Source organism: Shimia sp. R10_1, from assembly GCF_017744095.1.
Lineage (GTDB): Bacteria > Pseudomonadota > Alphaproteobacteria > Rhodobacterales > Rhodobacteraceae > Shimia.
The window spans coordinates 230,687-271,585 of sequence record NZ_JAGHQX010000007.1 but is presented as its reverse complement, the minus strand read 5'-3'; the positions used below and the strand labels follow the sequence as shown (position 1 = coordinate 271,585).

The 40,899-nt window shown below is 54.0% G+C and carries 32 protein-coding genes and 1 tRNA gene (1 of these 33 running past the window's edge); 9 read left to right on the top strand and 24 right to left on the bottom strand.

Annotated elements, in window-relative coordinates:
• A partial coding sequence (locus tag J7413_RS20735; RefSeq protein ID WP_209099618.1) for a hypothetical protein occupies nt 1-136 on the top strand: 136 nt, incomplete at its 5' end.
• Between the two features lie 91 nt (nt 137-227).
• Here J7413_RS20735 and J7413_RS20680 read toward each other — a convergent pair.
• On the bottom strand, nt 228-350 hold the full coding sequence (locus tag J7413_RS20680) for a hypothetical protein (RefSeq protein WP_280636585.1): 123 nt from the start codon (nt 348-350) through the stop codon (nt 228-230).
• 66 nt (nt 351-416) lie between these two features.
• Nucleotides 417-722, bottom strand: a complete 306-nt coding sequence (locus J7413_RS14965) for a hypothetical protein (RefSeq protein ID WP_209099587.1) — start codon at nt 720-722, stop codon at nt 417-419.
• Between the two features lie 27 nt (nt 723-749).
• Between J7413_RS14965 and dddP the strand changes: the two genes are divergently transcribed.
• Complete coding sequence (gene dddP / locus J7413_RS14960) at nt 750-2,084, top strand: dimethylsulfonioproprionate lyase DddP (RefSeq protein WP_209099585.1); 1,335 nt, start codon at nt 750-752, stop codon at nt 2,082-2,084.
• 173 nt (nt 2,085-2,257) lie between these two features.
• Here the strand turns inward: dddP and J7413_RS14955 are convergent, their stop codons facing one another.
• Both J7413_RS14955 and J7413_RS14950 read right to left on the bottom strand, forming a co-directional pair.
• Nucleotides 2,258-3,250, bottom strand: a complete 993-nt coding sequence (locus tag J7413_RS14955) for a sterol desaturase family protein (protein WP_209099583.1) — start codon at nt 3,248-3,250, stop codon at nt 2,258-2,260.
• A gap of 44 nt (nt 3,251-3,294) precedes the next feature.
• On the bottom strand, nt 3,295-4,695 hold the full coding sequence (locus tag J7413_RS14950) for a DUF4856 domain-containing protein (RefSeq protein WP_209099581.1): 1,401 nt from the start codon (nt 4,693-4,695) through the stop codon (nt 3,295-3,297).
• A 562-nt stretch (nt 4,696-5,257) separates the two neighbouring features.
• On the opposite strand from J7413_RS14950, the gene J7413_RS14945 reads away from it, so the two are divergent.
• Nucleotides 5,258-7,240 carry a TonB-dependent receptor gene (locus tag J7413_RS14945; protein WP_247743545.1) on the top strand — a complete coding sequence of 661 codons (1,983 nt, stop codon included), beginning with the start codon at nt 5,258-5,260 and terminating at the stop codon, nt 7,238-7,240.
• A 55-nt stretch (nt 7,241-7,295) separates the two neighbouring features.
• Here J7413_RS14945 and J7413_RS14940 read toward each other — a convergent pair whose 3' ends face one another.
• The 8 genes from J7413_RS14940 to J7413_RS14905 form a co-directional block, all read right to left on the bottom strand.
• Nucleotides 7,296-7,802, bottom strand: coding sequence for a MarR family winged helix-turn-helix transcriptional regulator (locus tag J7413_RS14940; RefSeq protein WP_209099579.1), 507 nt, complete (start codon nt 7,800-7,802; stop codon nt 7,296-7,298).
• Nucleotides 7,803-7,979: 177 nt separating this feature from the next.
• Nucleotides 7,980-8,981 carry a TonB family protein gene (locus J7413_RS14935; RefSeq protein ID WP_209099577.1) on the bottom strand — a complete coding sequence of 334 codons (1,002 nt, stop codon included), beginning with the start codon at nt 8,979-8,981 and terminating at the stop codon, nt 7,980-7,982.
• Nucleotides 8,978-9,364 (bottom strand): biopolymer transporter ExbD, encoded by a 387-nt coding sequence (locus J7413_RS14930; protein ID WP_247743544.1) that lies wholly within the window; start codon nt 9,362-9,364, stop codon nt 8,978-8,980. The genes J7413_RS14935 and J7413_RS14930 overlap by 4 nt, the downstream gene beginning before the upstream one ends.
• A gap of 6 nt (nt 9,365-9,370) precedes the next feature.
• A complete protein-coding gene (locus J7413_RS14925) occupies nt 9,371-9,748 on the bottom strand; it encodes a biopolymer transporter ExbD (protein WP_209099575.1) in 378 nt (125 codons plus the stop codon).
• 15 nt (nt 9,749-9,763) lie between these two features.
• Complete coding sequence (locus J7413_RS14920; RefSeq protein ID WP_348538757.1) at nt 9,764-10,615, bottom strand: MotA/TolQ/ExbB proton channel family protein; 852 nt, start codon at nt 10,613-10,615, stop codon at nt 9,764-9,766.
• Between the two features lie 641 nt (nt 10,616-11,256).
• The gene (locus J7413_RS14915; protein ID WP_209099573.1) at nt 11,257-13,443 is read right to left on the bottom strand and encodes a molybdopterin cofactor-binding domain-containing protein; all 2,187 of its coding nucleotides are present in this window, start codon (nt 13,441-13,443) and stop codon (nt 11,257-11,259) included.
• 4 nt (nt 13,444-13,447) lie between these two features.
• The gene (locus J7413_RS14910; RefSeq protein ID WP_209061024.1) at nt 13,448-13,912 is read right to left on the bottom strand and encodes a (2Fe-2S)-binding protein; all 465 of its coding nucleotides are present in this window, start codon (nt 13,910-13,912) and stop codon (nt 13,448-13,450) included.
• Nucleotides 13,913-13,941: 29 nt separating this feature from the next.
• Nucleotides 13,942-14,787 (bottom strand): SDR family NAD(P)-dependent oxidoreductase, encoded by an 846-nt coding sequence (locus J7413_RS14905; RefSeq protein WP_209099570.1) that lies wholly within the window; start codon nt 14,785-14,787, stop codon nt 13,942-13,944.
• Nucleotides 14,788-15,007: 220 nt separating this feature from the next.
• Between J7413_RS14905 and J7413_RS14900 the strand changes: the two genes are divergently transcribed.
• The gene (locus tag J7413_RS14900; RefSeq protein WP_209099568.1) at nt 15,008-15,898 is read left to right on the top strand and encodes an AraC family transcriptional regulator; all 891 of its coding nucleotides are present in this window, start codon (nt 15,008-15,010) and stop codon (nt 15,896-15,898) included.
• A 122-nt stretch (nt 15,899-16,020) separates the two neighbouring features.
• Here the strand turns inward: J7413_RS14900 and J7413_RS14895 are convergent, their stop codons facing one another.
• The 6 genes from J7413_RS14895 to J7413_RS14870 all read right to left on the bottom strand — a co-directional run bounded on the left by J7413_RS14895 (nt 16,021) and on the right by J7413_RS14870 (nt 24,766).
• Entirely contained in the window at nt 16,021-18,360 is a 2,340-nt protein-coding gene (locus J7413_RS14895; RefSeq protein WP_209099566.1) for an ankyrin repeat domain-containing protein, read from the bottom strand.
• A gap of 222 nt (nt 18,361-18,582) precedes the next feature.
• Nucleotides 18,583-19,467 carry an SGNH/GDSL hydrolase family protein gene (locus J7413_RS14890; RefSeq protein WP_209099564.1) on the bottom strand — a complete coding sequence of 295 codons (885 nt, stop codon included), beginning with the start codon at nt 19,465-19,467 and terminating at the stop codon, nt 18,583-18,585.
• 24 nt (nt 19,468-19,491) lie between these two features.
• Nucleotides 19,492-20,301: an SGNH/GDSL hydrolase family protein gene (locus J7413_RS14885; RefSeq protein WP_209099562.1), complete on the bottom strand. Its 810-nt coding sequence runs from the start codon at nt 20,299-20,301 to the stop codon at nt 19,492-19,494.
• A gap of 370 nt (nt 20,302-20,671) precedes the next feature.
• Nucleotides 20,672-21,097, bottom strand: coding sequence for a universal stress protein (locus J7413_RS14880; RefSeq protein WP_209099560.1), 426 nt, complete (start codon nt 21,095-21,097; stop codon nt 20,672-20,674).
• Nucleotides 21,094-23,712: a TRAP transporter permease gene (locus J7413_RS14875; RefSeq protein ID WP_209099558.1), complete on the bottom strand. Its 2,619-nt coding sequence runs from the start codon at nt 23,710-23,712 to the stop codon at nt 21,094-21,096. The genes J7413_RS14880 and J7413_RS14875 overlap by 4 nt, the downstream gene beginning before the upstream one ends.
• Nucleotides 23,713-23,797: 85 nt before the next feature.
• Nucleotides 23,798-24,766, bottom strand: a complete 969-nt coding sequence (locus J7413_RS14870) for a TAXI family TRAP transporter solute-binding subunit (protein ID WP_209099556.1) — start codon at nt 24,764-24,766, stop codon at nt 23,798-23,800.
• Between the two features lie 223 nt (nt 24,767-24,989).
• Here J7413_RS14870 and J7413_RS14865 point away from each other — a divergent pair, with 223 nt between their 5' ends.
• Nucleotides 24,990-25,745 (top strand): transporter substrate-binding domain-containing protein, encoded by a 756-nt coding sequence (locus J7413_RS14865; RefSeq protein WP_209099554.1) that lies wholly within the window; start codon nt 24,990-24,992, stop codon nt 25,743-25,745.
• Nucleotides 25,746-25,771: 26 nt separating this feature from the next.
• On the top strand, nt 25,772-28,450 hold the full coding sequence (locus tag J7413_RS14860) for an ATP-binding protein (protein WP_209099552.1): 2,679 nt from the start codon (nt 25,772-25,774) through the stop codon (nt 28,448-28,450).
• On the opposite strand, the gene J7413_RS14855 is transcribed toward J7413_RS14860, so the two are convergent.
• The 3 genes from J7413_RS14855 to J7413_RS14845 all read right to left on the bottom strand — a co-directional run bounded on the left by J7413_RS14855 (nt 28,435) and on the right by J7413_RS14845 (nt 32,597).
• Entirely contained in the window at nt 28,435-29,370 is a 936-nt protein-coding gene (locus J7413_RS14855; protein WP_209099550.1) for a response regulator, read from the bottom strand. The genes J7413_RS14860 and J7413_RS14855 overlap by 16 nt on opposite strands.
• Before the next feature lie 80 nt (nt 29,371-29,450).
• Nucleotides 29,451-30,080, bottom strand: coding sequence for a glutathione S-transferase (locus J7413_RS14850; RefSeq protein ID WP_209099548.1), 630 nt, complete (start codon nt 30,078-30,080; stop codon nt 29,451-29,453).
• Between the two features lie 78 nt (nt 30,081-30,158).
• The gene (locus J7413_RS14845) at nt 30,159-32,597 is read right to left on the bottom strand and encodes a UvrD-helicase domain-containing protein (protein ID WP_209099546.1); all 2,439 of its coding nucleotides are present in this window, start codon (nt 32,595-32,597) and stop codon (nt 30,159-30,161) included.
• A gap of 125 nt (nt 32,598-32,722) precedes the next feature.
• On the opposite strand from J7413_RS14845, the gene J7413_RS14840 reads away from it, so the two are divergent.
• Nucleotides 32,723-33,853: an alpha-hydroxy acid oxidase gene (locus tag J7413_RS14840; protein WP_209099610.1), complete on the top strand. Its 1,131-nt coding sequence runs from the start codon at nt 32,723-32,725 to the stop codon at nt 33,851-33,853.
• A gap of 176 nt (nt 33,854-34,029) precedes the next feature.
• Nucleotides 34,030-37,470 (top strand): pyruvate carboxylase, encoded by a 3,441-nt coding sequence (locus tag J7413_RS14835; RefSeq protein WP_209099544.1) that lies wholly within the window; start codon nt 34,030-34,032, stop codon nt 37,468-37,470.
• Nucleotides 37,471-37,596: 126 nt separating this feature from the next.
• Here the strand turns inward: J7413_RS14835 and J7413_RS14830 are convergent, their stop codons facing one another.
• Nucleotides 37,597-38,007 (bottom strand): cytochrome C, encoded by a 411-nt coding sequence (locus J7413_RS14830; RefSeq protein ID WP_209099542.1) that lies wholly within the window; start codon nt 38,005-38,007, stop codon nt 37,597-37,599.
• A gap of 197 nt (nt 38,008-38,204) precedes the next feature.
• Nucleotides 38,205-38,876 (bottom strand): lipoyl(octanoyl) transferase LipB, encoded by a 672-nt coding sequence (gene lipB, locus J7413_RS14825; RefSeq protein ID WP_209099540.1) that lies wholly within the window; start codon nt 38,874-38,876, stop codon nt 38,205-38,207.
• A 208-nt stretch (nt 38,877-39,084) separates the two neighbouring features.
• On the opposite strand from lipB, the gene J7413_RS14820 reads away from it, so the two are divergent.
• Nucleotides 39,085-39,171: transfer RNA gene (locus tag J7413_RS14820), tRNA-Leu, on the top strand.
• A gap of 512 nt (nt 39,172-39,683) precedes the next feature.
• Here J7413_RS14820 and J7413_RS14815 read toward each other — a convergent pair.
• Nucleotides 39,684-40,899: the 3' portion of an adenosylcobalamin-dependent ribonucleoside-diphosphate reductase gene (locus J7413_RS14815; RefSeq protein ID WP_209099538.1), read on the bottom strand. It continues 1,067 nt past the right edge of the window; 1,216 of the gene's 2,283 nt are visible here — the last part of the coding sequence; the start codon falls outside the window, past its right edge; its stop codon occupies nt 39,684-39,686.

The window sequence follows — 40,899 nt, the reverse complement described above, 5'->3', positions numbered from 1 at the left end:
CGCGATGTTCACGCCGCCGCACCATCCCTACACCGACCTGCTTTTGAGTTCCGTGCCGGAAATGGATCCCAACTGGCTGACCGCTCTGCTGGAAGAGCGTGGGGTCGACAATGTGGGCGAATCTGCAAACTTATAACGCTGCTGTCTGCATTTGCGCCGCCCGCGTTCAGTGGGCGGTTTTTCTGAGTAGTTTTTCGACTTCGCAGCGTTGGAAGGGGGCTGTTTCGTTAAAGAACGGCCATGCCCGTCAAAACCAAAGTGCCCACAAGAATCCCATAGACAAAAAGAACAGAAAAGAAAGAGCCTCCGCGCGTGCGCTGGTCGCGGATCAGGTCGTCGCGTGTCAACATGGGTCACTCCTGTCTGGAGATAAGGGAAACGATGTAAGGGGGGCGTCAGAACTTTATGCGGCGCAATTAGGCAACTTCAGTCAAGTAAACAAGTGTTTTGCGCATAAAATTGAAGGCTTCAGCGCATTTCAGGCTTGCTCCGAGTGCATTGCTTTTGGCCTGAAGGCGGTTTGAAAAGGTGAACATCTGAAAAATCAAAAGGTTGAGGGCGATGCCCGCCCGCGCTTTGCTCTTTGCGAATGTTGAACCAACCGGCCTCGCGACATTGGATTGCGCGTTTGGAGCGACAAAGCTGTCGTTTCTACGCTCGCCGAAACGTTTGTAAATAAGAATGCTGTCTTTATGAAGAGTGAGCGCGAACGCTTGCCTCACTCAATAGCTAACACAGCGGTAGGTTCTATGAATTCGCATTACAGCTCATTTCGTAAGATCGACCCGAGCCAAGGACAACGCCTCGGGGATGGGACACTCAACGTCGGAGATCGGGTGGAAATTGGCCCAACGGCGCTCGCTTTTGAAGAGTGGCGACAGGCAGGGTTGGAGTTACCCGATCTTAAAACAATGAGAGAGGCACGTCATCGCAGGCTGACTGATGCGATTGTTGCGCGTGGTTATGCCGGTCTCTTGATGTTTGATCCTTTGAACATTCGTTATGCGACCGACACCACGAACATGCAACTTTGGAACGCGCATAACCCTTTCCGGGCGGTTTTGCTTTGTGCGGATGGGTACATGGTGCTGTGGGACTATAAGAACGCGCCATTTCTTGCAGAGTACAATCCTCTGGTGCGAGAGAGCCGTTCTGGAGCGGATATGTTCTATTTTGCGCGAGGCGATCGGATTGGATCTGGTGCAGACGCTTTCGCAGCAGAAATTGCGGATCTTTTGGCGCGTCATGCACCGGGTGAAAAGCGTCTGGCGATCGATAAAATTCAACCAGCTGGTTTGGATGCACTCCGACGACAGGGGCTTTCTTATCAGGATGGTGAGGAAGTCACGGAGCGCACACGTGCAATAAAGACTGAGCACGAATTGCGTGCCATGCGGTGCGCGATTCATGCCTGTGAGCAGTCCATGAAAGTGATGGAGGATTTTGCGCGCACCGAAATTCCAAAGGGTGGGGTTACGGAAGACGATGTGTGGGCTGTGTTGCATGCCGAGAACATCAAGCGTGGTGGTGAGTGGATTGAGACAAGGTTGCTTGCTTCGGGGCCTCGGACAAATCCCTGGTTTCAGGAGTGTGGTCCACGGGAGATTGCAGAAAACGAAATTCTTGCCTTTGATACCGATCTGATTGGACCCTATGGAATTTGTGCGGATCTCAGTCGGACCTGGTGGATCGGGGACGACAAAGCACCCGCCCATATGCGGGAAAGCTATGGCGAGGCGATGGAGCACATCCGCTACAACACAGAGCTGCTGCGGCCGGGCGTGAACATGGAGGAGCTCTCGCGATCCATTCACCCGCTTCAAGCCAAGTATCAACCGCTGAAGTATTCTTGTGCACTTCATGGTGTTGGCTTGTGTGATGAGTGGCCTTTGGTAGCCTATCCCGACCACATGATTGAGGGCGCTTTTGATCACCAGTTGGAGCCGGGGTTGACGCTATGCGTGGAGGCTCTTGTTGGCGAAGTGGGTGGCGATCACATGGTCAAGTTGGAAGATCAAGGCGTTGTCACCAATGATGGCTTTGACACCATGTCGTGCTATCCGCTGGATGAGCGTTTCCTTTGATCCGATCAGGATGCCGAAAAGGCTGAACGTAGAGGCGTGATTTTGGCGGCATGAGTTGTCCTCTGCCGCCGATAGAAAACGTGTTTTTTTGCTGCCACTGTGTGGACGATGTTGTAGCGGAAATAAGCAGGGCCAGGCGCATCTTGCGCCTTCGGTATCGATCGCGTGCAGAGTTAATCAGTCCCTGGGGATGTCTGTTTCTGGTGCGCGCGTCCCAAGCGGTGATAGCGGCGGAGACAATAGCGCCATGTATCCCGGAAAGGGCGGAGATAGATATCTGCCAAGTTTGTAGCACTTGCTTCTTCTTGTGGCAGCCCGAAGGTGAGATCGTCGTCTTTTTCAGACAGGTGAAGAGACCCAAAACACCAGTCCCAGAGTGCGAGTGCAGCGCCAAAATTCTTGTCAAAGTGCTTTTCGGCTGTCGAATGGTGGAGCTGGTGTTGTGCGGGCGAAATCAAAATACGTTCGAGCCAGGGCCAATAGCTGATGTTGATGTGGGAATGCCGTAGGTTTGAGCCGGTGACGTGGAACAGGAAAACCAGCACGTTCACCCCGACAACAGTGTAAAGGTCCACGGTTTTGCCAAACGCAAAAATGAAGATTGGCAGGACTAGACCTTGTGCAAATGCGCTGCGCAGCGCGTATAGGACCCCTTCGAGCGGGTGTACGCGATAAACGGTGATCGGTGTCAGAGTCTCTGCAGAGTGATGTACCTTGTGGATGGCCCAAAGCGGGGGCCATTTGTGCATCCAGCGATGCAGGAAGTATTTCGTTAGATCATCTGCCAGAAAAAGGGTGAGGGAGAACCCTGCAACGACCAGGGGTTTGCTTGCATCTTCAAAAAAGCCCGGACTTATGAAGCTTTGCTTGTGCAAGGTAAAATAGATCGAAGTTGCGATCGCAACCTGTGTGATCAGGAGCGGTGATACAAACAGAGTAAATACGCGGTTGATCAGGAATATTTGGTAGTCCGCCATCGACGATTTCGAGAAGAAAACCCGCCGATCAAACACACGTGAGAATGCATTCTGAAGAGACTGTCGTTTTACAAAGACGAGCCATAGGAAAGCGATCAGAACCGACAACCCAAGATAACCGACAAAGATCCGTTTCTTCGGGTCGGCGAAATCAGAAACAAAGGGTGTGAGGGACTGTATCAGATCCATGAAGAAAGAGTGGGCGGCACCCTATGGATGCCGCCGCGCGTGTCTTAGTCTGTTTCTGCGCTGTCTGCAGAGTTCAGCTTGCCAGCCAGCGTTTCCAGATCCGCCAATGCGTCATTGGCGCGGGACTTCAGGCCGAAGGTGTCAGCCAGAAGCTTCTGGGTTTCCAGCATTTGCAGTTGGTAGTCTGCCCAGGTTTTACGGCGCTCGCGCAGGAAGTTTCCGTCTGCGTCAATGCCTGTCACATAGGTGTTGTCCAGTGTCACAGGACCGTAGCCGATCAGGTTGTTGAGCTCGGTCGCGGTTGCGCCCAGGTTGTTTTTGCCGGTCTGCAGCGCCATGGCGAAGCCTTTCAGCTCACCCCAGTGCTTCACATAGTTGCGATATGCTTTGGCCAGCTCTTCGCCTTCCAGCTCACCCATTTTGGCGATGTCTTTGTAGACAGAACCCGCATATTTGAAGGTCGCCTCAGCAAGCACTTTTTCCCAGTTGCTTTCGATGACTTCCGCATAGCCTTTCAGCTGAGCGCGTTGTTCATCTGTCAGGGCTTCGCCGTTGGCGTCTGCGATGAGCTGACGACCATCGATGAAGGCGCGCATGATGGTGTGCATGTAGTCGGTGGACTTGGTGCCGCCTTTGTCTGCGCCCGCAGCGTAGTAGGCAGGGCCAAACACGTGCTCTGACTTAAGGTCTACCATGCCATCGCCGTTGGCATCGGCCGCAGCCAGATCTTTTTGCTTGGCGATGCTGTATGCCTGTTCCGGGCTCAGGCTGAGGGTGTGCGCAGGGCCGCCCCAATATCCAAATGCCTCATCCCAGGAGTGTTCTTTCCCGGTATAGTAGGCGCCTTCTTTGTAAGGCTTGTCGTTTGGTTTGTTGTCGGCGTCCAGCTTTTCGTCCAGATAGTTGTCGACAGCTTGGTTATACATCATGGCGCCCATGGTGTACTTGGAGATCACCTGACCCCAGTCATAGCCATTCTCTGCGTCAAACCCGCTATCGGACTGTGCCGCGTGTTTGATCATGTGCAACACGGCTTCTTTCCCGCTGACATTGCCCGGCCACGCAGGCATCGCGCCGTCATAGAATTTCCCGGAGATGTTCTTGCCAGATGAAATCGCGTTTACCGTTGACTGCTTCACAGGGTAGCCGTCTTTGGAAGCTGGTGCCACAATCGCAAGATCATCGTCAGAGCCATTGAAGTATGCGAGCAGCATGGCTTCGATTTCTGCCGCGTTTGCACCGCCATTGCCTTTGGCAGCGGCTTTTTTCAGGCTGTCGTGCAGAGCATGACGAGCGATTTGGCCGGAGTAGGAAACAGAATTGGTTTTGTCCCCTTCATAGCCTTTCACGGTGACAGGGAACGGGCCGTAGGTGTCTGCTGTTGCGGCAGATGCTGCAAGAAAGACTGCAAGAGCGGTGGAAAGTTTCAGGGTGGATTTGATCATGCGCGTTTCCTCCAAAAAAAGCCGATGATTTTCATCAGATAAATCCCGATTGATCTAATCAAGTAATGAGGATTGTATGTCAAGGACTTGCCAGCTTTCTAAGTGGCTCATTCTTCGAAGAATGCCTGGCCGCCAGTAAAACGGAATGCGTGATTTGTATTCGGAGAACGGACCGGTCGGAAGTTGGCGCAGTGTCCAAGTTGAATTTCACCTGGTCCAAAATCAGGATATGCGTTGCGATACGATGACCCCGATTGGCTTGATCGGGCCTGACAGGACCATAGCTCAGCCTTTGTTTCTAGAGTGTTTTACAGCAGAAGATTTACTTTAAGAGTTTTTATTTATGGTTATAAAACAAGCTATTGAAGGCTTTAATTAACTTTAACTGTGCCGTTTTCTCTTCTTTGGTTTTTTGGGTGGCGGTTGTTTCTTGATGCAAAAAAGACGCAGAATGCGCTCTGATCAAAACATGCAATTGCATGTGAAGAACATGACACCTATAGCCTGCTTGATCTTAGCCAGACTTTCGGACTCGATCTGAAGCAGCCAGAGCAAACTCAAAATGGAGATTGTGAAGCTGATGATGATTTCACAAAAAAATGTTCGCGGATTTCTGTTGGGTACATGTGCAGCACTGACGTTTCCCGCAGGGAGTGCACTTGCCCAAGACTTAGAGGATGAGTATTTCACTCTGGATCCTATTACAGTGGAATCGCAAGATGAGCAGCAGGGGGCCGCTGACCGCGGTGCGTCTGTTTATGTTGCTGATGCTGAGATGGAGCGCGCGCGCCTTGGTGACATGAAAGATGTCTTTGCGGGTGTTGCGAACGTTTCCGTTGGCGGGGCGATCCCAGTTGCGCAGAAGATTTTTGTGAATGGCATCGACATGCTCAACCTTGTCGTTTCCATGGATGGCGTACTGCAGAACAATCGTGTTTTCCACCACGCGAGCGCCAATGTATTTGATCCTGGGCTGCTGAAGTTTGTCCGTGTCGACCCTGGTGTTGCGGCGGCTGATACCGGGCCCAATGCTGTCGCGGGTGCCGTGATTATGGAAACCAAAGACGCAACGGATGTTGTGGCTGAAGGCAAGACGTTTGGCGGTGATATCCGTCTTGGGTATGCCGACAACGGCGAAACGTTCAATCGAGCGTTGACCGTAGGTGCGGTCAAAAACGGTTGGGAGATCCTGTTGTACGGGCGTTCCGCTACTGGTGAGAATTATGAAGACGGTTCTGGCGAAGAAGCGTTGGGCACACAGGCTGATCTTCAGACGGGTCTGCTGAAGGCAGCATATGAGTCCGATAGCGGGCATCGTTTCGAAGTTTCCGCGCAGAAACTCGTCGATGATGCTTTGCGCAATCAGCGCGCAAACTTTGGGAACAGTGCGCGACCACTAATTCGTTATGACACTGAACGGACCAATCTGTCGTTTAACTACAGTCTGACAAATGGCAGCGGCATGTGGGATCCGGAGGTCGTGTTGGGCTATTCAGAGAGCCAAATCGCTGCCGCCATTTTCAACCAAAGCAACACTGAAACCAGCACACTTTCTGCAAAGCTTCAGAACACATTCCATCTGTCTGAAACCAACACAATTGTCGCCGGTTTCGATTTCTATGATCGCAAAGGCGAGTACTGGGATGAGACGGTGCCCTCTTTGCAGGAAAATGCACGTAATATTGGTATTTTTGCGCAAGCACGTTTCGAGCCAACCGAGCGTTGGAAGATTTCGACGGGTCTAAGAGCTGACTTCCAGAATTTTGAAGGGGAAGGTGGTTTCGAAGATGACTACAGCGGTATCAGCGGGAATGCATCGGCCATCTATGCAGTAAATGATAACCTCTCGTTGCGCGGTGGCTACTCCAATGTGTTTGGTGGCCTGCAGATCGAAGATGGATATCAGTTTTTCCGCACCATCCCGATGTTTGGTGGGCCCTGGGATTATGCCTCATTGGACAGCGCGCGCGCCCAGAACATTAACCTGGGTCTGGATTGGACTTCAGGCGCGTTCAGCGCGGGTGGTGAGATCTTCAAGACAGATGTGAAAGATGCGCGCGAATTCGATGGGAACTTTGATTTTTCCAGCGAAGGCTTCAATCTATATGCTTCCTATAACTGGGATCTTGGAGGCGCGCGCTTTACCTACTCCAACTCAGAAGTGAAACGTGACGACAACCTCGTGGCGTCTGGCGATATCGTCGACTATGCAGCGCCCTTGGGGCAGATCCTCGCTTTGGAGGTCCAGCAACGCATCCCACAAGCGAATATGCTTGTGGGCGGAAGCCTTGACGTCGCGCTGGATTATAGCCCGGACTACGCGTCAGCTGCGGGGACACAGAAGCTTGATGGCTATCAGGTTCTCAACCTGTTCGCCGAATACTCTCCCCCGGCAGCAGAGAACCTGACCTTCCGTGCGGAGATCTTGAACGTCTTTGACGAGGATTATGCCGATCGTGCCAGCTATGGTGGCGACTATGCTGGTTTTAGCGCGATCAAGGAACCAGGACGCACCATCGTTATTCAAGCTGTTGCCAAGTTCTAATCCAGTACAATACAGTCAGATTTAGTGAAAGGCCCGGCTCTTAGCGGGGCCTTTTTCATTTGTCTGGCAGCAGCCTAAGTAAGAAACGTGCCAAATCATAGGCGTCGTCTGTGCTCAGAAGCGGCTCCATTTCAGCCTTCAAAGTCCTGAGGTAAATTGGCCAAACAATATCCAGCCTTTGTTTTCCAAGCTCGGTGAGAAACAGCAGTTGTTTGCGGCGACCATCCGCTATGAATTCGCGGTAAATCAAGCCGGCGTTTTCCATGCGCCCAATTTGGCGGGAAATTGTATACTGGGGTATCATGAGTTTGTGTTCAATTTCCCCCATGAGTTTGCCTTTGTCTCCTGTTTGAGCGATTTCAAACAGGATTTCATACCATACTGGGTCGCCGAGGCCTTCCTTCTTAAGAGCTTGGGCAAACTGCGCGTAGAATTTTCGCTGACTTTTCAGAATGTAAAACCAAACTCTGCTGTAAGCGATGTCAGGGTCCTCATTGCCAAAAAACTCCTGATTACTGAGTTCGGACGGATGTTTATCAGAAGAAAGGGTCATTTGGCTCATGTTGCTAAGGGCTGATCAAATAAACGCACTAAAAAAGAGCTTCACCGGATTGTACACCCTTTGTGATTGGATTGTGTTAGCACCGGTAGGTTTCGGTTGCGAGAAACACCGTTTCCCTACTGCGTGGCGCAATTGGCGGACACAAAACGCGATGTGTTACAACGCAGCAAACCGGCACTAGCGGATGTTGAACCGCATCTTAAAAATAAATCCATGATTGGTTTGTGGGAGCTTTTTGGGCGCTTTTGCAAAACGTTTCGCACGTTTGACGGCCTGCAGTGCGGCCGTGTCAAACGCTGCGATGCCTGATGATTTTGCCACTGACACGGCGACCAGCCGCCCATCCGCAGCAACGGACATGCGGATTTGGACGACAGCAGATCCTTTTTCACCTCGAGGGGCGCGTTTGTTGCGCTCAATGCGCGCTTGGATTTTGCTGCCCCAGATAGCTTTCAGCTTTGCGGATTGGCCTTTCCCCAGTGCGTTGACCTTGCCTGATGTGCCCGCTTCTGATCCGCCACCGCTGCCTGCGGCCTTCTGCGCCGTGGAGCCTGCCGAGGCTTTCTGAGCCTTATCTGCGCGTTGGGCATCTTTCTTGGGCTTGGCGGTTTTGGTCTGCGTCTTTTTCTTAGGTGCGGGCGCAGGATCCGGTGGCGGCGGCGAGGTTGGAGTAACCAGAGCTGCCTCTATGACGGGCGTCTTCGGCCTCGGTTGTGATTGCGGCGCAGGTCTTGCGTCTTGCTTGCTGGCCGGTTTGTCAGGTTGACTGTCTGGCGTTGTCGGTTGCATTTGCAAAGCTGGCGATGCCATCGCTGGCGGTGGTGTTATCGGACTTTGAAGTGCGCTTACGTCTGGCGCTTTCGGGGGAGCAGATGGGGCGAGTGCAGCGATTGTGAGCGTCGCACGTGGCGCATGGTCCATTTCGAGCACCGCCACAGGAGCTGCTTCGGGGGTATCAAAACTGGGTTGTTCGAGGTCTAGCACGTCTTGTACCGCTGGGGGACGGGTCCATTCTTCGAGAACGGTTTCGATCTGCGCGGAAGCGCCGGCCAGCGTGATATAGGCTTCGCCACCGGCCCCACCCGTGGCGCCACCGGTGTCTGGCCCCTTCAGGGCAAGCATGATGTGCATACCCGCGGCCAAGGCGACAAAAATGCAAAACTCGAAAAGTCGTTTCATTTGACGTCAACCACGACTTCTATGTTGCGAAACCCCGACGTAGCGAGCCGCGCCATGACGCGTGCCAGAACGTCTCCATCGAGTGCCGCGTCGATGCGTACCTGTAAAGTTGGATGTGTTTTGCTGATCAGAGCAAGGCTTTCGAAAACGGCTTCGCCTTTGGTGTCCCGAAACTGTAGCTGGTCGTTTTTCCCAACGTAGAGCGCGGCATCATCTTGCGGAGGTGCACCCTGTACCACGACGGGTGGGGTGACTTCGAAGGGATCAGGTTGGGAGAGCTTTGCCGTCATCAGAAAGAAGATCAGGAGCAAGAACACGACATTGATCATGGGGACAATAGACTCGGCGCGTTGGCGGCGCGGCTCTGGTGCAAAATCCATCATATTTGATCACTCCACCAGTACAATTGCCTTGAAGCCTGCCGCACGCAGCAACTCAGATGTCGCGATGACGCGTTGAACTGTGGCTCCGTCAGAACTGCGCAAGATGATCGCATCGCTTTTTTCGTCCATGAGCTCTGCCAAGCCTGAGCCGAGATCGGCTTCGGAAATTGCGATGCCATTCAATCTTAGCCCGTCGGGTAAGACGTCCACCAACCTTGGTTTTCCGGTGAAGTCTCCGCCCCCTGAGGCCAGAGGCATGGGCAGCACTTGATCGATGCCAAATCGAGAGGCCAGCATGAAGAAAACCAGGAGCAAAAACACCACATCAATCATGGGTGTTAAGCTTGGCTTTCGTCGCCGTGTTCTGGAGTCTGCGAATACCATCGTGGTTGTTCCAGATCATTCCGCCGCGAGTTGTTGCGCAGTCTCTATGCGATCGCGCTGATAGACAAAAATTCTTGCAGCGGCATCCTCCACATCGCGACGCATGCGATCCAGAACAGCTTCAAACCAGGTGAGAGCTGCGGAGGCTGGGATGGCCACGGCCATGCCGGCAGCAGTAGTGAGAAGCGCTTCCCAAATGCCGCCTGCGAGTTGTGAAGGGTCTGCTTGGCTGCCGCTTTCTTGCAGAGCTTGGAACGCTGCAATCATGCCTAAAACTGTGCCAAGCAACCCGAGAAGAGGTGCAATTGTTGCGATCAGTTCAAGCGCGCGCAGCCCGGATGAAGCTTCTCCGAGGTTGCGTTTTGCGACGCGAACGGTTTCTTCCCGTGCTGCGTCTTCTGGTAGAGTAAGTCGCGCTTCTATGGCCGCCGCGACCACGCGTGAGCGCAAACCGCGTCGCGCACGCACAAACGTTAATGCGCTCTGGGCATCACCTTGTTCAAATGCATCAAGCGCGCGCCGGGCCTTGCCTTTTGACCAGGCGCCGATCAAGGCCAAGCGCCAGACTTTCCAAAGTATCAAAGCGACGGTCGCGACAGAGAGTGCTGCAATCGCCCAGATTGAAGGGCCACCATCAGCGAGAAACTTGAATGCGCGTTGTGTCGCGTTCGTAATCGGATCCGTCTCTACGGTTTCTGCCAATATGGGCGGTGTTTCCTCAGGCGTGGTGCTTGAAGTGTCTGCGTTCTCAAGCTGATCAGGCAGGGCGGATTCGGGCAAAGGGGTTTCTGCTGCGCCATTCTCGTTTGTGGTGATCGCCTGCTGTTGTACGTCTGCCAGTGCTTCAGGTCGCTCAGCGGTATCCACGGTGCTCTCAGGAATTTGCACCTCAATTGCGGGTGGGGAAAGCGGTTCTGGGGCGCTTTGGGCTTGCAGTGATTGTCCGAAGCAGCTCAAGCAAATGGTCGCGACGGCCATACTGAACAAAGTGACTGGAAGTATTTTTGAAGTCATCGCATTGCTTTCGGAGGCGAGGTTGTTGAAGCCGTAGGCACTGGCTGTTTTACCGGCTTGCCAACTATTGGTTAACGTATCAAGGCAGTCCCTCTTAAAAATACTTATTTTTTTTGTCAAGAAATATTCGTTGATGGGCAGCCACTGATTCAGCGCCCTTGAAGGCACCACGGATACCGGTCTGATTCGTCAGAAATATCTGAAAAATTGTGTAAATGAGCCTGCGATGTTGGACGATATAAACTGTTTCGTATCAGCGATAGTTGGGCTGTAGCATTTAATAATGCTAATTCTTTTTATCGGATTTGCAATTTGATTGCGGAGGTCGTGTAACAGGCTCTTGTCTGAAGCCGTGCGGCAGGTCTGTCCAGCTTAACCACGACGATCGAAAGTTGATCGAAGCGGCCCTGCGGGGAAGTCAGATACGATCAAATAAAAAAACCCGCGCCGAAGGAGGTTTTCGGCGCGGGTTTGGCTTTTGTTTCAGAGCCTTATCAGACGAAGTAGACGCCGGATTCTGCCATTGGCAGCTCTGCGATCAGTTGGCTGTCATCTGTCAGAGCCGCGATCGCATTGGCCAGTGCCGGTGCGGAGGGCGGGGTGCCCGGTTCACCAATGCCGGTGGGCGCTTCAGCAGAGGCGATGATGTGGGTTTCAATCGCCTTGATGTCGGAGATCCGCAGGGGCTCGTAATCTGGGAAGTTGGATTGCTCCACTGCACCGCCATCCAGTGTGATCTGGTCGCGCATGGCGTGGCCGATGCCGTAGCCGATGCCGCCTTCGATCTGCGCGCGCACGGTGTCCGGGTTGACGGCGATGCCGCAGTCCACGGCGGCGGTGACTTTTTCGATCACGATGCCGTCGTCGTTGTTGCCCGAAATTTCCACCACTTCTGCCACGTAGGAGCCGAAGGATTTGTGCACGGCGATGCCTTGGGTGCGACCGGCGGGTGCGTTACCCCAGCCCGCTTTTTCTGCAGCCAGTTTCAGCACAGCCGCTTTGCGGTCTGCCTCGCCACCGCCGGTCAGATAGGACAGGCGGAAGTCGACCGGATCTTTACCTGCGGCTTTGGCTGCCAGATCCATCATCACTTCCATCACATAAGCCGTGTGTGTGTGGCCCACGGAGCGCCACCAAAGAACGCTTGTTGCCTTCTTGGTGTCCGTAAGGCCAAGAGATTGTCCTGGGATGGTGTAGGGGCTGTCGGCAATGCCCTCGACTGTGGAATGGTCGATTCCATCATGTACGGCCATCGCCTCAAAAGCGGTGCCTTTCATGATCGACTGGCCTGCAACCTGATGATCCCAGCCCACGATGGTGCCACTTTCATCCAGACCCACGCGCACTTTGTGACCGACAGCCGGACGATAGTAGCCGCTGCGGATGTCATCTTCGCGGTCCCAGACCAGTTTCACAGGGCGGGAGCGATCTGTCATGATGAAGGCAAGGCCAGCTTCGACCTGGTAGTCAGCATCTGGCGTTGCGCGACGACCAAAGGAGCCACCAGCAAGCATACTGTTGATCTCTATTTTGTCGGCGGGAAGTTCATATATCTGCTGATAGGCCATATGCGGACCTGTTGGCATCTGCGCGCCATCGTGCAGCACGATTTTGCCCTCGGCAGTTTGCTCAATGGTGCAGTTCAGCGGCTCCATTGGCGCATGGGCCAGGAGCGGGAAGTAAAACGTTTTTTCCAGCACTGTTGCGGCACCATCGACCGTCGCCTTCACAGCCGCACGATCTGCCTTGTTGACGTTGTAGGTAGGCTCTGTCGCCAGAGCGGCCATGATCTCATCTCTGATCTCGCTGGAAGAGCGGGTCTCCGCCGCAGACATATCCCATTCAACCTCAAGCGCTTCACGCGCCTGCATCGCCGCCCATGTGTTTTCGGCATAGACCGCAACACCTGCTTTGGTTGGCATGGCTTGCGCCATGATGAAGCCTTTGACGTCTTTGGCTGCGCTGTCATCAAAGCTTGCCACAACGCCGCCTTTTTGCGGGGTGCGTTTGATCATCACAACCATCTGATTGTCCAGATGCACGTCCATGGCGAATTGGGCCTGACCGTTGACCTTAATCGGGCTGTCCAGACGGCGGGTCGCGTCATTGCCGATGAGCTTCCACTCGGAGGCGTCGCGCAGGCGTGGTTCTGCTGGCACGTCCATTTCGGCAGCAGCGGCCACAAAATCGCCCATGGAGGCGGAGTTGCCACCATCGGTCACTATGCCATCCACGATGTCCAGAGAGGCGGCATCTACCCCCCATTCTTTGGCGGCGGCGGAGATCAGCATCTCGCGCGCAGCCGCACCGGCGGTGCGGTACTGCATCCAGGAGTTGGCCATGGCGGTAGAACCACCAGTACCCTGGAAGGGACCGAAGAACAGGTTGTTGTAGACCTGCGGATCAGAGGGCGCGAATTCGTAGGTGATCTGATCCATGGTCACGCCAAGCTCTTCGGCGATCAGCGTGGTCAGACCGGTGGCCGGGCCTTGGCCAAATTCGACGTGTTTGATGAGCGCGATTGCGCGGCCATCAGCGCCGATTTTCACAAACGGGTTGAGCGCTGCGTTCGCAGAGCTGGAAGCGGCCAGAACGCCTTTGGCGTTAGCACCGACATAAAGTGCTGCGCCAGCAGCGGCGGCGGATTTCAGAAAGCCGCGACGAGAAAGATTAACTGTCATTATCTTATGCCTCCAGAATTTCGGCGGCACGCTGCACACCGGCGCGGATGCGCTGGTAGGTGGCACAGCGGCAGGCGTTGCCATACATGTAATCGTCGATCTCTTCGGCGGTGGGCTTGGCGTTTTCGCGCAGCAGGCCCACGGCGTTCATGATCTGGCCGGACTGGCAGTAGCCGCATTGCACAACGTCAAGCTCCAGCCATGCCTGCTGCACTGCCGCGCCGACTTTGTCTTCTTCCATCTTTTCGATGGTGGTGATTTCGGCGTCTTCCACATCTTCGATGTAGGTCTGGCAGGAGCGCACAGGTTCGCCGTTCATGTGCACGGTGCAGGCGCCACAGGAGGCCACGCCGCAGCCAAATTTGGTGCCGGTCAGTTTCAGCTCGTCGCGGATCACCCACAGCAGCGGGGTGCCCGGTTCGGCCTCGACCTCATGGGTCTTGCCGTTCAATTTCAGTGAGATTGCCATAGCTATCAGGTCTCCCTCTGGCTCAGTTATCAGTCTTTTGGTTGTTCAAACTCTGCAAATTGCTCTGCATAGTCCGGGTGCCACCGCGACAGGGCGGGGCGGTTTTCAAGGATGTCCCCCAAGGCCCAGGTCACGCGGCGCATGTCACGTGCTTGGGATACGTCGTTGTCCGGGCAAAGGATGTAAAAATCCCCTACCGTCATGCGCGTTATCAGATGATCTACGGTTTGCTCAGATGTCCAAGCGCCGGCCGGTTTTTCGGGGATATGGCGCGAAATCATGCCGGTGTAGGTGAAGCCGGGCACAAACAGATGGGCGGAAATCGGCGCGCGGGCTTCGCGCAGCTCATGGGCGAGGCTTTCGGTGGCGACTTTCACGCCCGCCTTGGACACGTTGTAGGCCGGGTTGCCCGGTGGTGTGGTGATGCCCTGTTTGGAGCCTGTGTTGATCACAACAGCCGGGCGGTTTGCGGCCACCATGCGGGGCAGGAAGGCCTGCAGGCCGTTGATCACCCCAAAGAGGTTGACCTCCAGCGTTTTGCGCCAGGCCTCGGCGTGATCCCAGCTGCTGCTTGGCAGGCCGATGCCTGCGTTGTTCATCAAAACCGCCACATCGCCGAGCGCAAAGGCCGCGTCTGCAAGGGCCTGCACGGCGGTTGCATCGCTCACGTCTGTGGGCAGGGTGGTGACCTCGGCGCCTTCGACAAGCAGATCGCCGATGGCCTCCGCCGCCTCAGAGAGCGCCTCGCCGGGCAGGTCCGCCAGCAGCACGCTCAGGCCATCCTGCGCAAAGCGCTCCGCAGCGGCAAAGCCGACGCCGCTTGCGCCACCGGTGACAACGGCCCAGCCGCCTGCCTGAAGTGCGTCTTGATACATGGTGTCTCTCGTTCCTGCGTCAGAGCTGCGATAAAAGGCGCTGAAGTGGCATGAGTTTCGTGAGCGGGAAAAGTGATGTTCGCGCTCACAAGATAGCACAGGGCTGGGCAAAGAGGTTGCCTGTTTCTCCAAATGATCTGCCTAATCCTCCAGAGCGGCGGCTTTTGTGTATTTTTCTGCGGCGTGACAGCCCTATATTTGTGGGGCAAAGGAGGCCCCGATGATCACAAAAGATTTTGTGCAGGACGTTTTTGACCATGTGGCGGATCAAGGCGCATTGGGCGTTGGATGTGCCACCGGGGTGGATGGGCTGTTTGCCTTTGCGGACCCGAATGTGAGCGATTGTACGCCGGGGTTTTATGAGCCGATCATGTGTCTGGTGTTGCAGGGCACCAAGGAAGCACAGATTGGCGGGCGGGTGATCCGCTACACCGCGGGGGACACGCTGGTGGTCAGCCATGCGGTGCATGTGGAGTCTGCGGTGATACAGGCCAGCGCGGAGGCGCCTTATGTGGCGCTGGCGCTGAAGCTCGATCTGGCGCTTGCGCGCAGTCTTTATGATGAGATTGGCGGGATCGGAGAGCCGAGCAAAGAGCTGCATTCGATGAATGTGGACAAGGGCGATGCGGCGCTGGTGGATGCGGTGGTCCGGCTTTATCAGCTGTCGCGTGATCCGGTCGAGGCGCGGGCATTGGCGCCATTGGTGCTGAAAGAAATTCACTTCCGCCTGCTGCGGGCCCGGCATGGGGCGATGCTGCGCCAGCTTTTGCGCCATGAAAGCGCGGCGAGCCGGATTTCCAAGACCATTGCCTATATCCGCGCAAACTTCAAAACCCAGATTCCGGTGGCGGATCTGGCGGCAGAATCCGGCATGAGCGCCTCGGCGTTTCATGAGCATTTCAAAGCGGTGACCTCGACCACACCACTGCAATACCAGAAAGAGCTGCGCCTGATGGAAGCGCGGCGTCTGCTGTCGATCGGCAGCCTGACAGTGGCGGCGACCGCTTATGATGTGGGCTATGAAAGCCCGACACAGTTTAGTCGTGAGTTTTCCCGAAAGTTTGGGGTGTCTCCAAGTGACTTGCGCGGAACAGCGTTGATTGGTGCCTAAAAAGGGATTCCATTGGTGGCAAACTATTCAAAATCACCTTCCCCAATGCGACGCTCATCAAACGCGAGAACCTCCCCCTTTTGAGGAGGGAGATTCCTTTGTGAAGTTTTTGATCCTATTGGCTAGGATGCATTCCGGCCGCGTTTTTTGCGCAGTTGCGCGATTTTTTTGCGCTCCCACTCCTCACCATGGCTTTCAACATGTTCCTGAGCAATTTGGAGCGCGCCCAACCCTTTGCGATTGCGGAAAAAGAAATCCACACCGAGCTCGGCGAGCTCTTCCATATGGCGGATGAGAATAACGGGTTTCAGATCGTTGTCCTCTGCAATCAAATGCGCGACGGTTTCGCCAAGACCCGTTCGCCAGTTGATGTCGCATCCTTTTTGCAGGAGCAATGTGATCAGCGCCATCCGACGCGTGTTTCCCATCGCCGCAATATGTAGAGCGTTGTGGTTGTCTGCATTCCGGGCGTCCAACGCCGCGCCGAGGTCACACAGCTCCGCCAAGGCTTCTTTCTTTTCTGCTTTGGCTGCGAGGTGCAGCGGTGTGTTGTCTTTAGGGTCTACGACGTTCACCCGCGCCCCGAGTTTAACCAAAGCGCGAATGTTTGATGCGTGGCCAGACGCGGCTGCATAGTGGAGCGGTGTAAGCCCATTGCTGTCAATCTCATTGACTTCCGCTCCCATGCCAACAAGTGCTTTGATGGCTTGAGTGCCTTCAGAACGACTTGACGCGGCTGCTAAATGCAACGGCGTCACGCCTTGCCGGTCTTTCGCAACGGGGCTTAACCCCATATCGTAGAGTGCGTTGATGCCAGGCATGTTTTTTGCTTCGGCGGCGGAGTGCATTGCCGTACGCCCTCGATCGTCTTCAGCTTCGATTTCTGCGCCAAGCAAGCTGAGAATATCGAGTTTCTTTTTGGCAATCGGAGACCGGGCAGCATAGTGGAATGCGCCCTCGCCGATTTCTGAAGTTGCGTTTACATCGACGCCTTCTTCGATAACCTTCTCAAAGATTTCAAGATCTGAGCATCGCGCGGAGGAATGGATTAACCCCTCACCAAATCTGTTCAAAGTTTTGGTGTTCGCGCCGAGCTGAGAAAGCGTTGCAAATGATTTGCGTCCCAGTGCCTCCATCGTGGAGTTGATCGGCGTTTCCCCTTGTTTGTTCTCTATTTCAAGGTTCGCACCAAATTCATGGAGCATCTTGATTGCTTCGATATGGCCAAATTTCGCAGCAAAATGGAGCGGTGTCTCTTCAAATTCATTGACACAGTTCACATTCCCACCGTTTTCCAGCAGGGTTTTCAAAATCTCCATTCTGCCCCAGCGGGCCGCGTCATGCAAAAGGCTGGTGCCATAGCTGCGGTGCTTGGAAAGATCCGCGCCAAGTTTGTCTAAGGCACGGAATGCCGCAGGGTTTTCCGCGTTGATGGTCAGAAAGATTGGCGTTTCCTGCCGCCCGTTTCTGGCTTCAAGATCTGCTCCGAGGCTCTGTAGCTTGCGCATGGCAACCAATTGGCTCGCACCAGAGGCTGTGTGCAGTGCTGTATTGCCCTTGTTGTCGCGATCTTCCAGGCCGACGCCAAGATGAATGAGGCGATCAAACAGGCGCACATCGCCAAGTGCTGCGACTTTGTGCAAGATGGTGCCGCCGTCAAAGCGGCGCGCGTCGATTTTTGCCCCGAGTTTGATGAGAGCATCAAACATTTGCCCGCCATCTCGCGAAGAGACATAAAATAGAGGTGTTTCACCGCGATTGTCAGTGCATTCAAGATCCGCACCTGCCGCAATCATCGCTTCCACAGCATGTAGTTGACCAGCAACCACAGCCATATGCATTGGTGTCACGCCGTTTTCACCTGCACTTGCGAGATCCAGCCCAAATGCTGAAAGCTTCCTTATGGCCTCGATGTTGCCTGCGCTTGCAGCGACATGCATAGGCGTAAGTTTTTTTGGGCTCGGCAGAATAAAGTTGAAACCAAAGCCGACCAGGCGTTCCAGTTTCGGGGCGGCATCGTCAGAACGCACGAGACCTTCTAGGGCCTGAAAGAAGATCATATGGCTGCGATCTTCGAACGCGAGTGCTGCGCGGATCACGTGTGCCATGGTGTCGACGCTACCAAAGCGCGCAGCCCAGGTGACTGCGGAGGCCTCTGGTGCAAGTGCGAGATCCAATCGAGCGCCACTGTCGAGTAAGAACGCGAAAACATCTGGGTGCTTCAGGGTTGCTGCAAAGAGGAGGGGGCTTGTGCCATAGGCGCCTTGAAAATTCACGCCACTGCCGACGCGGGCATTCTCGCGTACAGTCGCGAAGTCGTCGGTCGCAACCGAGATCATGAGTTCTGATATATCACCATCCGACAGAAGCGCCGCAACCGGCCCGCTTTGGTCGTGTGCAGGGATCGTTTTGATAAGGGCAAAGATGTCTTCGGCTGTCTCAGCCTGTACGCGTTGATCCAATTTCTGGCTCCCATCGGTTGATGGTTCATTGGAGTAGATGCAAGAAGTTGACGGACTCTGAAAATCCGACGTGGGATCATTAAAATGCGCACCGTTTCTGCGTGCGATAACCGTGCATTTTAGATCGCTAGAATTGTGAGCCGTTGACCTACAGAAGATCCACAATCGCTGTTGCGATGCGCGCGTTCAACCCATTCGAGAACAACCGTTGTCGCCTTAATCTTAGCTTTGTTTGTTAGTCGGCTCGATCTGTTCAAAGATCGCGTCACATATCCGGTTCATTTCCAACGCAAAGAAGTTTTTGGCCGCTGCTTCGTTGGGGTGATAGGGATCTTTCACCATACCGTTTTTATTGAGGCGGAAATAATGTTTGTTCCCTTGATTGGCGGCAACTGTCTCCGGTGTTGCACCAGGGACAAAAGTGCATTGAAGGCCTGTTTCCTTGAACGCAGTCATCAGATTTTGCTGCGCGCGTAAGCGCAGATCGACGATTTCCTTTTTGTAGGCGGGCGCCGTCGTCATGAAAATACACGGCATGTTGCGCGGCAACTGGGATTTTAGACGTTTGACATCTTTGATGGCCGCTTCGGGAGAGTTTGCCCACCGCTTGGCTGAATTGCCGAGAAATGACATGAGGATCAGTTTGGGATCATAGTATCCATCGCGCAGCATTTCTTCCAAAGGCGAACTGCCAGGCGCGCAAAATTGGTATTCTTTACCTTTGCCGATTTGCACGTATTTGTTGCCAGTCTGGTTCACAAATCCATAGGTGCCAGCGTTGACATTCCATTTAGGATCCACTTTGCAGATTGTGTCTTTGGCTCGTCCGGATCTGGCTGTCCAGGAATCTATGGAGCTCGATCGCACCCCGATCACACCGACGCGCATTTCACCCAGGTGTTTGAGGTTTTGTTTTTGCCGTGCGTTTGGATGGCAATGGCTTTTGATATCGCTGAAAAACTCTAGAAAAGCGGGCCCGGATCCAAAGGAAATCTGACTGTCGCCGATAATCAAAATTTCCGGCGATGTGAACTCCTGGGTTTGTGCAGATGTTGCGACAACCACTGAAACACATAGGCTCATGGCCAGTTTTTTAAGCACCTTCATTTGTTTATCCATCCCCATTTTGCGCTATCGTAAGGACTTAAAAACGGCACTGCAGATCTGTGCTGAATTGATTTCAAGAAATTGGCGGATCGCGGCAGGCTTTGGGTGATGCGGATCTTTTACGCGACCTGAGTCATTGCGACGGAAATAAACAGCTTGGCCTTCGATTGCGGCGCGTGTTTGCTGATTGAAACCTTCGACGACAGCACATTGGTTGCCCGCTTTCTTAAAAGCGCGCGCGATTTCTGTTTGGGCGCGCATGCGGGTGTCGTTGGTCTTTTCTAGGTAAACTGGAACACTTGAAATAAACACACACGGCACGTCCCTAGGCACTTGTGCGAGAGTTGCGCGTGCGTCTTTGGCTGCGAGTTCGGGCGAATGAGCCCAGCGGTCAGCTGAATTCCCTAAGAAGGTAAGCACCAGCAAGTTTGGTTTGTAATACCCCTGTTCAAACATCGCTTCAAATGCTGTCTTGTTTGGCTTGCAAAACTGATAGGCATCGCCCTTGCCAATTTGAACGAAAACGCGCTTGGGATTGTCATTGATGCCGTAAGCGCCTGCATTCACACCAAACTTTTTGTCGACATCGCAGATGGCGCCCTTGGCAGCACCCCGAGGTGTGGTCCAGGATTGCAAAGATGTTGACCGCACACCAATTGCCGCTGTTTTTCTCTCTCCCAGCTTGCGCAGTGCTTTTTGTCGCTGTGGAGTGATGTTGCATCGTTCTGTCAATTGTTCAAAGAAGCTGAGGTATTCTTTGCCTGCGCCGAACGAAATTTGGCTATCGCCCAGAACAAGGATGTCAGGTTGGGACAACGAAGGCTTGGCGTACATTAAACAAGCGCTCACCAAGCAGAGCCTGAATAGGTTTCTTCCATATGAAGTCACGCAGCCGTCCCCTTAGGTTTCATGACACTTGCCCGAAGCTTCACTGTTTTAGCCACTTGTAGGCCGTCTGAAAATCAACATCTCAGTGATCTCTTACAGAGACTTATTAATTGTTGGGATGCAGCCGCGTGAAGACTGCATATTTGGTGCCCTAAAGGGGCCACTCAACATAAGGAATAGTTGCGGGTAATCTGTCGTTTCTTGGGTGCGGACGGGCGGTGTCTGATTGCGTTCTCAGGACGAATGCAAGGCGTTGTTGTGAGGTTGCCCTGCGGGGCAACGCTCCTCTCTTGTTGTATCGGACACGTTTCGAAATTTAACGTACGATATATACGGAACACGGTGCGTGACGAGCGATCTGGGCCGCATTCGGGCCAATCAGATAGTCCCTAAGGTTGGGCTTGTGCGCACCAATTACAATCACCTGCGCCTTTAACTCTTCGGCTGTGAGCAGGATTTCTTCTGACGTTTTACCCATCCGGATCACGTGCTTTGTTTCCGCATCCCGACCCACGGTCTCTTCGATAAAACTATGTAGCGCAACACGACTGCTTTCGGTCATTTCATGGGTGTGCTCGTCCGAAAAAAAGGTGCCAACAAGGCTCATGCGAAAATCAGGCAGTACAGTGACCACCGACAATCGCAGGCCTTCCAAATCGGCAATTTGGCGTGCTTTTGTCAGTACGGCCTTCTGATCATCGGGTTGAGTCAGGTCAATCGCGGCGAGGACTGTGCGGGTCATGCGGTTACCTCTTGGGAGTCGGTTTTCGCTTTGCGGCGGCGCTGTACGCCAAACACAAGGCCTAGCAGCAACAGAGCAGGGAAATAGAAGATCTCTTGAGGAGGACGCGCAGCCTCCACTTCGATCTCAACAACTTCCCAGTCAAAGTCGATCTTGAGCTGCTCTGCCGGGCCACCGAAGTTCAGATTGTCCACGAAAAGTGCGCCATCTTCGTTGCGGAACTCGATGCCCGCGCCATCCAACAGTCGGATTTCACCATTTTCACCAGCCGTGCCAAGTGGGAGCAGGTAGCGGGCGTCGATCAGATCGCCTTCGAGGTTTTCACCCGTCAGACGCACGCGCAATGTGCTGTTGTCCGGTGCGGCTTCGGCCAATGTGTAGATTTCAGAGGCCGGGCGCACTTCGAATTCATCTGCGATCTGGTTCAGGAAGAAATCCGGGCGGAACAGGATGAAGGCACAGAAGATCAGAACCGCGCTTTCCCAGAGTTTTGAGCGTGTCTGGAAGTAGCCCATTGTGCCAGCCGCAAAGAGCAGCATGGCGATCAGGGCGGTTATGAAGACAAGGATGGCCTGTATCGGGCCCACATCAATCAGCAACAGGTCGGTGTTGAAGATGAACAAGAATGGCAGAAGCGCGGTCCGGATTGAGTAGAAAAATGCTTGAAATCCGGTGCGCAGGGGATCGCCTTTTGAAATAGCTGCGGCTGCGAAAGACGCAAGGCCAACCGGGGGCGTCACATCTGCCATGATCCCGAAGTAGAAGCAGAACATATGAACCGCGACCAGTGGCACAATAAGGCCATTCTGGGCACCCAGTTCAACAACCACGCCCGCCATCAGGGAGCTGACCACGATGTAGTTTGCTGTGGTGGGCAGGCCCATGCCGAGAATGATCGAAATGAGAGCGACGAAAAACAGCATTGCCAACAGGTTGCCGCCTGACAGGAATTCCACAAATTCCGCCATAACTTGCCCGATACCGGTCAGGGTCACTGCCCCCACGATGATGCCCGCAAGCCCCATCGCTGCGGCAAGGCCGACCATGTTGCGTGCACCGATAATCATGCCTTCGATGGTTTGTGCAAACCCATGTGAGAAAGAGGCTGCGATGGTGCTTTGATTTCGGAAGAAAGCCTTGAGTGGATCCTGGGTCAGCAAAATCAGGAGCATGAACATCGAAGACCAGAAAGCCGACAGACCCGGCGACTTGCGCTCGATCATCAGCAGATACATCAGCAGCAGGATCGGCAGCAGATAATGCAGACCGGTCTTCAGAATGGTCCGAGCCGGTGGAAGATTCAGCATGGAGTCGATGCCGGTTTCCAGATCGGGTCGCGCTGCGGCATAGCGAACGGCTGCCACGTAGGTGATCAGGAGGCCGATTACGAGTGCCGGAGTGGACATCGGTCCAATCAGGTTATCAACCAAAGTCACAACCTGACCTGCAAGCCAAAGGGTGCCGCCACCGATCACAATAGAAATCGCGATAATGAAGATAGCACTAAGCATGAACTTGATGGGATGCATGCGGCTGGTGCCGGTCATGCCCATTTTCAGCGCTTCGAGGTGAACAATGTAGACCAGCGCCATATAGGAAATTGCCGCTGGAACGATGGCGGTTTTCACAACCTCCACATAGGAGATGCCGACATATTCTGTCATCAGAAAGGCAACCGCGCCCATCACAGGCGGAGTAAGCACTCCGTTGATGGAGGACGAAACCTCTACAGCGCCAGCTTTGGCAGGAGAGAAGCCAACGCGTCGCATCAGCGGGATTGTGAATGTTCCAGTGGTCACCACATTGGCGATGGCGGAGCCGGATATCAGACCAGTGGCAGCAGAGGCGATAACTGCCGCTTTCGCGGGGCCGCCACGCAGGTGGCCAAGCGCGGCAAAAGCCAGCTGAAGGAAGTAGTTGCCAGCTCCAGCTTGATTGAGCAGCGCGCCAAACAGCACAAACAGAAACACAAATCCTGATGAGACCCCAAGAGCGACGCCGAACACGCCTTCGGTTGTCAGCATCAAATGACTCATCGCCTTATTAAACGACGCGCCCTTCCACTGCACCATTTCCGGCAAACCCTCCCAGGAGCCGAAAAAGACATATGCGAGGAAGAAAATTGCGACACCCATCAGTGGGAACCCAAGAGACCGGCGGGCGGCTTCCATCAACAGGACAATGCCGATGCCTGCCATTGCAAGATCAAGCGTGCTGGGAATGCCGGTGCGGGCGGCCACGCCAACGTAGTTCCACGCCAGATAAGAGGCGCTCACTGCGCCTGCGATGGCGGTTAGCCAGGTGAGGGCCGGAATGTGATGGCGCGGGCTCGAGCGGAAGGCCGGAAAGGCGACAAAAGCCAGAAATACCGCGAACCCGAGGTGGATTGCACGGGTTTGTGTGTCGTTCCAAACACCGACACCCAAGACAAACGGAAGAGGGGAGGCGATCCAAAGTTGGTAGAGCGACCAAATGAGAGGAACCCCCCATAAGACTTTGGCTGAAAACCAATTGTGCGGCGTGCGTGCCCCGGTGTCGGACTCGGCAACAATATCTTCCAGATCGACCTGATCGGTCTGCGCAGATGTGTCTGACTGTGTCGAAGCGTTGGTCACAGTTGTCCCTCTTGTTTATGGACGTCTTTTTATGAGCGAACAAAAACCGCCCCCACCGATTGAATGGGGGCGGTATGGGAGGAAGTTACTTCCAGCCGCGTTCTTGGTAGTATTTCATCGCACCTGGATGAATTTCAGCGGTCAAACCGTCCGAAACCATTTCGGTTTCTTTCAGGTTGGCGAAAGCTGGGTGCAGCTTGCGGAAGCCATCAAAGTTTTCGAAGATGGCTTTTACCACTTGATAGACAACTTCGTCAGATGCTTCAGCTGACGTCACGATGGTCGCCTTGGGGCCCCAGGATGGCAGATCATCTGGGTTGCCTGGGTACATGCCGCCAGGAATGGTTGCAGGTGCGTAGGCGGTGTTGTCGGCCAACAGTTTGTCGATGCCAGCACCAGACAGAGGAATGATCTTTACATCACATGTCGATGTGGCCTCTTGCGAAGACCCGTTCGGCAGGCCTGCGGCCCAAATTGTTGCGTCGATTTTGCCATCGCACAATGCTGCGGCTTGCTCAGAGGACTTTAGTTCTGCAGCGAGGGAGAAGTCGTCAACAGACAGGCCTTCATATTGCAGAAGCGTTTCTGCCAGTACGCGGGTGCCGGAACCAGGGTTGGCGATGTTGACGCGCTTGCCTTTGAGGTCAGCAGTGGTGGCGATGCCGGCATCTGCGCGCGCCATCAGGTGCATTGGTTCTGGATGTACAGAGAAAAGGGAACGCAAGCCGTTGTAAGGGCCGTCTTCAGAGAACTGGTCCGTACCGTTGATGGATTTCACCTGAACGTCGGACTGAATGACCCCAAAGTCCAGCTCACCCTGACGAATGGTTCGTGCGTTGTATACAGAGCCACCGGTGGATTCCACGGAGCAGCGAATGTTATGCTCCTTACGACCTTTGTTAACCAGTCGGCAGATCGCGCCGCCAGTAGGGTAGTACACACCGGTGACACCGCCGGTCCCGATGGTGACAAAGGTTTGATCCGCTGCAGACGCTGCACCAGTACTCATGGCAAGCGCCAGCAGTGCGCTCGCAATTTTATTGGTTTTGGACATGTTTCCTCCTGTTGAATTGAAAAGCGCCCCGTGACCGGCGCTGCGGTTCGCCACCGAAGAAGGTCACGATCGCTTTGTCCGAGCGCTGGTTAGCAGCGAAGTCGCGACCTTGGTGAGAGACAAAAAAGTTACGCCTTGACCGTAACTTTTCTGACGAAGGGATAGATTGCTTTGCACCGAACTGGATGGTTAGTGTCGCGCGAAACTTCTTGGAGCTTTCTCAATGAACGCGTTGCTTGCAAAAACCGCACATATTTTGGCAGCGGTCGTCTGTCTTGCGAGTTCGGCGTCATCCATCGATGCAGAGACTTGGATTGTTGGGTCGATGGAGGGTTTTGCGCCTTTCAACTATTCAGTTGGCGGCGAGTACCGCGGCATCGACGTAGAAATACTGAACGAGGCAGCTGACAAGTTAAATATCGAATTAGAGCATCGTCCATTGCCATGGAATCGCGCATTGCTGGATTTCAGTGCTGGAAATCTAGATGCCATTTTTCAGCTTGCACCGACATCTGAGCGATTTGAGAAGTGGAATATGGTTGGCCCGATGCGCCGAACCAAAACCGTGTACGTTACTTTGGCTGAGAGCCCGATAGTCGACATTAGAAGCTTAGCAGATTTGGATGGGCTGATTGTGGGCGTTGTGTCTGGTTTCACCTATGAGAATGCTTTTGATCGAAGCCCTGACATTGTTAGAGAGATGTCCAAAGACGATTATACTAACATTCTGAAACTGATGTTGGGGCGGTCAGATGTGATTGTTGGCGGACATGCCACACTCACTCATGTCATTGACGAAATGGGATTAAATGAGAAGTTGCGGTTTCTTCCGACACCTTTGGTTGAACAGGGGCGCTATATCGCATTTCCCCGCAATCGCGCTGGAGACGAAATGGCGGGGCTCCTGCAAAAGGCACTGAATGACATGCAGATCTCTGGCCGGATAGAAGAAATTATTCTGGAGTATTTCGCTAGATGATAGGCGCGCGCCTCAACAGATTGGGTGTGACACCCAAAATCGCGATTGCGGCGGGTGTATTGGGTATTCTTTCGGGGCTTGTATTAGGGGTCGTGACCCTTTGGGTCGAAGGAACGCAACGTGTGGACACGGCGCGCCAGAATGCGGACCGCATCATCCGTGCCACGCTGCCACAGATCGAAAGTGCATATTGGGAGGTAGATATCCCGGATACTTTGGCCTTTATGGGAGGGCTGCTGAAAGACCCGGTGATTTCGCAAGCATGGATCGAGGATCCACTATTAAGCGACAGTTTGCGGCAAAGTACTGGCATAGGAGATCTATCCGTTGTGCGTTCTGCACAATCTGAGGCACCGCGAATCGCGCGCTGGCTTGGTTTTGGGTCAGATGGTGACGAGGTTTATCGCTTTGCGCTGCACAGCAAGCGAGATGGCGCCAAGATCGGCTCTTTGTTTGCTGTTTATTCCTATCAAACCATCGGAGCCGAAATGGTCGCTCGGAGTTTGGTTGTGCTTGGCTCAAGTATCCTTCAGACACTCCTTGTAACCGGCGCCATTTTTCTTCTGGTGCAAATCACCGTTATTCGCCCGATAACGCGGCTTCAGATGGCTGCGCTGCGCGTGCGCGATGGTCATAAATTCGAACTCACGGATCGAGATCACCGCCTGCTTGACCCGCACCGGCGAGACGAAATTGCACGTCTCGCGCGCGCTTTTGGGCGGACAGTGGGAGAGCTTGAAGACAGTCGAGACAATCTACAATCGATTGTAGAGGATCGCACTCAGGAGCTTGTCGCGGCCAGAAATGAAGCTGTTGAAGCATCAAAAGCCAAGTCCATTTTTCTTGCCAATATGAGCCACGAGCTGCGTACACCAATGAATGCCATCATTGGTCTATCAGAAGTGTTGTTGAGAGATGGATATACCAACCGAAGCGCGCGGCACATTCAGGACATGCGTGCCGCCGCAGCGCATTTGTCGCAAAACATCAACTCAGTGCTAGACCTGTCCAAGATTGAAGCCGGTGAAATGACCTTGGAGAACGTCTGGTTCTCAGTGGATGCGTTCCTAGACAGCGTCATGATGCAAACGAGGGCTTTGCTTCAACAAAAAAAAGTGCGTCTGATCTGGGACTATGCACCCGATCTTCCAAGCGAGATTTGCGCTGATCCGATCAGGCTTCGGCAAGTGGTTATGAATTTTGCATCCAATGCTGTGAAGTTTACGGAAAGCGGCGAGATTTGTTTTCACGTAGGCTGTGATGTTTTGCACGACAACGAAACACGCATCACCCTAAGCGTGAGAGACACAGGCATCGGAGTCTCTCCAGAGCAGATCGAAGAAATCTTCAAACCATTCGGACAGGCGGATAGTTCCACCACTCGAAAATATGGCGGGACCGGGCTTGGCCTGTCGATCGCGTTGCGCTTAGCTGAGCAAATGGGCGGCGATCTTTCGGTCGAAAGCGAAGTGGGAAAGGGCTCTTGTTTCAGTTTTGCGCTCGTTACGCCCAGCAAGCCCAAAGTGATGGCAATTGAAAATCAGATATCTGTTTGTGTGGTTGGAAATCAGGGTCCATTCAGCGCAATCACGAGGATGGTGCAAAGGGTGGGCTGCATTGTAGACAGCCATGCACCAAGCACGAAAATCTTGGTGGAAGAAGGGCAGGTTACGCTTTCGCCCGTTGGTCAAAGCGAGCGTAGATCTCTGGCTATTGATTTGCCTCTCACCCATGAAGAGCTTTTAGATGGATTGAGTAGATCTCGGAGAACGGGGGGCGATATGGACCACTCGTCTCAAGTTTTTATCGGTCGCGATATCCTTGTGGTCGAAGACAATCGGATCAATCAGTCGGTGTTTGAGGCCTTGATAAACGGATTTGGTGCGGATGTACGAACTGCAGAAAATGGGAGCGCAGCGCTTGAACAGGTCTCTGCGGCGATGCCTGATGTAATCTTGATGGACTTGCACATGCCAATGATGGATGGGCACCGGACAATGCAAACGCTCAAAGACACCTATGGCTCAGCCTTGGTGCCCGTCATTGCAACATCGGCCAATGCGACACCAGAAGAATACGAAAAATGTCGCATTGCAGGGTTTGTTGAATTTTTGCCAAAGCCCGTTGATCCGAGTCAGTTAAAGTCGGCTTTGTCTTCATCCATGTCTACCAAGCGAAATTCAGCAGAACTCAATCGTCAGCAAGGTCTGATGTTGGCTGGGGGGAACCAGAGACTTTATGAACAAAATCTCGACCGGTTTCGCCAGCAACTTGAAAGTTGGCAAACTGCACTGGCTGCAGCGGGAGCCGGTGGTGGGAACATGAGTGCGTTGCTACATGTTATCAAAGGGTCGGCATCCACCGTTGGTGCAGATGCGTTGTCGGATGCCGCCAAACAAACTGAGACTGATGCCTCATATTTCTACAGTTTGTTGAGAGAGATTTCCCAAATGCGGAAGATTTTTGAAGACATGGAATTGGGGCAAGATGAGCCTTCGTTAGAAGGACATGTTTCATGGGAGCGGCTGATCGAGTTGTTGGAATCGAATGATATGGCATCGCTGCCCTATGCTAGGATGCTCCAGCAAGGCCACCCCTCCGATATTAATGCCACGAATGTCGTCGAGGCGCTTGATCGGCTTGATTTCGCCAATGCGCTTACATTCGCAAGAGAAGCTTGTCAGTTGGCTCACTCTGATCGGTAGTGATCGATTTCTTTTGCCATTTTCGCCAGCAGGTTTTCTGCCTTTTGCAATCTGTCAGCGCGCCGTGTGAGCAAGTTTTCCAATGCTGTAGTGGATTGCCTCAGGGCGATATGCGTGCGAATGCGCGCTTTAATCACGGCAGGCACAACAGGGCGAGAGATGAAATCACAAGCGCCTAGTTCAAGTCCCCTCGTTTCATCTGCAGGGTCATCCAAATTAGTGACAAAGATAACCGGGACTTCGGCAAGACTTGCGGTGGCTTTAATGCGACGGCAAGTTTCGTAGCCATCCATGTCGGGCATTCTTATGTCGAGCAGGATGAGATCAACAGCTTCTTTGGACAAGTGCGCGAGCGCATCTCGACCTGACCGTTGCGCAATGACACGATAACTATCGCTTAGAAGCCCATAGAGGTGATGAATGTTGTCGGCGCAATCATCGACGATAAGCAGAGTTGGCAGGTCTTCATTTTCGACTGACTGGCTTGCTGGAATTTCTTCTGTTGCAACGCGCTCTTCATCGCGGTCGCCTGCTAGCTCATTGGCTGCCGAGGCAATCGCCCAAAGATTGGGAGAGACCGTCGCATAAAAATGTTGCCCCAATGGCCCCATTGCTGCGGTGTTCGCATCTCGGTCAAACAATTTTACACCCAGATACGTTTCCAAGGAGCGAATCTGTCGGCTGACGGCTTCGCGCGAAACGTTTAACTCTTCGGCTGCTGTGGTAAATGAGCCCAAGCGTGCAGCAGCTTCAAAGGCGACCAGAGACGTCAGGGGAGGAAGTTGTCGTTTCAGTTGCTTCATTTTGGCATGTGGTATGTATTGACCTGTTTGTGCAAGAGGGCTCGTCAGCTCTGTGTCGAGCAATACAAGATTGCCGAACCCTAAAATGTGCGGCCATTCAAGACTCTGGCTTCTCATTCCAGCCCAAAGCAAAATGGATCTAGGAAGCCCAATCCAGTTTCAGCGCTTGGATCCTAACGATGCATCTGGATGAAGCGCTACAATGTTGCGCTCGGGCGCGCACGTATCTTTGCAAACCAATCCTGTGTCGCTTCGTTTTCCAGGGGCGGTGACATCTTCACGATGCGCGCGAAATCACAAAAAACAAAGGCGGTAATATCTGCCATTGTGAAGTCGCCCGAAGCTAGCCAAGGACTTTCTTGCAAACGCGTTTCAAGCGTTTCGTAGAACACGCCCAGTCGTTTGGCGCCACGTTCTGCCAAGTCGGGAATTTGTGTATAGTTCACTGGCCCAGGTAGGGCGCGTTCCTTCAGAGCAGGTGAGGAATTGCGCAAGACTTCAGCGATGGCCCATCCAGCGTGAAATTCACATATCGCGTTCCACATTGCCACAGATCCTTTTTCTTCGGGGCTTTGCCCCATCAGAGGCGGTTGAGGGAAGGCGGCTTCAAGGTAGGTCGCAATTGCGACGTTTTCTGAGATCTGTTGGCCGCTTTCAGTGACAAGCACCGGAACAGTGCCCCAAGGGTTTATGGACAAAAACTCCGGGCTGCGATGCGCATCATTGCGCAGATCCACTTCGCGGGTCTCTACGCTCAGTCCTTTTTCAGCAATGAACATTCTTGCCCGACGCGGGCTTGGCGCAGTACTGCAGTCATAGAAAATCATGGGCATACTCCTGTGTGAGGCCCAGTGAAATCCGCATCCAGTGCTCTGTCAACGACAGCACGGTTTAGCGACGCTTGGTCAGAAAGGGATATCGTTGGGCGCGCTGACAAAACGCGCGACCACCTTCTTTTGTCCCGCTTTCTCAAATTCTACGGTCAATTTGTCGCCCTCTATGTCGGTGACATCGCCATAGCCAAATTTCTGGTGGAAGACGCGGTCCCCAACCATAAAACTCGACACCGCCTGCATATCGATGGCGGAGGTTTTGCTCTCCTTAGGCTGGCTTGTGCCGTATTGGCCTGCGCGCGATTGCATCCGCTTCCATCCAGGAGAATTATAGGCATCTGCACGCATAGCGGACTGTTCCAGTCCAGATGTGCCGAAGCCGCCAGAGTCGCGGGTGTTGCCGCTGTGTCCATAAAGACCGGGGGGTGTCAAAACCTCCACATTTTCGTCAGAAAGTTCATCAATGAAACGAGATGGCATCTGGTTTTGCCACTGGCCAAACACTCGACGGTTACCGGCAAAAGAAATGGTGCATATTTCTTCTGCACGCGTGATGCCTACGTAGGCAAGGCGGCGTTCTTCCTCCAGACCTTTGAGACCGTTTTCATCCATCGATCGCTGTGACGGAAACAATCCATCTTCCCAGCCGGGAAGGAAAACTGCAGGAAACTCGAGCCCCTTGGCTGCATGCAAAGTCATGATGGAAATTTTCTGTTCTGCGTCTTCACTCTCATTGTCCATGATCAGGCTGACGTGTTCCAGAAAACCCTGAAGATTGTCAAAACTCTCAAGTGCCTTCACGAGCTCTTTGAGGTTTTCGAGTCGCCCGGGCGCCTCGGGCGTTTTGTCGTTCTGCCACATCGCGGTGTAGCCGGCCTCGTCCAAAATGACCTGGGCCAGCTCAACATGATTGAGTTCCGCGTGACCGTCCTGCAGGCGCATCGCGGTTTGCGTTAAGCCGTCGTCAATTACAGAGTCATCGTCAAGCGGCACTTCAACTTGTGGCACAGTTCCTTGACGGCGCCATCGCTCCAAACCGTCCAGCAGCGCGCCGAGTTCCTTCGCGCCTTTGCCGCCGATACCCTTTTCCTCCAGAAGAATACGGGCGCCTTCGACAAGGCTCACGCCGTTGGATCGTGCACAGGTCTGTATCTTTTGCTGCGCGACATTGCCAAGGCCACGCTTCGGCGTGTTCACAATGCGTTCAAAGGCCAGATCATCCTCTGGGCTGACGACGAGCCGGAAATAGGCCATCGCGTCACGAATTTCGAGGCGCTCATAAAAGCGTGGGCCACCGATCACGCGATACGGCAGACCAATGGTGAGAAAACGATCTTCGAATGCGCGCATTTGGTGAGAAGCACGCACGAGGATGGCCATGTCTTCTAACGACTTTGGATCCTTTCCGCGTGTACCGCGCTGCATGGCTTCGACTTCTTCACCGACCCACCGCGCTTCTTCATCGCCGTCCCAATGGCCGATCAGCCGAACTTTTTCTCCCATATCCGCTTCGGTCCAAAGCTCTTTGCCAAGCCGGTTCTCGTTGCCCCGAATGACATTAGACGCGGCTGCCAAAATATTGCCGGTCGAGCGATAATTCTGCTCCAACCGCACCACATGCGCGCCGGGAAAATCCTTTTCAAACCGCAGGATGTTGCCGACCTCAGCACCGCGCCAACCATAGATCGACTGGTCGTCGTCGCCGACACAACAGATGTTTTTGTGACCGCTCGCAAGCAGCCGCAGCCAGAGATACTGCGCGACGTTGGTGTCCTGATATTCGTCCACAAGAATGTAACGAAACCAACGCTGGTAAATGGCGAGCACATCTGGATTGTCCTGAAAAATCGTGACCATGTGCAAAAGCAGATCACCAAAATCCACAGCGTTCAGTTCTTTGAGGCGCGTCTGGTACTGCGCATAAAGTTCCCCCCCTCGGTGATTGTAGGCGCCGGCATCTGCTGCTGGCAGCTTTTCAGGGGTTAGAGCTCTGTTTTTCCAGCCATCAATCAAGGATGAAAGTTGCCGCGCAGGCCAGCGTTTGTCATCGATATTTGCCGCAGCCACCAATTGCTTGAGCAAGCGCAGCTGATCGTCGGTATCCAAGATGGTGAAATTGGATTTGAGGCCCACCAGTTCGGCGTGACGGCGCAGCAGTTTAACGCAGATAGCGTGAAAGGTGCCGAGCCAAGGCACACCTTCGATTTGGTGTCCAAGCATATTGCCCACGCGGTTTTTCATTTCGCGTGCCGCTTTGTTGGTAAAAGTAACGGCCAGAATTTCGTTTGGACGCGCCCTGTTGGTGTTTAGCAGATGCACAATACGAGCAGTCAGAGCCTTGGTTTTTCCCGTTCCTGCGCCCGCCAACATCAAAACCGGACCATCGAGTTGCTCGACAGCCTCCCGCTGTGCCGGGTTAAGTTCGTCAAGATACGGGCTCGGGCGCGCCATCATTGCGCGTGCTGAAAGCGACGCGCCTTCGAAGGCGTCAAATTCGTCAAAACTGCTCATGAGGGCAACTTATCGCAAAGCGAAAGGATGCAAAAGGGTTGTTCTTCTTATGTTCTGGCTCGAGCTGACTGTTTCTCATACAGGTTGCGCTGGACATTTTCTTGGAGACGTTGGACACAAATATGATGGACTTGCACAGCAAATATCCCGCTTTGGCTGATCTGAAAAAACGCGCCAAGAAACGCCTGCCCAAATTTGTTTGGGAGTACTTGGACAGCGCAACCGGTGAGGAGCGCACCAAACATCGAAATCGGTCTCAACTCGATGCCATCCAGCTAGTGCCCTCCATATTGCATGGAGACATTTCACCCTCTCTGAAAACGACACTTTTGGGGCACGACTATGCGCTTCCATTTGGTGTGGCACCTGTCGGCATGTCTGGTCTCATGTGGCCGAATGCCGAGCAACTGCTTGCGCAAGCTGCCACCAAAGCAAACATACCCTATTGCTTGTCGACGGTGGCAACGCAAACACCTGAAGACGTTGTGCCACATCTCAATGGAAACGGTTGGTTCCAACTCTACCCTCCTCGAGATGAGGAGATACGCAAAGATATTCTTAAGAGGGTAGGTGATGCAGGATATACGACACTGGTGCTCACTGTAGATGTCCCTGTCGCCAGCCGTCGGGAACGACAGGTGCGTTCCGGCCTCACCACGCCACCAAAGCTGACGCCTCGCTTGCTTGCACAAGTTGCCATGCGACCTGCCTGGGCAATGGGAATGGCGCAGCGTGGGATGCCACGCATGAAGTTGATTGATGAATATGCTGGAAATATCACAGGTCTGAGTTCGACTGCGCATGCAGGCTATTTGCTGCGCACCTCACCTGATTGGGACTATGTACATTGGTTAAGGGCGCACTGGCCTCACAAACTTGTGGTGAAAGGCGTGATGCGCAGTGAGGATGCAGCGCCTCTGGAGGCGGCTGGAGTGGATGCTATCTGGATCTCCAATCATGCGGGGCGTCAATTCGATGCTGCACCTGCAACAATTGATGTGTTGCCGCAGATTCGCGCCGCTTGCACGCTGCCCCTGATTGTCGACAGTGGGATTGAAACCGGTCTTGATATCTTGCGTGCCATCGCGCTGGGAGCCGATTTTGCCTTTATGGGCAGTGGCTTTCACCATGCTTTGGGTGCGCTTGGTAAGCGAGGGCCAGCTCACCTGATAGAGATTCTATCCAAAGATCTCGAAGCAAATATGGGTCAACTTGGTGCGGTTCGATTGGCCGATGTGGCGGAGAATCTTCTCTAAACGACCCATTTATGTCGCAGGTGCAGAAAAATCTGCCGGTTTTCGGGGCGTTTTCGTGAACACATCCTTTCACAAATCTTACATGTTTACGCAGTCCTTGGTATTGCGCGGCCCCTGCTGCGTGTCCTAAGGCCATACATACACTAGGACAGACACCAGCGAGGGGGAGCCTGCCCATGACCGAATTTTCCAAAATCCTGATAGCCAATCGGGGCGAAATTGCCATTCGTGTAATGCGCGCCGCCAATGAGATGGGCAAAAAAACCGTGGCTGTTTTCGCAGAAGAAGACAAACTCGGTTTGCACCGCTTTAAAGCGGATGAAGCCTATCGGATCGGCGAAGGGATGGGGCCCGTTGCGGCCTATCTCAGCATCGATGAAATCATCCGCGTCGCCAAAGAGTGCGGGGCTGACGCGATCCACCCAGGCTACGGCCTGCTGTCAGAAAACCCTGACTTCGTGGACGCCTGCGCAGCCAATGGCATCACATTTATTGGCCCTAAGGCTGAAACCATGCGGGCGCTTGGTGACAAAGCCTCCGCCCGTAAGGTGGCGATTGCAGCCGGTGTCCCCGTCATTCCGGCAACCGAAGTGCTGGGCGATGACATGGAGGCCATCAAAAAAGAGGCCGCTGAGATCGGCTATCCTCTGATGCTTAAAGCCTCCTGGGGTGGTGGTGGGCGCGGCATGCGTCCGATCAATGGCGAAGATGAGCTTGAAGAAAAGGTTCTGGAAGGTCGTCGTGAGGCTGAAGCGGCCTTTGGCAACGGTGAGGGTTATCTCGAAAAGATGATCACCCGAGCGCGTCACGTAGAGGTGCAGATCCTTGGTGACCAGCAAGGCAATATCTATCATCTCTATGAGCGCGACTGTTCTGTTCAACGCCGCAACCAAAAAGTGGTGGAACGCGCGCCTGCACCTTATTTGTCTGAGGCGCAGCGCGAAGAGCTTTGCGAGCTTGGCCGTAAGATCTGTGCGCATGTGAGCTACGAATGCGCCGGCACTGTCGAATTCCTGATGGATATGGACAGCGGGAAATTTTACTTCATCGAAGTGAACCCGCGCGTTCAGGTGGAACACACCGTGACCGAGGAGGTCACAGGTATCGACATCGTACAGGCGCAAATCCTGATCGCAGAAGGTAAGTCCCTTTCTGAGGCGACCGGCAAGTCCAGCCAGTACGATATTCGCCTGAATGGGCACGCGCTGCAGACGCGTGTGACCACAGAGGATCCGCAAAACAACTTCATCCCTGACTACGGCCGCATCACCGCGTATCGTTCCGCTACAGGTATGGGCATCCGTCTGGACGGTGGTACAGCCTATGCAGGTGGGGTGATTACCCGGTACTATGACAGCCTGCTGACCAAAGTGACCGCATGGGCGCCGACGCCAGAAAAAGCGATCAAGCGCATGGATCGCGCGTTGCGTGAATTCCGTGTGCGCGGTGTGTCAACCAACATCGCATTTGTTGAGAACCTGCTTAAGCACCCAACTTTCCTGTCCAATCAATACACCACCAAGTTTATTGATGAGACACCGGATCTGTTCCGTTTCGCTAAGCGCCGCGACCGTGGCACCAAGGTCCTGACCTATATCGCGGATATTTCCGTGAATGGTCATCCGGAAACCACGGATCGCCCGATGCCGGCCGCAGATCTGAAGGCGCCTCTGCCGCCTGCCAAACGTGGTGAGGTGCAGTCTGGTACGCGCAATCTGTTGGAAGAGCAGGGCGCGCAGGCGGTCGCTGACTGGATGAAAGCGCAAAGCAAGCTTTTGTTGACCGATACCACCATGCGTGATGGTCACCAGTCTTTGCTGGCAACGCGCATGCGGTCAATCGACATGATCAAAGTTGCGCCAAGCTACGCGGCCAACCTGCCAGAACTGTTCTCTGTCGAGTGCTGGGGTGGGGCGACTTTTGATGTGGCTTACCGATTCCTGCAGGAGTGCCCATGGCAACGTCTGCGTGACCTGCGCACCGCCATGCCAAACGTGCTCACACAGATGCTGCTGCGCGCGTCCAACGGGGTTGGCTACACAAACTATCCTGACAACGTGGTGCAGGCCTTTGTAAAACAGGCAGCGGAAACCGGTGTTGATGTGTTCCGCGTATTTGACAGCCTCAACTGGGTTGAAAACATGCGCGTCGCGATGGACGCGGTGGTGGAGAGCGGCAAGATTTGTGAAGGCACGATCTGTTACACTGGTGATCTGCTTGATCCGGCGCGGAGCAAGTATGACCTCAACTACTACGTTGGCATGGCGAAGGAACTTGAGGCCGCTGGCGCGCATGTGCTGGGTCTGAAAGACATGGCAGGCCTGTTGAAGCCGGCCTCTGCGCGCATGCTGGTGAAGGCGCTGAAAGAAGAGGTTGGCCTACCAATCCATTTCCACACACATGACACATCTGGCATTGCCGGCGCGACCATTCTAGCCGCGGCAGAAGCCGGTGTGGATGCGGTTGATGCGGCCATGGACGCTTTCTCTGGCGGTACATCTCAGCCGTGTCTTGGCTCCATCGTAGAAGCGACGCGCAACACAGAGCGTGACACAGGTCTCGACATTGGTGCGATCCGCGAAATCAGTGCCTATTGGGAAGGTGTTCGCGCACAATACACGGCCTTTGAAAGTGGTTTGGCGGCACCTGCCTCCGAAGTCTATCTGCACGAGATGCCCGGCGGTCAGTTCACCAACCTCAAAGCTCAGGCGCGCAGCCTAGGTCTGGAGGAGCGCTGGCATGAGGTTGCCCAGACCTATGCGGACGTCAATCAGATGTTCGGCGACATTGTGAAGGTGACGCCATCGTCAAAAGTTGTGGGTGACATGGCGCTGATGATGGTAAGCCAAGGTCTGACACGCGAAGAAGTCGAAAGCCCAAACGTCGAGCTGGCGTTCCCAGACAGTGTTGTGGACATGATGCGCGGCAATCTTGGCCAGCCACACGGTGGCTTCCCGTCTGCGATTATCGACAAAGTGCTGAAAGGCGAAAAACCAAACACGGACCGGCCCGGCAAGCACCTGAAGCCTATTGATCTTGAAGAAACCCGCGCCGAATTGTCTGCGCAGCTTGAGGGTTTCACAGTCGATGACGAGGATCTGAACGGCTATCTGATGTATCCTAAGGTCTTCCTCGACTACATGGGGCGTCATCGTCAGTACGGTCCCGTGCGGGCGCTGCCGACACGAACCTTCTTCTATGGCATGGAGCCGGGTGAAGAGATCACCGCTGAGATTGATCCAGGCAAGACACTTGAAATCCGCCTGCAAGCCATTGGTGAGACCGATGAGAATGGCGAAGTGAAAGTGTTTTTCGAGCTGAACGGCCAGCCCCGCGTGATCCGGGTGCCAAACCGATTGGTTAAGTCTTCAACGGCGACCCGCCTGAAGGCCGAAGTAGGCAATGCAAATCACATTGGGGCACCAATGCCGGGTGTTGTTGCCTCCGTGGCAGTGGCCGCCGGTGCGCAAGTCAAAGAAGGCGATTTGCTCCTGACGATCGAAGCCATGAAGATGGAAACGGGCATCCACGCGGAACGCGACGCAGTGATTAAGGCTGTTCATGTTGCCGCTGGTGGGCAAATCGACGCCAAAGACTTACTGGTCGAGCTGGAATAAGCTCGGCAGGACAGGGGAGGGGGAGCCATCTTCCCCTCGCTCACACAAACAAAAAGCCCCACGTCATTCAGTTGACGTGGGGCTTTGGTTTTCAATCAGTGAAATTGCCGCGAGGCGGACTGCTAATCATTCAGCAGCAGGTGCGAGAGAGGCCAGATAAGCCGCTACGTCTGCGCCGCCTTTTTTCAGTTTGAAGGTCATCTTCGATTTGGTTGCATAGCCATTGTCGGCCAGCCAAGCTTTCGGATCGACTACGTAGGCTGCCAATGTGTCTTCTGTCCAAACAGCACCAGCTGCATTGGCTTCCTGAAGACCTGCGCCATATTTGAAGTCTTCGGCGCCAACAGTACGGCCAATCACCCCGTAGAGGTTGGGGCCCGTTCTGCCACCTTTATAGAGCACTTCCCCGTCTGGGGTTGTGATCGTGTGGCATGCTTTGCATTTTTTGAAACCTTTTTCGCCTGCGTCCACGTCGCCTTCGGCGAGAACTGGCGTAGCGACCATCAGGGCCGCGATAGCTGGTGCTAGGAACTTCATAAAAGTCACCTCTATTAGAATGTGTCTTTGGCGCGTTGTCCGAGACAAGTCTGTCCCTTAATGGCCCCGCAAGTGCAACTTAAAATAGGCTCCAAAACTGCAATTGCGAGACACCGCGACAATCGGGCGCTCCAGTGTGGTGCTTTCAACAGCACATCAAGCGTGGGACCGTTGCAACACTCAATATCGCTTCAGTTCTATGACGGTGTTTCGTCGGAAGGCTCGGCGAACACCAGATCAAAGTTGCGCTTCAAAGCAACATCGACATCATCCAGAGAGACCGGCAAGCCCAAGTCGACCAGAGATGTGACACCGTGCTGTGAGATGCCGCAGGGCACAATTCCACCAAAGTGAGAGAGATCTGGTTCCACGTTTATTGAGATACCATGAAAGCTAACCCAGCGGCGCAACCTGATCCCAATCGCAGCAATCTTATCTTCGGCCTTGGAGCCATCTGCGTTCAAGGGTTTGTCATCCCGCTCGATCCAAACGCCAACGCGCCCATCCCGGATTTCGCCGCGTAGATTGAATTCTGCAAGTGTCTCGATCACCCAGGTTTCGAGCTGTTTGACAAAGGCACGCACATCGCGTCCACGTTTGCTCAGATCTAGCATGACGTAAACCACGCGTTGTCCAGGGCCATGGTAGGTGTATTCGCCCCCTCGTTTGGCCTCATAAACAGGGAAGCGATCTGGCTCAACGAGGTCTTCGATCTTGGCAGAAGTGCCTGCAGTATAGAGCGCAGGATGCTCCAGCAGCCAAATGCACTCATCTGCGTCGCCAGCGGCAATTGCATTTGCGCGTTGTTCCATGAAAGTCAGAGCAGTTTCGTAGGCGATCAAGCCGTCGCTATGAATCCATTCTACCATCTGTGCAGGCCTTCCTAGGTGTCACAAGCCACGTAAGCGATTTTCGGCGAAGCTTCAATTCATGAATGGGAAGCGCCATATCCTGTCGTCGTTAACTGCGATTTTTCTGTGCCGCATCACTGCATTCAAAAAAAATGTGGATAACATCATTTTTCGCTTCACATCCCTCGCGCGCCTCGGTATCAGGCCCTCACCCACCAGGGCAAGTGCGGTCGTGGCGGAATTGGTAGACGCGCAGCGTTGAGGTCGCTGTTCCTTAACCGGAGTGGAAGTTCGAGTCTTCTCGACCGCACCATTTAATTTCTATTAAATGACCCTGAATACCTTAATTACATGGAGAGATTGAGGTTTTACGGGGTTTTATTTACCCTGAACACACCAAGAACAACCTACGTTTTTGACAACCTGTTACGACGCAATCACGGTTTTCGGTACATTTCGCGATTTGGATTTTACTCTCGTCCTGCACTGGTTCTTGTCTATCCATGGGTTTGGCTATCTGAGCGGACGCTAATCGGGCTCCAACGACGCTCTCAACCTTTTGGAAGCTGGACTTGAGGCGCCTGTTTTATTGAAAGTAGGCTGCAGAAAGTAAATTTTACAGCGACCTGAGGTATCCCGTTTCCTAGCCCTTCTGATGTGGCCGACAGCTATATGTTCCAAGTGAGCGCAGTAGATATCGCTGCCCAAATGCCACCGCTCTTCGGAGCGGTGATCAACACTTTAAGGTAAGAGTTACGAGAAATGCCCGCTAAAATCCAAGATGATGTGAGCTTTCACACGAAACTAGACTAGCAGGCGTTCATATCACCCGCACTTGCTGTAGCCGCAGCTGGTGCATGTCATGCAACCCTCGACCATTTGCAGAGAAAAGTCCCCGCAAGAAGGGCAGGCTTTGCCGCGTGGAGTGTTGCCGACACTTACAGCCTGAGCCTTTGGGTCAGCCTTCAGCCCCATGCCTTCGCCGTCTATGAAGCCGATCGTGATCATGTGGCGCTCCAGCACGCCGCCAATGGCTGCGAGAATGGAGGGGATGTATTTGCCTTCCATCCAGGCGCCGCCGCGCGGGTCAAACACCGCTTTCAGCTCTTCCACCACAAAGGACACGTCGCCACCGCGACGGAACACGGCCGAAATCATCCGGGTGAGTGCCAAAGTCCAGGCGTAATGCTCCATGTTCTTGGAGTTGATGAACACCTCAAACGGGCGGCGGCGGCCGTTGATGATCACATCATTCACGGTCAGGTAAATCGCATGCTCGCTGTCGGGCCACTTGAGCTTGTAGGTCGCCCCTTCAAGGCTCTGCGGGCGCTCCAGCGGCTCGCTCATATAGATCACTTCGCCGCTGTCGGCCACTTGATCGGCGGGCTGTTCGCCCGGTGCCTTCTCATCGCTTTCGGAAACGGTCAGAACTGAGCCGGTTACTTCGTTTGGACGGTACGTGGTGCACCCCTTACAGCCGGTGTCCCACGCCTGCATATAGACGTCTTTGAACGCAGCAAAGCTGATGTATTCGGGGCAGTTGATAGTTTTGGAAATCGAGCTGTCGATCCACTTCTGCGCCGCCGCCTGCATGCGCACATGCGCGGCTGGCTCCAGAGTTTGCGCATTCACAAAGTAGTCGGGCAGCTCTTTGTCGCCAAACTTGTCGCGCCACAATTGCACTGCATAATCAACAACTTCTTCCTCGGTGCGGGAGCCGTCTTTCTGCAGAACTTTGCGGGTGTAGGCATAGGCAAACACCGGCTCGATGCCAGAGCTGACATTGCCCGCATAAAGGCTGATCGTGCCGGTCGGCGCGATCGAGGTCAAAAGTGCGTTGCGGATGCCATGCTTTGCAATCGCCGCTTTCACGTCCTCATCCAGATCCTGCACCATGCCGCCGGCGAGATATTTCTCTTTGTCAAAGAGCGGGAACGCGCCCTTTTCCTTGGCCAAATCCACCGACGCCAGATAGGACGCGCGCGCAATCGCTTTCATCCAGGCTTCGGTCTGAGCTGCGGCTTCTTCGGTGCCGTATTTC

Coding starts and splice junctions, on each gene's coding strand:
- J7413_RS20680 (WP_280636585.1), bottom strand. CDS start 350: ATGTTGACACGCGACGACCTGATCCGCGACCAGCGCACGCGCGGAGGC.
- dddP (WP_209099585.1), top strand. CDS start 750: ATGAATTCGCATTACAGCTCATTTCGTAAGATCGACCCGAGCCAAGGA.
- J7413_RS14955 (WP_209099583.1), bottom strand. CDS start 3,250: ATGGATCTGATACAGTCCCTCACACCCTTTGTTTCTGATTTCGCCGAC.
- J7413_RS14950 (WP_209099581.1), bottom strand. CDS start 4,695: ATGATCAAATCCACCCTGAAACTTTCCACCGCTCTTGCAGTCTTTCTT.
- J7413_RS14945 (WP_247743545.1), top strand. CDS start 5,258: ATGGAGATTGTGAAGCTGATGATGATTTCACAAAAAAATGTTCGCGGA.
- J7413_RS14940 (WP_209099579.1), bottom strand. CDS start 7,802: ATGAGCCAAATGACCCTTTCTTCTGATAAACATCCGTCCGAACTCAGT.
- J7413_RS14935 (WP_209099577.1), bottom strand. CDS start 8,981: ATGAAACGACTTTTCGAGTTTTGCATTTTTGTCGCCTTGGCCGCGGGT.
- J7413_RS14930 (WP_247743544.1), bottom strand. CDS start 9,364: ATGATGGATTTTGCACCAGAGCCGCGCCGCCAACGCGCCGAGTCTATT.
- J7413_RS14925 (WP_209099575.1), bottom strand. CDS start 9,748: ATGGTATTCGCAGACTCCAGAACACGGCGACGAAAGCCAAGCTTAACA.
- J7413_RS14915 (WP_209099573.1), bottom strand. CDS start 13,443: ATGACAGTTAATCTTTCTCGTCGCGGCTTTCTGAAATCCGCCGCCGCT.
- J7413_RS14910 (WP_209061024.1), bottom strand. CDS start 13,912: ATGGCAATCTCACTGAAATTGAACGGCAAGACCCATGAGGTCGAGGCC.
- J7413_RS14905 (WP_209099570.1), bottom strand. CDS start 14,787: ATGTATCAAGACGCACTTCAGGCAGGCGGCTGGGCCGTTGTCACCGGT.
- J7413_RS14900 (WP_209099568.1), top strand. CDS start 15,008: ATGATCACAAAAGATTTTGTGCAGGACGTTTTTGACCATGTGGCGGAT.
- J7413_RS14890 (WP_209099564.1), bottom strand. CDS start 19,467: ATGAAGGTGCTTAAAAAACTGGCCATGAGCCTATGTGTTTCAGTGGTT.
- J7413_RS14885 (WP_209099562.1), bottom strand. CDS start 20,301: ATGTACGCCAAGCCTTCGTTGTCCCAACCTGACATCCTTGTTCTGGGC.
- J7413_RS14880 (WP_209099560.1), bottom strand. CDS start 21,097: ATGACCCGCACAGTCCTCGCCGCGATTGACCTGACTCAACCCGATGAT.
- J7413_RS14870 (WP_209099556.1), bottom strand. CDS start 24,766: ATGTCCAAAACCAATAAAATTGCGAGCGCACTGCTGGCGCTTGCCATG.
- J7413_RS14865 (WP_209099554.1), top strand. CDS start 24,990: ATGAACGCGTTGCTTGCAAAAACCGCACATATTTTGGCAGCGGTCGTC.
- J7413_RS14855 (WP_209099550.1), bottom strand. CDS start 29,370: ATGAGAAGCCAGAGTCTTGAATGGCCGCACATTTTAGGGTTCGGCAAT.
- J7413_RS14850 (WP_209099548.1), bottom strand. CDS start 30,080: ATGATTTTCTATGACTGCAGTACTGCGCCAAGCCCGCGTCGGGCAAGA.
- J7413_RS14845 (WP_209099546.1), bottom strand. CDS start 32,597: ATGAGCAGTTTTGACGAATTTGACGCCTTCGAAGGCGCGTCGCTTTCA.
- J7413_RS14840 (WP_209099610.1), top strand. CDS start 32,723: ATGGACTTGCACAGCAAATATCCCGCTTTGGCTGATCTGAAAAAACGC.
- J7413_RS14835 (WP_209099544.1), top strand. CDS start 34,030: ATGACCGAATTTTCCAAAATCCTGATAGCCAATCGGGGCGAAATTGCC.
- J7413_RS14830 (WP_209099542.1), bottom strand. CDS start 38,007: ATGAAGTTCCTAGCACCAGCTATCGCGGCCCTGATGGTCGCTACGCCA.
- lipB (WP_209099540.1), bottom strand. CDS start 38,876: ATGGTAGAATGGATTCATAGCGACGGCTTGATCGCCTACGAAACTGCT.